This window comes from Pseudomonas sp. RC10 (genome assembly GCF_038397775.1).
GTDB lineage: Bacteria > Pseudomonadota > Gammaproteobacteria > Pseudomonadales > Pseudomonadaceae > Aquipseudomonas > Aquipseudomonas bambusae.
On sequence record NZ_CP151650.1, the window covers coordinates 1,140,650 to 1,196,094 of the forward strand.

General features: G+C 58.7%; 56 protein-coding genes (1 of these 56 cut by a window edge). 30 read left to right on the forward strand and 26 right to left on the reverse strand.

Features of this window, described 5'->3' with window-relative positions; all coding sequences use genetic code 11:
* The 3 genes from AAEO81_RS05180 to AAEO81_RS05190 all read left to right on the forward strand — a co-directional run.
* Positions 1-1,281 carry the 3' portion of a fatty acid--CoA ligase gene (locus AAEO81_RS05180; RefSeq protein ID WP_341962093.1) on the forward strand. 396 nt of this gene lie to the left of the window's left edge, so the window shows 1,281 of its 1,677 coding nt (coding positions 397-1,677); its start codon lies off the left edge, out of view; the stop codon is at positions 1,279-1,281.
* A 366-nt stretch (positions 1,282-1,647) separates the two neighbouring features.
* Complete coding sequence (locus AAEO81_RS05185; protein ID WP_341962094.1) at positions 1,648-3,570, forward strand: DUF1302 domain-containing protein; 1,923 nt, start codon at positions 1,648-1,650, stop codon at positions 3,568-3,570.
* 15 nt (positions 3,571-3,585) lie between these two features.
* Positions 3,586-4,950, forward strand: a complete 1,365-nt coding sequence (locus AAEO81_RS05190; RefSeq protein ID WP_166597289.1) for a DUF1329 domain-containing protein — start codon at positions 3,586-3,588, stop codon at positions 4,948-4,950.
* Between the two features lie 431 nt (positions 4,951-5,381).
* Here AAEO81_RS05190 and AAEO81_RS05195 read toward each other — a convergent pair whose 3' ends face one another.
* A complete protein-coding gene (locus AAEO81_RS05195) occupies positions 5,382-6,353 on the reverse strand; it encodes an IS110 family transposase (RefSeq protein WP_341958838.1) in 972 nt (323 codons plus the stop codon).
* Positions 6,354-6,888: 535 nt separating this feature from the next.
* Between AAEO81_RS05195 and AAEO81_RS05200 the strand changes: the two genes are divergently transcribed.
* The 3 genes from AAEO81_RS05200 to AAEO81_RS05210 all read left to right on the forward strand — a co-directional run bounded on the left by AAEO81_RS05200 (position 6,889) and on the right by AAEO81_RS05210 (position 11,349).
* Positions 6,889-9,648 carry a LuxR C-terminal-related transcriptional regulator gene (locus AAEO81_RS05200; RefSeq protein WP_341962096.1) on the forward strand — a complete coding sequence of 920 codons (2,760 nt, stop codon included), beginning with the start codon at positions 6,889-6,891 and terminating at the stop codon, positions 9,646-9,648.
* Positions 9,649-9,757: 109 nt separating this feature from the next.
* Positions 9,758-11,080, forward strand: coding sequence for a HipA domain-containing protein (locus AAEO81_RS05205; protein ID WP_341962097.1), 1,323 nt, complete (start codon positions 9,758-9,760; stop codon positions 11,078-11,080).
* A complete protein-coding gene (locus tag AAEO81_RS05210) occupies positions 11,065-11,349 on the forward strand; it encodes a helix-turn-helix transcriptional regulator (protein WP_341962098.1) in 285 nt (94 codons plus the stop codon). The genes AAEO81_RS05205 and AAEO81_RS05210 overlap by 16 nt, the downstream gene beginning before the upstream one ends.
* A gap of 30 nt (positions 11,350-11,379) precedes the next feature.
* Here the strand turns inward: AAEO81_RS05210 and AAEO81_RS05215 are convergent, their stop codons facing one another.
* Entirely contained in the window at positions 11,380-12,579 is a 1,200-nt protein-coding gene (locus AAEO81_RS05215) for an HD-GYP domain-containing protein (RefSeq protein WP_341962100.1), read from the reverse strand.
* Between the two features lie 338 nt (positions 12,580-12,917).
* Positions 12,918-13,709 (reverse strand): helix-turn-helix transcriptional regulator, encoded by a 792-nt coding sequence (locus AAEO81_RS05220; RefSeq protein WP_341962101.1) that lies wholly within the window; start codon positions 13,707-13,709, stop codon positions 12,918-12,920.
* A gap of 110 nt (positions 13,710-13,819) precedes the next feature.
* Here AAEO81_RS05220 and AAEO81_RS05225 point away from each other — a divergent pair, with 110 nt between their 5' ends.
* Positions 13,820-14,632 (forward strand): sulfite exporter TauE/SafE family protein, encoded by an 813-nt coding sequence (locus AAEO81_RS05225; RefSeq protein ID WP_341962103.1) that lies wholly within the window; start codon positions 13,820-13,822, stop codon positions 14,630-14,632.
* Positions 14,633-14,652: 20 nt separating this feature from the next.
* On the opposite strand, the gene AAEO81_RS05230 is transcribed toward AAEO81_RS05225, so the two are convergent.
* From AAEO81_RS05230 to AAEO81_RS05240, 3 genes are read right to left on the reverse strand one after another with little or no spacing between them, the layout of a single operon-like run.
* Positions 14,653-15,021, reverse strand: coding sequence for a hypothetical protein (locus AAEO81_RS05230; RefSeq protein ID WP_341962105.1), 369 nt, complete (start codon positions 15,019-15,021; stop codon positions 14,653-14,655).
* Positions 15,022-15,047: 26 nt separating this feature from the next.
* Positions 15,048-15,398, reverse strand: coding sequence for a hypothetical protein (locus AAEO81_RS05235; RefSeq protein ID WP_341962106.1), 351 nt, complete (start codon positions 15,396-15,398; stop codon positions 15,048-15,050).
* Positions 15,385-15,648 carry a hypothetical protein gene (locus tag AAEO81_RS05240; protein ID WP_341962107.1) on the reverse strand — a complete coding sequence of 88 codons (264 nt, stop codon included), beginning with the start codon at positions 15,646-15,648 and terminating at the stop codon, positions 15,385-15,387. Before AAEO81_RS05240 ends, AAEO81_RS05235 begins: the two co-directional genes overlap by 14 nt.
* A gap of 152 nt (positions 15,649-15,800) precedes the next feature.
* Between AAEO81_RS05240 and AAEO81_RS05245 the strand changes: the two genes are divergently transcribed.
* Positions 15,801-16,445 (forward strand): MBL fold metallo-hydrolase, encoded by a 645-nt coding sequence (locus AAEO81_RS05245; protein WP_341962108.1) that lies wholly within the window; start codon positions 15,801-15,803, stop codon positions 16,443-16,445.
* 107 nt (positions 16,446-16,552) lie between these two features.
* Positions 16,553-17,251, forward strand: coding sequence for an OmpA family protein (locus AAEO81_RS05250; RefSeq protein WP_166597211.1), 699 nt, complete (start codon positions 16,553-16,555; stop codon positions 17,249-17,251).
* Positions 17,252-17,587: 336 nt separating this feature from the next.
* Here AAEO81_RS05250 and AAEO81_RS05255 read toward each other — a convergent pair whose 3' ends face one another.
* From AAEO81_RS05255 to AAEO81_RS05265, 3 genes are all read right to left on the reverse strand, one after another.
* Positions 17,588-18,487: an acyltransferase gene (locus AAEO81_RS05255; RefSeq protein ID WP_341962110.1), complete on the reverse strand. Its 900-nt coding sequence runs from the start codon at positions 18,485-18,487 to the stop codon at positions 17,588-17,590.
* 83 nt (positions 18,488-18,570) lie between these two features.
* Entirely contained in the window at positions 18,571-20,664 is a 2,094-nt protein-coding gene (gene pta / locus AAEO81_RS05260; protein ID WP_341962112.1) for a phosphate acetyltransferase, read from the reverse strand.
* 89 nt (positions 20,665-20,753) lie between these two features.
* Entirely contained in the window at positions 20,754-20,978 is a 225-nt protein-coding gene (locus AAEO81_RS05265; RefSeq protein WP_341962113.1) for a DUF3565 domain-containing protein, read from the reverse strand.
* A 107-nt stretch (positions 20,979-21,085) separates the two neighbouring features.
* On the opposite strand from AAEO81_RS05265, the gene AAEO81_RS05270 reads away from it, so the two are divergent.
* From AAEO81_RS05270 to AAEO81_RS05280, 3 genes are all read left to right on the forward strand, one after another.
* The gene (locus AAEO81_RS05270; RefSeq protein WP_166597207.1) at positions 21,086-21,571 is read left to right on the forward strand and encodes a peptidylprolyl isomerase; all 486 of its coding nucleotides are present in this window, start codon (positions 21,086-21,088) and stop codon (positions 21,569-21,571) included.
* A 132-nt stretch (positions 21,572-21,703) separates the two neighbouring features.
* Positions 21,704-22,186 (forward strand): glutathione peroxidase, encoded by a 483-nt coding sequence (locus AAEO81_RS05275; protein ID WP_341964467.1) that lies wholly within the window; start codon positions 21,704-21,706, stop codon positions 22,184-22,186.
* Positions 22,187-22,475: 289 nt separating this feature from the next.
* Complete coding sequence (locus tag AAEO81_RS05280) at positions 22,476-23,585, forward strand: NADH:flavin oxidoreductase (RefSeq protein ID WP_341962115.1); 1,110 nt, start codon at positions 22,476-22,478, stop codon at positions 23,583-23,585.
* A 119-nt stretch (positions 23,586-23,704) separates the two neighbouring features.
* Here AAEO81_RS05280 and AAEO81_RS05285 read toward each other — a convergent pair whose 3' ends face one another.
* From AAEO81_RS05285 to cysZ, 3 genes are all read right to left on the reverse strand, one after another.
* A complete protein-coding gene (locus AAEO81_RS05285) occupies positions 23,705-24,871 on the reverse strand; it encodes a glycosyltransferase family 1 protein (RefSeq protein ID WP_341962116.1) in 1,167 nt (388 codons plus the stop codon).
* A 69-nt stretch (positions 24,872-24,940) separates the two neighbouring features.
* The gene (locus tag AAEO81_RS05290) at positions 24,941-25,234 is read right to left on the reverse strand and encodes a hypothetical protein (protein ID WP_341962117.1); all 294 of its coding nucleotides are present in this window, start codon (positions 25,232-25,234) and stop codon (positions 24,941-24,943) included.
* 187 nt (positions 25,235-25,421) lie between these two features.
* Positions 25,422-26,177 carry a sulfate transporter CysZ gene (gene cysZ / locus AAEO81_RS05295; RefSeq protein ID WP_166597202.1) on the reverse strand — a complete coding sequence of 252 codons (756 nt, stop codon included), beginning with the start codon at positions 26,175-26,177 and terminating at the stop codon, positions 25,422-25,424.
* 260 nt (positions 26,178-26,437) lie between these two features.
* Here cysZ and AAEO81_RS05300 point away from each other — a divergent pair, with 260 nt between their 5' ends.
* Both AAEO81_RS05300 and trxB read left to right on the forward strand, forming a co-directional pair.
* Positions 26,438-27,037, forward strand: a complete 600-nt coding sequence (locus AAEO81_RS05300; protein ID WP_341962119.1) for a peroxiredoxin — start codon at positions 26,438-26,440, stop codon at positions 27,035-27,037.
* 156 nt (positions 27,038-27,193) lie between these two features.
* Positions 27,194-28,156 carry a thioredoxin-disulfide reductase gene (trxB, locus tag AAEO81_RS05305; protein WP_166597200.1) on the forward strand — a complete coding sequence of 321 codons (963 nt, stop codon included), beginning with the start codon at positions 27,194-27,196 and terminating at the stop codon, positions 28,154-28,156.
* A 204-nt stretch (positions 28,157-28,360) separates the two neighbouring features.
* Here trxB and AAEO81_RS05310 read toward each other — a convergent pair whose 3' ends face one another.
* From AAEO81_RS05310 to AAEO81_RS05335, 6 genes are all read right to left on the reverse strand, one after another.
* A complete protein-coding gene (locus tag AAEO81_RS05310) occupies positions 28,361-28,702 on the reverse strand; it encodes a HopJ type III effector protein (RefSeq protein ID WP_166597199.1) in 342 nt (113 codons plus the stop codon).
* Positions 28,695-28,991, reverse strand: a complete 297-nt coding sequence (locus AAEO81_RS05315; RefSeq protein WP_166597198.1) for a DUF1244 domain-containing protein — start codon at positions 28,989-28,991, stop codon at positions 28,695-28,697. The genes AAEO81_RS05310 and AAEO81_RS05315 overlap by 8 nt, the downstream gene beginning before the upstream one ends.
* 222 nt (positions 28,992-29,213) lie before the next feature.
* A complete protein-coding gene (gene folX, locus AAEO81_RS05320) occupies positions 29,214-29,585 on the reverse strand; it encodes a dihydroneopterin triphosphate 2'-epimerase (protein WP_166597197.1) in 372 nt (123 codons plus the stop codon).
* A gap of 3 nt (positions 29,586-29,588) precedes the next feature.
* Complete coding sequence (gene folE / locus AAEO81_RS05325; protein ID WP_166597196.1) at positions 29,589-30,149, reverse strand: GTP cyclohydrolase I FolE; 561 nt, start codon at positions 30,147-30,149, stop codon at positions 29,589-29,591.
* 21 nt (positions 30,150-30,170) lie between these two features.
* Positions 30,171-30,881, reverse strand: coding sequence for a dihydromonapterin reductase (folM, locus tag AAEO81_RS05330; protein ID WP_166597195.1), 711 nt, complete (start codon positions 30,879-30,881; stop codon positions 30,171-30,173).
* Between the two features lie 180 nt (positions 30,882-31,061).
* Positions 31,062-31,631: an antibiotic biosynthesis monooxygenase gene (locus tag AAEO81_RS05335; protein WP_166597194.1), complete on the reverse strand. Its 570-nt coding sequence runs from the start codon at positions 31,629-31,631 to the stop codon at positions 31,062-31,064.
* Positions 31,632-31,848: 217 nt separating this feature from the next.
* Between AAEO81_RS05335 and AAEO81_RS05340 the strand changes: the two genes are divergently transcribed.
* Positions 31,849-32,787, forward strand: coding sequence for a MerR family transcriptional regulator (locus AAEO81_RS05340; protein ID WP_341962121.1), 939 nt, complete (start codon positions 31,849-31,851; stop codon positions 32,785-32,787).
* 83 nt (positions 32,788-32,870) lie between these two features.
* Here the strand turns inward: AAEO81_RS05340 and AAEO81_RS05345 are convergent, their stop codons facing one another.
* Together AAEO81_RS05345 and AAEO81_RS05350 are read right to left on the reverse strand one after the other, a co-directional pair.
* Positions 32,871-33,476, reverse strand: a complete 606-nt coding sequence (locus AAEO81_RS05345; RefSeq protein ID WP_166597192.1) for a hypothetical protein — start codon at positions 33,474-33,476, stop codon at positions 32,871-32,873.
* Positions 33,477-33,558: 82 nt separating this feature from the next.
* Positions 33,559-34,005: a PAS domain-containing protein gene (locus tag AAEO81_RS05350; RefSeq protein WP_341962122.1), complete on the reverse strand. Its 447-nt coding sequence runs from the start codon at positions 34,003-34,005 to the stop codon at positions 33,559-33,561.
* Between the two features lie 99 nt (positions 34,006-34,104).
* Between AAEO81_RS05350 and AAEO81_RS05355 the strand changes: the two genes are divergently transcribed.
* Positions 34,105-34,560 (forward strand): flavodoxin, encoded by a 456-nt coding sequence (locus AAEO81_RS05355; RefSeq protein WP_341962123.1) that lies wholly within the window; start codon positions 34,105-34,107, stop codon positions 34,558-34,560.
* A 30-nt stretch (positions 34,561-34,590) separates the two neighbouring features.
* Here AAEO81_RS05355 and AAEO81_RS05360 read toward each other — a convergent pair whose 3' ends face one another.
* Entirely contained in the window at positions 34,591-35,463 is an 873-nt protein-coding gene (locus AAEO81_RS05360) for a LysR family transcriptional regulator (protein WP_341962124.1), read from the reverse strand.
* Between the two features lie 141 nt (positions 35,464-35,604).
* Between AAEO81_RS05360 and AAEO81_RS05365 the strand changes: the two genes are divergently transcribed.
* From AAEO81_RS05365 to AAEO81_RS05395, 7 genes are all read left to right on the forward strand, one after another.
* The gene (locus tag AAEO81_RS05365) at positions 35,605-35,994 is read left to right on the forward strand and encodes a CidA/LrgA family protein (RefSeq protein WP_341962125.1); all 390 of its coding nucleotides are present in this window, start codon (positions 35,605-35,607) and stop codon (positions 35,992-35,994) included.
* Complete coding sequence (locus tag AAEO81_RS05370; protein ID WP_341962126.1) at positions 35,991-36,677, forward strand: LrgB family protein; 687 nt, start codon at positions 35,991-35,993, stop codon at positions 36,675-36,677. Before AAEO81_RS05365 ends, AAEO81_RS05370 begins: the two co-directional genes overlap by 4 nt.
* Before the next feature lie 177 nt (positions 36,678-36,854).
* A complete protein-coding gene (locus AAEO81_RS05375; protein WP_341964468.1) occupies positions 36,855-37,616 on the forward strand; it encodes a class II aldolase/adducin family protein in 762 nt (253 codons plus the stop codon).
* Positions 37,616-38,590 carry an alpha/beta hydrolase gene (locus AAEO81_RS05380; RefSeq protein WP_341962127.1) on the forward strand — a complete coding sequence of 325 codons (975 nt, stop codon included), beginning with the start codon at positions 37,616-37,618 and terminating at the stop codon, positions 38,588-38,590. The genes AAEO81_RS05375 and AAEO81_RS05380 overlap by 1 nt, the downstream gene beginning before the upstream one ends.
* A 120-nt stretch (positions 38,591-38,710) precedes the next feature.
* A complete protein-coding gene (locus AAEO81_RS05385; protein ID WP_341962128.1) occupies positions 38,711-39,622 on the forward strand; it encodes an SDR family oxidoreductase in 912 nt (303 codons plus the stop codon).
* 185 nt (positions 39,623-39,807) lie between these two features.
* Positions 39,808-40,332, forward strand: coding sequence for a hypothetical protein (locus tag AAEO81_RS05390; RefSeq protein WP_341962130.1), 525 nt, complete (start codon positions 39,808-39,810; stop codon positions 40,330-40,332).
* Between the two features lie 1,068 nt (positions 40,333-41,400).
* Positions 41,401-44,913, forward strand: coding sequence for a DUF6543 domain-containing protein (locus tag AAEO81_RS05395; RefSeq protein WP_341962132.1), 3,513 nt, complete (start codon positions 41,401-41,403; stop codon positions 44,911-44,913).
* Here AAEO81_RS05395 and AAEO81_RS05400 read toward each other — a convergent pair.
* Positions 44,867-45,670: a transglutaminase family protein gene (locus tag AAEO81_RS05400; protein WP_341962133.1), complete on the reverse strand. Its 804-nt coding sequence runs from the start codon at positions 45,668-45,670 to the stop codon at positions 44,867-44,869. The genes AAEO81_RS05395 and AAEO81_RS05400 overlap by 47 nt on opposite strands.
* A 198-nt stretch (positions 45,671-45,868) precedes the next feature.
* Between AAEO81_RS05400 and AAEO81_RS05405 the strand changes: the two genes are divergently transcribed.
* From AAEO81_RS05405 to AAEO81_RS05420, 4 genes are all read left to right on the forward strand, one after another.
* The gene (locus tag AAEO81_RS05405; RefSeq protein ID WP_341962134.1) at positions 45,869-46,891 is read left to right on the forward strand and encodes a Glu/Leu/Phe/Val dehydrogenase dimerization domain-containing protein; all 1,023 of its coding nucleotides are present in this window, start codon (positions 45,869-45,871) and stop codon (positions 46,889-46,891) included.
* Positions 46,892-46,994: 103 nt separating this feature from the next.
* Positions 46,995-48,095: a pyruvate dehydrogenase (acetyl-transferring) E1 component subunit alpha gene (gene pdhA / locus AAEO81_RS05410; RefSeq protein WP_341962135.1), complete on the forward strand. Its 1,101-nt coding sequence runs from the start codon at positions 46,995-46,997 to the stop codon at positions 48,093-48,095.
* Positions 48,085-49,101 (forward strand): alpha-ketoacid dehydrogenase subunit beta, encoded by a 1,017-nt coding sequence (locus tag AAEO81_RS05415; protein WP_341962136.1) that lies wholly within the window; start codon positions 48,085-48,087, stop codon positions 49,099-49,101. Before pdhA ends, AAEO81_RS05415 begins: the two co-directional genes overlap by 11 nt.
* An 18-nt stretch (positions 49,102-49,119) precedes the next feature.
* A complete protein-coding gene (locus tag AAEO81_RS05420) occupies positions 49,120-50,226 on the forward strand; it encodes a dihydrolipoamide acetyltransferase family protein (protein ID WP_341962137.1) in 1,107 nt (368 codons plus the stop codon).
* A 35-nt stretch (positions 50,227-50,261) separates the two neighbouring features.
* Here the strand turns inward: AAEO81_RS05420 and AAEO81_RS05425 are convergent, their stop codons facing one another.
* On the reverse strand, positions 50,262-50,534 hold the full coding sequence (locus AAEO81_RS05425) for a YebG family protein (RefSeq protein ID WP_166597177.1): 273 nt from the start codon (positions 50,532-50,534) through the stop codon (positions 50,262-50,264).
* A 316-nt stretch (positions 50,535-50,850) separates the two neighbouring features.
* Between AAEO81_RS05425 and AAEO81_RS05430 the strand changes: the two genes are divergently transcribed.
* The gene (locus AAEO81_RS05430; RefSeq protein ID WP_166597176.1) at positions 50,851-51,288 is read left to right on the forward strand and encodes a phosphate-starvation-inducible PsiE family protein; all 438 of its coding nucleotides are present in this window, start codon (positions 50,851-50,853) and stop codon (positions 51,286-51,288) included.
* A gap of 107 nt (positions 51,289-51,395) precedes the next feature.
* Positions 51,396-51,917, forward strand: a complete 522-nt coding sequence (locus tag AAEO81_RS05435) for a GNAT family N-acetyltransferase (protein ID WP_341962138.1) — start codon at positions 51,396-51,398, stop codon at positions 51,915-51,917.
* Between the two features lie 42 nt (positions 51,918-51,959).
* Here AAEO81_RS05435 and AAEO81_RS05440 read toward each other — a convergent pair whose 3' ends face one another.
* Positions 51,960-53,507, reverse strand: coding sequence for a glycosyltransferase 61 family protein (locus AAEO81_RS05440; protein ID WP_341962140.1), 1,548 nt, complete (start codon positions 53,505-53,507; stop codon positions 51,960-51,962).
* Between the two features lie 143 nt (positions 53,508-53,650).
* Here AAEO81_RS05440 and AAEO81_RS05445 point away from each other — a divergent pair, with 143 nt between their 5' ends.
* On the forward strand, positions 53,651-53,779 hold the full coding sequence (locus AAEO81_RS05445) for a hypothetical protein (protein ID WP_341964669.1): 129 nt from the start codon (positions 53,651-53,653) through the stop codon (positions 53,777-53,779).
* Positions 53,780-53,841: 62 nt separating this feature from the next.
* Here the strand turns inward: AAEO81_RS05445 and AAEO81_RS05450 are convergent, their stop codons facing one another.
* On the reverse strand, positions 53,842-54,171 hold the full coding sequence (locus tag AAEO81_RS05450; protein ID WP_341962141.1) for a DUF3509 domain-containing protein: 330 nt from the start codon (positions 54,169-54,171) through the stop codon (positions 53,842-53,844).
* A 551-nt stretch (positions 54,172-54,722) separates the two neighbouring features.
* Positions 54,723-55,142 carry an HPF/RaiA family ribosome-associated protein gene (locus AAEO81_RS05455; protein WP_341962142.1) on the reverse strand — a complete coding sequence of 140 codons (420 nt, stop codon included), beginning with the start codon at positions 55,140-55,142 and terminating at the stop codon, positions 54,723-54,725.
* Positions 55,143-55,445 lie beyond the last annotated feature (303 nt).

The following is a 55,445-nucleotide window of genomic DNA, read 5'->3' on the forward strand; positions in this document are numbered from 1 at the left end:
GCGAGCAAGCTGACCACGGTCGAGAAGACCCTGTTGCTCACCGACACAGCAGACAAGACCGCCGACCTTCCTGACCTGGTGGGTGAGTATGAAACACTGCTGGCGGCTGCCAGCCCGCACTACCGCTTCGAGGATTTCGACGAGAACTCAGTGGCGACGACGTTCTACACCACCGGCACCACGGGCAACCCCAAAGGGGTGTATTTCACTCACCGTCAGTTGGTGCTGCACACTATGGCCGTCGCGACGATCATGGGCAGCGTCGAAGGGCAGCTGTGCAGCGACAAGGTCTACATGCCGATCACGCCGATGTTCCACGTGCATGCGTGGGGTGTGCCGTACGCGGCGACCATGCTCGGCGTGAAGCAGGTTTACCCCGGTCGTTATGACCCGGAATTGCTGGTCGAGCTATGGCGCAAGGAGAAGGTCACGTTCTCCCACTGTGTGCCGACCATCATGCAAATGGTGCTCAACGCCAAGGCCGCCAAGGATGTGGATTTCACCGGCTGGAACATCATCATCGGCGGCAGCTCGCTCAACCGTTCGCTCTACGAAGCGGCCAAGGCCAAGGGCATTCAACTGACGGGTGCGTATGGCATGTCCGAAACCGGGCCCCTCGTTTCGGTGGCGCACTTGAACGACGAACTGATGGCGGGCAGCGAAGACGAGCGCATCACGTACCGGATCAAGGCCGGCACACCCGGTGTTTTGGTGGAGGCCGCGATTGTCGACAGCGAGGGTAATTTCCTGCCGTCCGATGGCGAGACCCAAGGCGAGTTGGTGTTGCGCGCGCCATGGCTGACCGAGAGCTACTACCGCGAACCGCAAAAAGGCGCCGAGCTGTGGGCCGGTGGCTGGCTGCACACAGGCGACGTGGCGACGCTCGACAGCATGGGCGGCATCGACATTCGCGATCGCATCAAGGACGTGATCAAGACGGGCGGGGAATGGGTGTCTTCGCTGGAGCTCGAAGACCTGTGCAGCCGCCACCCCGGCGTGCGCGAAGTGGCCGTGGTCGGGGTCGCCGATCCACAGTGGGGCGAACGTCCCTTTGCGTTACTGGTGGTGCGCGAAGGTCATGTGGTCGACGCCAAGGCCTTGAAAGAACACCTGAAACCTTTCGTGGAACAGGGGCACATTAACAAGTGGGCGATTCCGAGCCAGATCGCCCTTGTTACTGAAATTCCCAAGACCAGTGTCGGCAAGCTCGACAAGAAGAAAATCCGCCTCGACATCCTCGAATGGCAGAGCACCAACAGTACTTTCCTCTCGACTCTCTGAGTCATTTTGCTCGCATGCATCGCTCGGGTCCTGACCCGGGCGATGTGTCGCGAAGCCGCCGTCTAGACGTCCCGCTTGCCAAATTCCTAAATTCAGCCATCCTCCCTTTGCCGCACGCGTGAGTCCGTCGAAATCGGCGGATCAGAGGCGTCGACGCTGTAAATCACACTTTAGAGGGATCAAGCCGTTGTACCTGCTGGCTATAGTCGGCAGTAGGTAGGAACCGGAGAAAAACGCCGCCTCGTTTCGCAGCTTTACATGGGCTGCCCGACACGCGTTGACACCCAGGCATCGCGAATCTGTCTGCCTGAGTCGTTTCTGGAAGCACCCACTGCCATAAAAATAAAAGCACATGGAGTAGCGTCGATGACATCAGCAAACCCGTTCTGGCGCCGGGCAAGATTGCCCTTGGCCGTCAGCCTCGCTTCCACGCTCGCCGGTCCTGCGTTCGGCGTCAGTTTCAACATCGGTGAAATCGAAGGTAATTTCGACTCGTCGCTCTCCATTGGCGCCAGTTGGTCTACCCAGAACGCCAACAAGAACCTCATCGGTTCCAACAACGGCGGACACGGTCTTTCGCAAACCTCCGATGACGGCCACCTGAACTTCAAAAGTGGGGAAACCTTTTCGAAGATCTTCAAAGGCATTCACGATCTGGAGCTGAAATACGGCGACACCGGCGTATTCCTGCGGGGCAAGTACTGGTACGACTTCGAACTCAAGGATGAAGGCCGCGAGTTCAAGGACATCAGCGACTCAGGCCGCAAAGAAGGCGCGAAGTCCTCAGGGTTCCAGCTGCTCGACGCGTTCGTTTACCACAACTACTCCATTGCTGATCAGCCTGGTGCCGTGCGTTTCGGTAAGCAGGTGGTGAGTTGGGGTGAGAGCACCTTTATCGGTGGCGGCATCAACAGCATCAACCCTATCGATGTGTCGGCGTTTCGCCGTCCTGGCTCAGAAATCAAGGAAGGCCTGATTCCGGTCAACATGTTTTACCTGTCGCAAAGTCTGACCGAGAACCTGTCGGCTGAAGGCTTCTATCAGCTGGAGTGGGACCAGACGGTCGTCGACAACTGCGGCACCTTCTTCTCGCAGCCTGACGTGATCGCCGACGGTTGCCAAAACAACCTGGCGGTACTGCGCACTCGCAACAGTCTGAACGCTGCCTTGCCGGCCGCATTGCGGGGGCCGGTTCAAGCGACGCTGGCAGCACGTGGCGTCAACTTCGGCAGCCCTGACGAGGGCGCCATCGTGGCCCGTGGCCCGGATCGCGATGCCCGCGACAGCGGCCAGTACGGCCTGGCCATGCACTACAACTTCGAGCCGCTGGACACCGAGTTCGGCGCCTACTACATGAATTACCACAGCCGCTCGCCGATCTTCAGTGGCAAGGGTGGCCCGGCCAGTGCCTACAGTGCGGCCGGTCTGGTAGGTGGTCTGGCGAGCCGCGGCGTACCGTTGGGTGTGGCCACCAGCCTCGCGCCTACCCTGCTGCCGGTCGTGGTCGCGGCCAACTCCAGCTATTACGTCGAATACCCCGAAGACATTCACCTGTTCGGCCTGAGCTTCTCCACCACGCTGCCTACCGGTACGGCGTGGAGCGGCGAGCTGAGCTACCGCCCGAACGCGCCGGTTCAGCTGAACACCACCGACATTCTGTATTCCGGCCTGACGCCGCTGAACCCAAGCGTTGCGTTGCTGCAAGGCACGCCGGGCGCTGACCAGAAAGGCTACCGCCGCAAGGAAGTCAGCCAGGCGCAGACCACCTTCACGCACTTCTTCGACCAGGTGATGGGCGCCGAGCGTCTGACCATGGTGGGCGAGGTGGGCTGGACTCACGTCGGTGGCCTGGAAAGCACGTCCAAACTGCGTTACGGACGTGACCCGAGCTACGGCCCTGGCCCGTTGCCGAATGGTCAATGTACCGCGCTCAACGCCAGCACCCTGGCAGGCGCGCCGCTCAACAACCTCAGCCGCTACTGCGAAAACGACGGTTTCACCACCACCGATTCGTGGGGTTATCGCGCCCGTGCCATCTGGGACTACAACAACGTGTTCGCCGGTGTGAACCTCAAGCCAAGCGTGGCGTGGTCCCACGACGTCAAAGGTTATTCGCCAGGCCCTGGCGGCAACTTCGAAGAAGGTCGCAAGGCCGTGAGCCTGGGCGTGGAGGCGGAATATCAGAACACCTACACCGCCAACCTTTCCTACACCAACTTCTTCGACGGCAAGTACACCACAGTGGATGACCGCGACTTCGTGGCCCTCAGCTTCGGTGTGAACTTCTAAGGAATGACCATGAACATGAAAATCACGAAGGGGCTGCTGCACGTCGGCGTATTGGGTCTGTCATTGCTGGCGACCGGGGTGATGGCAGCGGTGTCCGCAGACGAGGCGGCCAAGCTGGGCACGACGCTGACGCCGATGGGCGCCGAGAAGGCCGGCAACGCCGCCGGTACCATTCCGGCGTGGACCCCGATGGCGACCAATGCGGGCGCGGTGGATGACAAAGGCTTCCTGGCCAACCCGTATGCCAATGAAAAACCGCTGTTCACCATCACCGCGCAGAACGTCGATCAGTACAAGGACAAGCTCGCACCGGGTCAGTACGCGATGTTCAAACGGTACCCGGACACCTTCAAAATGCCGGTTTATCCGTCGCATCGTGGCGCGACCGTGCCCGCCGATGTCTTTGCGTCCATAAAGAAAAACGCCACCAACACCAAGCTGGTCGGTGGCGGCAACGGTCTGGAAAACTTCGAAACCGCCGTGCCGTTCCCGATTCCCAAAGATGGCCTGGAAGTGATCTGGAACCACATCACCCGCTATCGCGGCGGCAGCGTGTCGCGTCTGGTGACCCAAGCCACGCCACAAACCAACGGCTCGTTCAACCCGGTGTATTTCCACGACGAGTTCGTCTTCCGCGACAAGATGAAGGACTACGATCCGAAGAACCCGGGCAACATCCTGTTCTACTTCAAGCAAGAAGTGACCGCCCCGGCACGTCTGGCTGGCACTGTGCTGCTGGTGCACGAAACCCTCGACCAAGTGAAAGAGCCGCGTGCAGCGTGGGTTTACAACGCCGGTCAGCGCCGCGTGCGTCGTGCGCCGCAAGTGTCCTATGACGGTCCAGGTACCGCCGCCGACGGTCTGCGCACCTCCGACAACCTCGACATGTACAACGGTGCACCGGATCGCTACGACTGGAAACTGATCGGTAAACAAGAGCTGTACATCGCCTCCGACAGCTACAAGCTTGACGATCCGAAGCTCAAGTACGCCGACATCATCAAGGCAGGCCACATCAATCAGGACCTGGCGCGCTACGAGCTGCGTCGCGTCTGGCACGTGACCGCCACCCTGAAAGAAGGCCAGCGCCACATCTACGCCAAGCGTGACTTCTTCATCGACGAAGACACCTGGCAAGCCGCTGTCATCGACCACTACGACGGTCGCGGCCAACTGTGGCGTGTCGCTGAAGCCCATGCCGAGAACTACTACGACAAGCAAGTGCCGTGGTACGCCCTCGAAGCCCTCTACGACCTCCAGTCCGGCCGCTACCTGGCGCTGGGCATGAAGAACGAAGAGAAAAAGGCCTACGACTTCGGCTTCACTGCCACCATCAGCGACTTCCAGCCTAACGCGCTGCGTCAGGAAGGCGTGCGCTGATCAGGCAAACGAATGGGCGCAGAGCCGTGCATTGTTGATCACAGCTACAGAGCACGGGCTGTCCTGCGCCGCTTTACCCTACGGCTGAACCCCGTGGTTGCACGTGAAAACACCCCGAATTTTCGGGGTGTTTTTTTGGGCGACGAATGAGTGTGGTTGAGGCTACTTTGGATTCGGACCGCAGATCATTCGGGAAATCCCTGTGGTTTAAACGACCTTCAGCTATTGAGGTTCTGCCAAACAGACCGTGTACGCCGCATTTGCTGTCGCTTCGCAACAGATCGCAGGCAAGCCAGCTCCCACGCCTTCGGCAGAAGCGAGTGGGTGGAAGGATCCAGGCCTTGGATTTGGACTAAAGGCCGTGGGAATGCGGGAATGACGCGATTCGGGCTTTTGATTCTGGCCGCAGGCCGTAGATACCGTCTTGCCCATCACCGGGCAAGCGCAATTTCTGCGTCGAACGGCTTGCCCGATTTCAGCACGCCATAGACCAGATGCAGCAGCTTTCGCATTGCTGCACAGATGATCTCTTTTGGGGCTTTCCCATTGGCGCGCATCCGGGTCTTTAGCTCTCGCAACACCGCGTTGTGCTTTAGGCCAGCCATGCCTGGCATGTAAAGCCCGGCGCGCAGCCTTTTCGAGCCGGTTTTGGATATATGGGTCGGGCCTACCGACTCTCCCGAGCTAGCACAACGTGGGTCCAGGCCCGCAAAGGCAACGATAGATTTGGGGCCCTTGTAATCCAATGGGTCGCCGAGTTCGGCCAGGATCAGCGCTGCGGTCGTATCCCCCAGCCCGTCGATGGTCACGATCAGATCGCGCTTCTGGCGCAGGTCAGGATCGTCGTCAATATTGTCTTTGATCGCTTTCCTGGTCTCGTCGATCTGTTGCTTGACGTGGCTGATCACCGACTCGATCGACGCTTTGACCTTGTCTTCGGCGACATCCAGACGATTGCTTTCCATCTGCTGAATTTCCTGCAAATCTTCCAGTCGACGCACCAACGCGCGCAAGCGCCGACGTGGCGCGGGCTCCGGCACCCACTCGCGCAGTCTGGTGTGCTTGTCTTGCGCATAGCGGGCGATCAGCTTTGCATCGGCCTTGTCGGTTTTGACCCGGCGCAGCTCATCCTTGCCGTACTGGTGGAGGATCGCAGGGTTGACGATGCACACCCGGTATCCGTGAGCGTGAAGGCAATCAGCAACGCCCTGGTGGTAGACGCTGGTGGCTTCCATCACGACCCAGGCATGGGGCTCGGAGTGGGTGGTAAGCCAGTCGAGCAGCACCTGATAACCCTTGGGATTATTGGCCAGCCTGGCTTTGGTCCTGAACTTCCCGTTATCCAGCGGGGTGGCGATATCAAATGAGTTTTTGGCGATATCGATGCCAACAAAAGCAGACATGGCGCTCTCCAGAGTCGATTGCACACGATCATCGCGTCACCCGGTCCTGCCTTGTACATGCGTGCTCACGCCGAAGGCGCGCACTGGATACCGTTCGGACTTTTCGAGTGAGGTTGGAGAACCGGAGCTCTATCTACTTTGTAAGCTCTGAGGCCTTAGGAGCTGAACAGCTTCCCGGCTCTCCCTCGATGATCAGTCGAGAACTATGGCGCGATGAAACGCCAGAGTCGAGATACAAGGAGCTGGCTTGCCTGCGATCTGCCGGGAACCGGCAGCAAAACCAACCGACCACGAAGCTTCAGGCGCTCCGCATAATCCGGATTCGCCTGGGGGCATGATCCAAATCTGAATTCTTGTGCAGATTCGCATTAACGTAAGGCCCCCCCTCCCCAAACATATAAAGCAACATTCGCCCTGTTGATGGGATACGTTTTCTTACAGTCTTTCGTCGAACATTCTTCAAAAGCGCTGACTTAGCCGCTAGTCTCCCGACATCTGAACGCCGAATAACAAGCACCTCTAACAAGAGCCGGCCATGACTGATCTGTCGCGTTTGCAAGGAATCGCAAATCACGCAGTCACTGCGTTGGAAGGACGTTTCTTCCGCCCACCCCTGCCTGAAGGCTATGTGCCCAGGCCCAGGTTGTGCGAGCGGCTGAGTGCGGGGTTGTCAGGACGGCTGTTACTGGTCAGCGCGCCTGCCGGATTTGGCAAAAGTTCGCTGGCAGTGGAGTTTTGCGAGAGTCTTCCTGGTCAATGGCAAAACCTCTGGCTGGGCTTGAGCCAGCGTGACAGCGATCCCGGTCGCTTCCTTGAACGTCTTCTTTCAGGCCTTCAACAATTCTTCCCTCAATTGGGCAATCAGGCGCTGGGTCTGCTGAAAATGCGCCAGCGGCATCAGCCCTTTGCCTTTGAAGAGTGGCTCGACGGTTTGCTGGACGAACTGGCGATGCACCTGATGTTGAGCAAACCGCTGCTGCTGGTGCTCGACGACTACCACCTTGTGCAAGGCCCGGTGCTCGACCGCTGCCTGCAATTTCTGCTCAATCACCTGCCTGCGGGCCTGATCGTCATGGTCACCAGCCGACAGCGCCCGGACTGGCACCTGGCGCGGTTGCGGTTGTCCCGGCAATTGCTCGAACTCTCCGAAAATGACCTGCGGCTGACCGACGACGAATCGATGGCCGTGCTGGATCAGCACAGCAGTTCGTTGACCGATGAAGCGCTACACAACCTGCTACAGCGCAGCGAAGGGTGGGTGGCCGGTTTGCGTTTCTGGTTGCTCGCCGCGACAGAGGCGGGCAGTAACACCCTGACTCAAGGGGTGAACGGCGGCGAAGGGCTGATCCGCGATTACCTGCTCGAAGAGGTGATCGACTGCCTGCCTGGTGACGTCCAGGCCTTCCTCTATGAAACCGCCTGTCTGGAGCGCTTTTGCAGCCCCTTGTGCGACGCGGCGCGGGACAGTCACGACAGCACGGAAATCATCGCTTTCTTGCAAGCGCATCAGGTTTTTCTGGTGCCGTTGGACGAGAACGGGCGCTGGTTCCGTTATCACCACCTGTTTTCCGATCTCCTGCGCGCCCGAGCGGGCAACACTGTCGCGCCGCAACAAAGACGTCTGCATTTGAACGCCTGCCGCTGGTTCAGCGAGCAAGGCCTGCTGGACGAAGCCATCGAACAAGCGTTACGCGCGGGTCATCACGATGTCGCCGCCAATCTGGTGCAGAACCTGTCCGAAGAGCAGTTGTTGGCCGAGCAAAACGTCGGCATGTTGCTGCGTTGGAAAATGGACCTGCCTGACAGCCTGCTGATCAGCACGCCGCGCTTGATCGTCTTGTACGCGTGGGCGTTGGGCCTGGCCTGTCAGCTCGATGCTGCCGAGGAGTTGGGCAATCACCTCAGTCGCTTTCTGCCTGCATCCTCGGCCACCGCGCAGAAATCCATGCTGGCGCAGTGGCTGGCGCTCAGCGGCATCATCGCCCGGGGCCGTGGCGACAGCGAAACTGCGCACCGCTATTGCAGCGAGGCGCTCGTGAGCCTTCCTCAAAAGCGCTATGGCCAGCGGCTGTTGTGCCTGTCCACCCTGGCCAATCTCGCCATTGCCGACGGAGACTTATGGCGCGCACGGGCATTGAACCGCGATGCGCTGGAACTGGCGCAACGCGTCGCCAATCCCCTCTTCGAGGCGCTGGCCCACTACGACCGGGCGCGCACGCTCTTGGCCAGGGGGGAAGCATTACGTTCTCTGGAAGAGGTGCGTCAGGGATTGCGTCGCTTGAACGGTTTGTCCTCGCAGCGGATTTACGCGGTTCGTGCGCGGCTGACGCTGTATGAAGGCTACTTGCTCGTTCAATGCCTGCAGTTCGACGCCGGGCGCAAACGACTGGATAGCGGACTGGTCGAAGCGCGCGCGTGCCGGGACATCAGCGTGCTGATCGGTCATTGCGTGATCGCCGGGATGGAGGGCCGGGAAGGGCGGTTCGCCGAAGCCTTCGCGGAACTGGCCGAAGCCGAGCGGCTGATGCACATCTGGGACGTACCGCCCGTATATTACCTGGCGATGATCACGCTGGCGAAATGCGAGCTGTGGCTGGCGCAGGGAAGAATCGACCTTGCCGACGCCTGGCTTTTGCGTCTGGGGCAAACCTATGGCGGTGACCATCCCGCCGCCGCGCCGGAATGCATGCCGCTCATGCCGCAACACATCGAATTGCTGCGTGCCATGCTGGATCAGATACAAGGCCGCACGGAGGCATCCGTCGAACGTCTGATGGGCCTGGAAACTTATGCGCAACAGATCGGCGCCGGTCTACTCGGCCTGAATGCAACGAGCCAGTGGCTCACCCTGGCGCTCGACACCGCAGACAAAACCCATGCCCAAACGCTGCTCGGCCGCAGTCTCCAAAACGCCACCGGTGGCGCGATCCTGCCCCTGCTCCCCGTCATTCGCCAACACCCGGACTGGCTGAGCGAGCAATTGCTGAAACGCCCCCGTTGCCGACTCGTCGATTACCTGCTCAATCAACTGTCGCCCCATGTCAGCAAAGACCTGCCCTGCGCGCGGGACATCAACGAAACCGCCCCATGCCCCGGCGCCGACGCGCTCAGCGCCCGCGAGCTCGGAGTGCTTCAGCTGATCGCTCAGGGCTGTTCCAATCAGGAAATCAGCGAACGGCTGTTCATCTCGCTGCACACGGTCAAAACCCACGCCAGCCACATCAACAGCAAGCTGGGCGTGGAGCGTAGAACCCAAGCCGTGGCGCGAGCGCAGGAGCTGGGACTGTTGGGTTGATCGGCATTAAAATGCTGATTATTTCGAGCGGAGCGCTATTTTAGGCATTAAGTTGCCTTTTTTGTGCTTTTTCTCTATGGTTTAGGCATTAAATTGCCGAGTCCAAACCATGCATCTGACCCTACAACTTTACGCCGCTGGCGAGTGGCAGGACGTTATGGGTCTGGAGTTCGAGAAGCCAGAGCAGGGTCAAGCCAGCCCTTGTAGCTTTGCTTATAACCAACCCTATTTGCTCGACCATCTCGACGCATTGGGGGCAACCACTGCACAGTCGGTCAGCGCCAAAATTCCGGTAACCTGGGATCTTCACCGAACCTCCACTGTCCCGGCGTTCCTGCTCGATATCTTGCCCGCTGGTGCGGCACGGCGTTTTTTGTTGGCGCGACTTACGATGCCCAAGGGCGCAAACGAAGCCGCGGATCTGGTGCTGTTGCAACGGTGCACGCCAGCGCCGATCGGGCACCTCAGGATCAAAGAGTCGGTCGAAGCGCTCGCGCAGGGACACAGCATTGGGTTTGACAGGAACGAGGTCATCGCCCGCGACAGCCGGTTTCTCGAATACGCCTATGAACAGGGTGCTGCAGTAGGTGGGGCAACGGGGGCGGGTGGTGAAGCGCCCAAGCTGTTGTTGGCCGAGGATGCTCAAGGAAGGATGCACCCGGATGCAACTCTGCTGGATCGGGATGTACGCCAGCATTGGTTCGTGAAGTTCTCCCGGAACAAGGGTAACGAGACGGATCGCACGATTCTCAAGAGTGAGTTCTGCTATTACCAGGCGCTGGAGCAGCTTGGCTTCAATGTTGTGTCCTGTGATGGCATGAGTCTGGAGGAGGCGCGAAAACCCAGCCTGTGGATGAAGCGTTTTGACCGCGGGGTGGACGGGCAAGCTGTTGTTCGGCTGGCGGTCGAGTCGGTTTATTCGTTGGCAGACATCACACGACCCGGCAGCTACATGTCTCATGTTCAGGCGCTGACCGCGCTCGCCGATGCCTGGACAGCCAACGGTCAGCAGGACGAGATTCCTCACTTGGTGGCTGAATACCTGCGTCGCGATCTGATCAATCAGGTGTTGGGAAACAGTGACAATCATGGGCGCAACACGGCCATTCTGCGAGATCCGCACAGGCTGACGCTCGCCCCTATCTACGATTTGGCGCCCATGGTCATGGATGAAGAAGGTGTGACGCGCACAACCAAATGGCCCGAACCCATCGAAAGGGCGGGCGAGGTCGACTGGCTCGGCGCCTGTCGATCATTGTCGCAGTGGGTAGATCCCGATCAGCTTTTCGAAGGACTCAAACTCGACGCGCGCAAACTTATCGCGCTCCCCGATGTTCTCAGCGACGTTGGCCTGCCTCAGCAAACGTTCAGGCATCCGAGGATTACCCTCTCTCGGCTTGAGCGCACGTTCATTTCATGGGGGCTTATGTGAAGGACGAAATACGTCAGCGCGGCATCCTTCTGGATGAACTTCGCGATCAATTGACGGCGGGCACTATCAGCATCGGAGGTGCTGTAAAGCGCTTGCGCACGGATGTGACGGGGCTGCGCCAGGAGCAATTCGCCGCGATGTGCAAAATATCCCTGCGTACGCTGCGCCAGATTGAACAGGATGATGGAAACCCTACGTTTCAGACACTCAACGCCGTGTTCAGGCCTTTCGGTATGCAGGTAGGCATCGTCCCGCTGCGGCGCGGTTGAGTGCGTACTGAACGAATCTTCAGAGACGCATCACGGCGCCGCATCACCCGCCCACATCGCGTCCACATCCCCCAGGCCCCAGTCTTCTGCCAATTCGAATTTGACGATGCCGTCCTGTGCACGGGGATCGCCCAGATTGACGATTTCCGGCTCGAAGGTGATGCGCGTGCGGGTGTACATGAACACCTTCACTTTCGGGTGCAGCAGCGATTTTTCGCCTTGCTCTATCACCACGCCCAGCCGTTCGCTTTTCAGGCGCACCAGTGCGCCGACGGGGTAGATGCCGACGGTCTTGACGAAGTGCTGGAAGATTTTCTCGTCAAAGTGGCCTTTCCACGACGCCATTTCGCGGATGGACTGCGCCGCATCCCACCCTCGCTTGTAAGGCCGGTTTGAAGTGACCGCATCGTAGACGTCACAGATCGCGCCCATTTTGGCGAAGATGCTGATCTCTTCACCTTTGAGGCCGTGGGGGTAGCCACTGCCATCGACCTTTTCATGGTGGTGCAGGCACACGTCGCGCACCGCGTTGGTGACCTGCTGGCAGTTTTGCAGGATTTCCAGCCCGGCCTGCGGGTGATGCTTCATCGCTTCGTATTCATCGAAGGTCAGGCGGTCGGGTTTGTTGAGAATGGCGGGGGAAATCATCATCTTGCCGACGTCATGCATCAAGCCCGCAACGCCCGCATCGCGGACCTGGTCTTCGCTCAGATTCATTTGACGGGCGAGCGCCACCATCAGCGCACAGACCGCCACCGAGTGCATGTAGGTGTATTCGTCAGACGTTTTCAAACGCGAAAGACTGATCAGCGCGTGAGGGTGGCGCATGATCGACGTCGAGATTTCTTCGACCAGCAAATCGACGTCTTCGGCGTTCATCGCGCGGCCCATCCGGGCGTCGGTGAACATGGTCATCACCGCATCTTTGGCTCGGCCGCAAATCATCTTGGCGCGCGCCAGCTCTTTCTCTATAGAACTCGCGGTGGTGTCAGGCGCGGGAACGTGGGTCGAGGCGACAGCCAGAATCGGCGTGTGCTCATCGGGGATCTTGCCGCGCCGGGTGTCAATCCACACCTCGCGCGTCGATTTCTGAATGCGCTGCAGCACGGCTTCGTCGCGCAGTTCGCGTTCTACGTGCAAGGTCCAGAATGGATCGTGAACACGAGGGCGGCAAAACTCATGGATGTACATACCCAGCGTCAGGTCGGAGACCGCGATTTTTCTTAGCATGGAGCTTGCTCGTTCTTCGCTTCGGGTCTGTGCTGCCTTGCGGGTTCATCGGGTCGACTTCTTATCATCCCGAACGCCACACATTCCAATGGTTGCGCAGTGCCAGTATATGAGCGGGTTTTTGAAAAATATATGAATTAAACAAACCCCTAAAAACAGGGTATTTTGGACTTTGTTCATACTAAACAGGCAGTTAGCGTGAAATGCTCATCTCCTCCGAAAGTTGGGCAACAAAAATAAATGGATGAGTTGTCCTGCCCCCTCGTTAAAACCCACTCGGGTGAGTGTAGAAGCTGAGCGAAAGACCGTCGGACCGTATGGAGAAAACCGGTGCTAGTTCAACCTTTTGCGCGCTTAGAGTCTTCTTGGTCGCGGGCATAGTGGCTGGGAGGACGACCGGTTAGACGACGGAACATGGTCGAAAAAGCGCCCGGGCTTTCATAGCCCAGCTCCAGCGCAATGCGGGTAATGGATTCACCGCTCGACAGCCGCGACAACGCCAGCACCACGCAAGCCTGTTGCCGCCAATGGCCGAAACTCATCTGCGTCTGCTCACGAAACAGGCGGCTGAACGAGCGCTCACTGACGAACAAATTCTGCGCCCAGTCCTGGGGCGATTGATGAATGTCCGGGTGTCGCAAGAAGGCCTGGCAGCGGGCGAGCAGGCGGTGATCATCGGGCAGGGGAATGTGCAACGGCAGCGTTCTGGCCTGCCCGATTTCCATCAAGGCCAGCGTTATCAGCGCCCCGTCGCGGCCGTCGACTGCGTACGTCAACGGCATCTCCACCGCCTCGATCAAAAGTTGGCGCAACAGGGGCGAGATTCCGATGACCTCGCAAGTCTGTCTGAAGACGGGCACCGCAGACGGTTCGATGTACAGGCTGCGGGTGCTGACCCCGAGCATCAGGACTTCGTGTTCCATCTTCGGCGGAATCCACACTGCCTGTTGAGGGGGCACCACCCAATCGCCCTGAGGGGTCGAGACTTTCATTACCCCCGTCGAGCCGTACAGCAATTGAGCACGGCGGTGATGGTGACGACGCAGCAGGTAGCCATCGGCGTAATCATTGCCAATCGCCACGACCGGGCGGGGGGTGTTATCGAGCGTTTCAATAGAGACGTTGCGCATGGCGTTTTTCCAGAGTCTGGCCGAAACACAAACATGAATGGCCCGAATCCTCAAGTTTGACGTGATCAGCCTGCTTATTGTGAACACCTCTTATTCGAGGGTTTCGGGCGATGACGTATCTCTTGCTGGCGCTGTTCGGCGGTCTTTCCGGGGTGACGACTGTGCTCTTCGGGTTCGGAGGCGGCTTCGTGGTCGTGCCGGTGTTGTTTGGTGTCCTGAACAGCGAGGCTGTCGGCGGCTTGAGCGCGCCCGTCGCGATGCACGTGGCCGTGGCAACCTCAACCTGCGTGATGATCGTCAACGCCTCATTGAGCACCCGCCGCTCCGCCCGCTCGGGCACGCTGCTCAAGGATTGGCTGTGGCCACTGGCCGGCTTCATTGGCATCGGCTCGCTGATCGGCGCCGTCGCGGCCGGCTTCGTCAACGGCTCGGTATTGCGCTTAGCGTTTATGGCTTATCTGGCAATCACCATCGCCGATTGCCTGCTAAGACGCGGATTCGTTTCACACGCTGCTGAAAGTGAACCACGCCCACTGAGCGCAATGACGCGCGGCCCCGGCGGCATTCTCATCGGCGCCATTGCGACATTCCTTGGCGTCGGCGGCAGCGTCATGACTGTCCCGCTTCTGAGGCGCTGCGGCCTGAGCATGACCCAGGCGACCGCCATGGCTAACCCGCTGAGTCTACCCGTCGCCCTCGTCGGCACGGCCACCTACATGGTCACCGGCGCATTGGACAACACACGTCTGGGCGCGGGCTACATCGGCTACGTCAACCTCATCGCCTTCGCCCTCCTGACCCTCGGCGCCTGGTTCGGCATGCGCCTGGCCGCCCGTTGGGTGGGGCGCATCCCGGATCGGCTGCACGCGTGGGCGTACGTGGGGTTGTTGGGGGTGGTGTTGGTGAGTATGGGGTGGGCGTGATGAGACTTACGGACTGACGCTTACTCGTCGCTGTCGGGGTCCGTCACTTTATCGACATAAGCGTTGACGAACCACTCCGGGATTTCTTCGCAGTGATATTGCAGATCGGTGCCGTCAGTGACCTCGGCCAGCAGGACGGATTTTTCAGCCGAGTTATCGAAGATGTAGGATCGGTTGGAAGCGGCTACGGCGGAAGGCAATAAATCAAGCGACCCACGATAGCGCTTTATGATTTTTTCCTCAGCGACGGGATGACCACCGTCATCGACTCGGTTTGCAACCCGGTTGATGTTGATCGTCACCGAATCGGTCGCAACGAAATACAGATAAGTGCGATAGCCCTGATCCTGCGCCCGCTTCATGAATTTGACCTTATCGTCTGACGACATCACCGTTTCGAAGGTGAAGCTCCTGTTCAGGTCGAGAAGTTTGTGGCGAATGAAATCCGAGATGCGGAGGAGTAGTAGGAGTTCATCTCGATACTACGAAAGTCGACACGTTGATCTTCCAGTCCAATCAAATGAGCCTGCTCGTGCAGTCGAGCTTTGTGGATCAGGGCATGGGGGATGATGAACGTGCGAAGTTCAGCCAGGCTGGTCTCTATGTTGAAGGGGTCTAAATCGAGAAAGCCGCTTTGCTTGACCTCTTTCTCGATCTCATCCGCGTTGACATAGGAGGAGATGAGGCCGGGAGAAATCTGGTCCTTGATCGTGCTTTTTCCTGAGCCATTGGGTCCGGCGAAGACCCGTAGCCTAGGCACTGGCATTGAGCCTGCGCACCTTGATGACTTTGCCTACGGTAACCTTGCGCCGAGGGCGGATGGCGGCGACGATTCGGACGCTGCCGTCGGCCTGCGCCTCAACCACATTCGATCCTTGCACTTGCAAGACAGTGTGGCCCGCGGCCAACGCCCGAAAATAGGCTGCTGATGTTGCGCCTGCAGCCATCTCCGGAATATGGCTTTCCAGATTTGAAATGGCTTCTTCGGAAAGCTCTGGAATTCTGGCGTCTGTCATGGCGATCTCCAACGTTTACTGTCAGGCAGTTAACAGCGTTTCGGGCATTTTAGCCATGATGGATATGTTTCTGAACCCCAAGATCATCTGGATCGCCTGATGCTACGATCACGCACTGCCACGCGTAGACCATCGAATCGTACGGATCAATCATGCAAACCCCAGCACCCACCCTCATCCGCGAAACCTTTCCCGTCGGCCCGTTGCAGTGCAACTGCACGATCATCGGCGACCCGGTCACGAAACAGGCCATCGTGGTCGATCCCGGTGGCAATCACGAGTTGATTCTGGCGAAGCTGGAGGCGCACGGTTTGAAGTGCGTGAGCATCATTCATACCCACGCGCATCTCGATCATTTCCTCGCATCGGGTCAGTTGAAGGAAAAGACCGGGGCGACGTTGCATCTGCACAAGGAGGACCAGTTCTTGTGGGACAACCTCGAAACCCAGTGTCAGGTATTTCGTGTTCCCTATGTGCCGGTGCCTTCGCCGGATCGGTGGCTGGAGCACGACGAAGAACTGGCCTGCGGGTGCGGAGTGGCGTTGCACACACCGGGGCATACACCGGGGTCGATGAGTTTCTGGTTCGAGGACGCGAAGCTGTTGATCGCGGGCGACACCCTGTTCAAGCGTGGTGTGGGGCGGACGGATTTGTGGGGTGGCGATCAGGCCACCATCGTGCGTTCGATCAAGGAGCGGCTGTACACGCTGGACGAGGCGGCGACGGTGGTGACGGGCCACGGGCCGGACACTCGATTGGGGGATGAAATGCGCGAAAACCCTTTCGTCAGGGCGTGAATCGTTCAGGCCGCGTTAAGGAATTTTTGACGGTCTCCATGCTCTAATCGCGCATATCGTCGGCCTCTGTGGTTGGCCGTAGACATGCAAAACAGGAGCTTTCCTTGATGTTGACCTTTCGCCGTTTGATCATCGCTGCTACCGCGTTGGCTGTCCTTTCGGGCTGTGCGACGCAGAATCCTTACGACAATCAGGGGCAGGCGCAAAACTCCGGTGGTGTGAGCAAAACCGCCAAATACGGTGGTCTGGGTGCGTTGGCCGGTGCCGTCGCCGGGGCTGCCATCGACCACAACCATCGTGGCAAGGGTGCGCTGATCGGCGCGGCTGTCGTGGGTGCCGGTGCGGCCGGTTACGGTTATTACGCTGACAAGCAGGAAGCCGCCTTGCGGGCGAGCATGGCCAACACCGGTGTCGAAGTGCAGCGTCAGGGCGACACCATCAAACTGGTGATGCCAGGCAACATCACGTTCGCCACCGACTCTTCCGCGATTGCCAGCAGCTTCTATTCGCCGCTGAACAACCTCGCCGGTTCGCTGAAACAGTACAACCAGAACGTCATTGAAATCGTGGGCTACACCGACAGCACCGGCAGCCGTCAGCACAACATGGACCTGTCTCAACAGCGTGCTCAAAGTGTGGCGACGTACCTGACGTCCCAGGGTGTGGATGCGTCCCACCTGTCGGTTCGCGGTGCCGGTCCTGATTCGCCGATCGCGAGCAACGCCGACGTCAACGGCCGCGCCCAGAACCGTCGTGTAGAGGTCAACCTCAAGCCGATTCCCGGTCAGCAGTATCAGCAGCAATAAGCTAAGCGCGTAACACCCAAAACCCCGGCCTGAGTGCCGGGGTTTTTGGTTACTGATTGATGAAAATTTCCTGTAGGAGCGAATTTATTCGCGATGCGGTGGTGCATCCGCAGGCTCTCTATCGGATGCACGATTTTTCGCGAATAAATTCGCTCCCACAGGGGCTGGCGGCGCCGCGAAGATGAGGGGCTGACGCGGGCTCATCTGTAGGAGCGAATTCATTCGCGAGGCAGTGGTACACCTGATGGCTCTCTACCGGGTGTACGATTTTTCGCGAATAAATTCGCTCCTACAGGGGGGCGGCGTCGCGAGGATGAGGGCCGGCGGGGGTGTCATTTACCGGGAATACCGCTCATGCATCTGCCCCAGCAGTGCATCCTTCTCTTCCCACAGCCGATTGATCCATTGCTGAAATTCGGCGCGATACGTTTCGTCCTGGTCGTAGCTTTTGCCAATGAACTGCTGCGGAATCTGCACTTCTTCAAAGTGCGCCACCACCTCGCGCACGTTGCCGCACAGCAAATCCCAATAGCCCGGCTGGCCCACCGGGTAATGAATGGTCACGTTAATCAACGATTCCAGTTGCTCGCCCATGGCATCCAGCACAAACGCGATGCCGCCGGCTTTTGGTTTCAGCAGGTAACGGAACGGCGATTGTTGTTGAGCGTGCTTGCCCTTGGTGAACCGTGTGCCTTCGGCAAAGTTGAAAATCCCTACCGGGTTGTTGCGAAACTTCGCGCAGGTGCGACGAGTGGTTTCCAGGTCCTTGCCTTTCTTTTCCGGGTGTTTGGCCAGAAACGCCTTGCTGTAGCGCTTCATGAACGGGAAGCCCAGCGCCCACCACGCCAGGCCAATCACCGGCACCCAGATCAGCTCCTGTTTGAGGAAGAACTTCATCGGGCGAATGCGCCGGTTGAGCACGTACTGCAAGACCATGATGTCCACCCAGCTCTGATGATTACTGGTCACCAGATACGAGTGTTGATAATCCAGACCTTCCAGCCCGCTCAGGTGCCAGCGGGTGTGGCCGAGCAGGTTGATCCAGGCGTTGTTGTTGCTGATCCAGGCTTCGTGAATGTGGCTCATCAGCCAGTCGGTGACTTTCTGCGCCGCCGGAAAGGGCAGGCACAGCTTGAAGATTGCGACGATGAACAGCGGCGTGCAGCAGACAATCGTGTTGAGCGCCAACAGCAGCGAGGCGAGGACACCGCGCAAAGGGGCGGGCAAGAAATCCATGGGGGATCGAACTCCGAAGGTAAGACAGCCGCCGGTGAGTTCCCGGCGGCGTTATTGTGAGTGACTGATATTGCAGACCGGCGTTATTGAGGCAGGTTCGCCGCTTGAATGGCCGTGAGGGCAATGGTGTAGACGATGTCATCCACTTGGGCGCCGCGCGGCAAATCGTTCACCGGCTTGCGCAGGCCTTGCAGCATCGGGCCGAGGCTCACGCAGTCTGCACTGCGTTGCACGGCCTTGTACGTGGTGTTGCCGGTGTTGAGGTCGGGGAACACGAACACGTTGGCACGACCCGCGACCGGGCTGTCCGGCGCCAGTTGCCGAGCCACGTTCTCGTTGGCTGCGGCATCGTATTGCAATGGACCGTCGATCAACAGGCTTCGACGGGTTTCCTGCGCTAGTTGCGTGGCCTCGCGTACTTTCTCCACCTCCTCTCCACTGGCCGAGTTGCCGCTTGAATAGCTGATCATCGCCACGCGAGGCGACAGGCCGAAGGCAACGGCAGAATCCGCGCTTTGCACCGCGATTTCCGCCAGTTCTTCTGCCGTCGGGTGCGGGTTCATGATGCAGTCGCCGTAGACCAGCACCTGCTCGGGAAACAGCATGAAGAACACCGACGACACCAGCGTGCAGCCTGGTGCGGTCTTGATCAGTTGCAGGGCGGGGCGGATGGTGTTGGCAGTGGAATGCACGACGCCCGAGACCAGGCCGTCCACTTCGTCCAGCGCCAGCATCATGGTGCCGATCACGACCGGATCTTCCAATTGCTGCTCGGCCATCGGCGCATTAAGGCTCTTGTTCTTGCGCAGGTCGACCATCGGCCCGACGTAGCGCTCACGAATGTCATCCGGGTCAAGGATCTCCAGCCCCATGGGCAATTCAATGCCCTGAGCGCGCGCAACGGCCAGCACCTCATCAGGCTTGGCGAGCAGTACACAACGGGCGATGCCACGGGCCTGACAAATCGCGGCGGCCTGGACAGTTAGCGGATCGGCGCCTTCCGGCAGCACGATGCGCTTGTTGGCCGCTTGGGCTCGCTGGATCAGTTGATAGCGGAACACGGCGGGCGACAGGCGCATCTCCCGAGGCGTACCGCAGCGCTGATGCAGCCAGTTGGCGTCCAGGTGGCTGGCGACGAAATCGGTGATGATCTCCGCACGTTCGCGGTCGTCAATGGGGATTTCCTTGTTCAGCCCGTTTAACTGATTGGCGGTGTCGTACGAGCCGGTACTCACCGACAACACCGGCAGGCCCGCTTGCAGGGCGCCGGCGCACAGTTCCATCAGGCGCGGATCGGGGCGGGTGTCGCTGGTCAGCAGCAAACCAGCCAACGGTACGCCGTTCATGGTCGCCATGCTCACGGCGAGAATGATGTCGTCGCGGTCGCCGGGTGTGACCACCAGCACGCCGGGTTTCAGCAGTTGCAGCGTGTTGAGCACGGTGCGGGCGCAGATGATGATCTTCGACATGCGCCGCTGTTCGTAGTCACCGGCGTTGATCACCTGAGCGCCCAGCAATTCAGCGACGTCACGGGTGCGCGGGGCGTTTAGGTCAGCCTGGAACGGGATGCAACCCAGCAGGCGGAAATCGCCGCTGCGCAACAGTGGCGAGTGTTCCTTGAGCCGCGCCGAAAACGCTTCCATGCTTTCGTCAGTGCGCACTTTGTTAAGGATCACGCCCAGCACTTTCGGGTCTTTCGGGCCGCCGAACATCTGCGCCTGCAACTCGACGCGGCCGGAGAGCTCCGTCAGCACTTCGTTTTCCGGCGCCGAGACCAGAATCACTTCCGCGTCCAGCGCCTTGGCCATGTGCAGGTTGACTCGCGCGGCATAGCTGGCGCTGCGGGTCGGCACCATGCCTTCGACGATCAACACGTCGCGGCCCACAGACGCTTCTTGATAAAGATTGATGATTTCTTCGAGCAACTCATCCAGTTGGCCTTCGCCGAGCATGCGTTCGACGTGGCCGAGGGCGAGTGGCTTGGGCGGTTTGAGGCCGTGAGTGCGGGCGATCAGTTCGGTCGACCGCTCCGGGCCGAGGTCGCCGGGGTGGGGCTGGGCGATGGGTTTGAAAAAGCCGACCTTGAGTCCGGCGCGCTCCAGGGTACGCACCAGCCCGAGGCTGATGGACGTCAAACCCACACCGAAGTCTGTGGGCGCGATAAAAAAAGTCTGCATGCGGGCTTCTCGAAGGTGAGCGTGCAAGGGTCTTGATTCGTCAGAATCAGAGGACCGGGTCAAACAGGACGCTGTTCAGTCGCAGCGTCTCAACGGGGCACAAGGTTATCGTCATCTACCCCCTGCGCGCACCAGCCACAACGAAACGATTGACCTATTTTTTCTTGTCGCGCCTGGGCATCGAGCACCCAGGCGCGGGATTGCCACGGCGGTTGGTGCCGCAAGTGCTGGGTGTGACCGCAGGCGAGTTCGGCGACCCAATGGCCATCCTCGTCCTGATGAAAGCCGATAATCGTGGTGTCGTTCTGAGGCATCGCAGGGTCGTGCAATCGGGGCCGTCCGTCTGAGTTGCGTTCGCTTTCGCGCGAGGGCTTGGTTAGACTTGCTCGCTCATATCTCTATTTGCAAAAGGTCTTGCCCCATGCCGATCGCCGCCAACAAGGCTGTCTCCATTGACTATACCCTGACCAATGACGCTGGTGAGGTCATCGACAGTTCTGCCGGCGGCGCGCCGCTGGTTTACCTGCAAGGCGCAGGGAACATCATTCCGGGTCTGGAAAAGGCACTGGAAGGCAAGGACGTCGGTGACGAGCTGAAAGTCGCCATCGAGCCTGAAGACGCTTACGGCGAGTACTCGGCTGAACTGGTCAGCACCCTGAACCGCAGCATGTTCGAAGGCGTCGATGAACTGGAAGTGGGCATGCAATTCCACGCTTCCGCGCCGGACGGCCAAATGCAGATCGTCACCATCCGTGATCTGGACGGCGACGACGTCACTGTCGACGGTAACCACCCGCTGGCCGGTCAGCGTCTGAATTTTCAGGTCAAGATCGTTGCCATCCGTGACGCCAGCCAGGAAGAAATCGCCCACGGCCACGTGCATGGCGAAGGTGGCCATCACCACTGATTTGTCCTGCTAAGCTCAAATAGCTGGCCAGGCGTCCTCGCGGGCTTTTGCGAAAACCGTCTTGGTTTCGCGGCCTGACAGGGCGCCTTTTTCGGCCGATAGTGTTTGTTTGGTGAGCAGGGGAGTTTCGTCATGAGTATATTTCACGACCTGAAATTAAAAGCTCTGGATGGCCAGGAACTGCCTCTCGCGCCCCTGAAGGGCAAAGTGGTTCTGGTGGTCAACGTGGCCTCCAAATGTGGCCTCACGCCACAGTACGCCGCACTCGAAAATCTCTATCAGAAATACAAGGACCGCGGTTTTAGCGTTCTGGGTTTGCCATGCAACCAGTTCGCGGGGCAAGAGCCAGGTTCTCAGGAAGAGATTCAAGAATTCTGTTCGCTGAACTACGGCGTCACCTTCCCTCTGGGTGACAAGCTGGAAGTCAACGGGCCTCATCGTCACCGCCTGTATCAGATGCTGGCAGGTGAAGGTGCAGAGTTTCCGGGGGATATCACCTGGAACTTCGAAAAGTTTCTCGTCGGGCAAGACGGCCGCGTGCTGGCGCGTTTTTCGCCACGTACCACGCCGGATGATCCGGCGGTGATACAGGCGATTGAAAAAGCGCTGCATTGATTGATTCGGTCATCCTCGACGCTTGAACGCTGCCGCAGATTCTCTGTAGGAGCGAATTCATTCGCGAGGGGCCGGTGCAGCCGCTGCATCGGCGTCGCCTGACCCACCTTCGCGAATAAATTCGCTCCCACAGAGCCTCGTGGCGTTCGGAAGGCACATGCATACGCCCCATCCCTAGGCGTCTTTTTCGCGACTTCTAAACCTTAATCACCCAAATCAATAGTGCTATGCATCCCGGCTCGCTCAGCTCATTCTGTATGACCTTCATAATATTTCCTGAGCCGAGGACGTGCGCATGCCAGTCAAAGCCTTGTTTAAACCTTTTCACCTGGGCAGCCTGGAATTGCCTACGCGGGTCGTCATGGCACCGATGACCCGTTCCTTTTCGCCGGGTGGCGTGCCAAATTCCAAGGTCATCGAGTACTACCGTCGCCGCGCCGCGGCGGGCGTGGGCTTGATCATCACCGAAGGCACGACCGTCGGTCACAAGGCGTCCAACGGCTACCCGAACGTCCCGCAATTCTTCGGCGAAGCGGCGTTGGCAGGCTGGAAAAAAGTGGTCGATGCGGTTCACGCAGAGGGCGGCAAGATCGTCCCGCAATTGTGGCACGTGGGCGCCGTGCGTCGCTTGGGCACCGAACCGGATGGCACCATTCCTGCGTATGGCCCGACTGAAAAACTCAAGGATGGTAACGTCGTCGTCCATGGCATGAGCAAACAGGACATCGCTGACGTTATCGCGGCCTTCGCTCAAGCGGCGAAAGACGCCAAGAACATTGGCATGGACGGCGTGGAAATCCACGGTGCTCACGGTTACATCGTCGACCAGTTCTTCTGGGAAGGCACCAACCAGCGCACCGACGAGTACGGCGGGGACCTGGCCCAGCGCTCGCGTTTCGCCATCGAACTGATTCAGGCCGTGCGCGCCGCCGTCGGCCCTGATTTTCCGATCATCTTTCGCTACTCCCAGTGGAAACAGCAGGACTACACCGCGCGTCTGGTGCAGACCCCGGAAGCGCTGGGAGCTTTCCTCAAGCCGCTGTCTGACGCGGGCGTGGACATTTTCCACTGCTCGACGCGCCGTTTCTGGGAGCCGGAATTCGAAGGTTCTGACCTGAACCTGGCAGGCTGGACTCGCAAATTGACGGGCAAACCGACCATCACCGTCGGCAGCGTCGGGCTGGACGGCGAGTTCCTGCAATTCATGGTCAACACCGACAAAGTCGCGCAACCCGCCAGCCTGGAGAATCTGCTCAAGCGTTTGGGGGATGAGGAATTCGATCTCGTGGCCGTGGGCCGTGCGCTTCTGGTCGATCCGGATTGGGCGGTGAAAGTGCGTGAGGGTCGCGAGGAAGACATCCTGCCGTTCAGCCGGGACGCATTGGGCAAGCTGGAGTAAACCACCGCCTGCGCAGGTGTGATTTTCGGTGGGAGCGAATTCATTCGCGAAACGTCGGTACAGACGACACGAATGTGTTGAATGTCCGATCATTCGCGAATGAATGCGCTCCCCCAGCGCTAGACCCCTAAAGCGACTCCATCCCGCCGCTCACTGGCCACCCGCAAATATTGCTCGAACGCCTCGATCACCCCCGCCCACCCCTGACGGCTGGCATGTTGCCGAGCATTCAGGCGAACCCTTCGCAGGGTCTCGTCGTCCTCAAGCATCCAGCGTGCAGCGTCAATAAAGCCCTCTTCATCGCCTGGCATCGCCACTGCGCCATTGTGGCCGTGACGAATGTGCTGGGCCGCCGCCGCTTCGTCGTACGCCACCACGCCGAGCCCTGAGGCCAGCGCTTCAAGAACGACATTGCCGAATGTCTCGGTCATGCTCGGAAACAGAAACAGATCCCCTGACGCATAGTGAGCCGCCAGCGCCTCACCTCGTTGGGTGCCGCAGAAGATCGCGTCCGGCACCTGCTGTTGCAGCGTTGCGCGAACCGGGCCGTCACCGACGATCACCAGCTTGAGCTTTTTGTCGGGATAAGCGCTGACCAGACCGTCGAACGCGGTGTTGAGCAGCCCCAGATTTTTCTCCGGGGCGAGCCGTCCTACGTGTAAAACAGCGGTGTCACCAGGCTCCAGGCCCCAAGTCTCACGCAGCACGTTCGAACGTCGGGATGGATGAAACAATTGGCAATCCACGCCCCTCGACAGCAGCTCCAACCGCTCGAAGCCGCGCCGTTCCAGTTCTGTCTTCTGGCTAGCGCTGGGCACCAGGGTGGCGTTCGAACGATTATGAAACCAGCGCAGATACGAGGTCAGCAGGCGGGTAATAAAGCCCATCCCGTACTGTCGGGTGTATTGCTGAAAATTGGTGTGAAAGCCGCTGACAATCGCAATCCGCAATCGGCGCGCTGCCCTCAAGGCAGACAGCCCCAACGGCCCTTCAGTCGCGATGTAGAGCACATCCGGCCGACTTCGCTGCCAGCGCCGCAGCAGCTTGTGCATCGACGACTGACCCCACTGCAACCCCGGATACCCCGGAATCGGCCAGCCGCGACACAGCATCAAATCATCACCCGCCGCCCGCAACTCGTCCTCGTTCTGCCGGGGACGAATCACTTCCACACGATGCCCACGCAGCCGCAAACCGTCGCACAACCGGCTCAGCGTGGTGGCCACGCCATTGATTTCAGGCGCGTACGTTTCAGTGATCAACGTGATATGCAAAGACTTACTCATAACCGCCAGTTTCAGAGTCTGGCGTTGCGCTTGTGTGGCGGTTGGGTGATGGATTTGTGACCGTTCATCTCAGCCTCCGACCGTGAACGGCACGATCCGTGATGACCCGATCTTTTCCAGTGCGGCGGCCTCGGGTGTGTAGTGGGTTTGAACGGGGTTGAGGCTGACCAGATTCAGATGGGAGCTTGGTTTCACGGGGCGGGCGAGTGTGGCCGGTTCAGCAGGTGAGGTGTTGGAGGTGGCTGTTTTCACTGCATCGGCCAATGCTTGCATGAACGCGGGTGCGTTGGGATCACGTTTCGCTTTTTGCGGCAGCAGCGACGGTTGGGTGTGATTCGCGGGACTGAGACGGCTGGTTTCCATGCGTTTGAACTCCCATTGATGAACGCGCCCGGAGTGGGCGTCACCATGGTTGAACAAGGCGGCTGTGGGACGTATGGAAGACCTTTGTAGGATCGGTCCTGATTTTGTGGGCGTGGCTCACGGTGGGGATTTACCTCATGTTCCAACCGTGATCAAAAAGGCCTCGTATGAGGCCTTCTTAATGCGATCAGCGAATCCTTTCCGCCAGCGTCTCCGCCCCCCGCTCTCGGACCCAGAACAACGTCGCTCCCGCCACGGCCGCCGGCATCATCAAAATGTTGACCACCGGAATCAGCAGCACCAGGTACACGATCCCGCCAAAGCTCATGCTCTGCCAGCGCTTGGCGCGCAGCCAGGCGAGCATGTCTTGCCAGCTCATTTTGTGGTTGTCGGCGGGGTAATCGATGTACTGGATGGCCATCATCCACACGCCGAACATCAGCCAGAGTGGCGCGGCGACGATGTTGACGACGGGAATCCAGGACAGGATGAACAGCCCGATGGCGCGGGGCAGGAAGTAGCCCAGCTTGCGCATCTCGCGGCTGAGCGTGCGGGGGACCATTTCGATCAGCTCGCCCCAACTGAACGCAGGGAAATCATCGGTGCCGCGCAGGACCACTTCGACTTTTTCTGACAAAAAACCGTTGAATGGTGCGGCGATGACGTTGGCGATCATGGTGAAGGTGAAAAACACCATCAGCGCGACCAGCACCACGAACAGCGGCCACAGGATGTAATTGAGGAAGCTCAGCCAGCTGGGCAGCGTCGGCATGAACGAATCGACCCACAGGCTGAATTCGTGACCTGCGAAATAGATCAGTGCGCTGAACAGCACCAGGTTAATGGTCAGGGGCAGCAGGACAAACAGCCGCAAACCGGGGCTGAGGACCAGTTTCAGACCTTCGCGCAGGTATTGCGGACCAGACAGGGCGGGTGCAGGCATACAAGCCTCCAAACATTGAAAACGCGCCGACCTTACCGGCTTTCCCCAAGCGGCGGAAGCAGGAACGGTATGGCGACATTCGCCGAAACAATCTGGTGAAGGCAGAGTCTATCGACGATACACGGGCCATCGATCATCGGGATAGGTACGGCCTATGAGCTGGATTGTGAAACGATATTTCCTTAATCTTCCCCGCCCCGATAAGCTTGCGGGCATCTTTTAGACCTCTTCCATTCACTTTGAACCTCTCAGGAGTCTTAATGAGCGTTCTGGTTAACAAACAGGCCCCGGATTTCACTGCTGCCGCCGTTCTGGGCGACGGTTCGATCGTCGAAGACTTCAAACTGTCTTCGCTGCGCGGCAAATACGTCGTGCTGTTCTTCTGGCCACTGGACTTCACGTTCGTGTGCCCGTCGGAAATCATTGCGCACGACAACCGCGTCGCCAAATTCCGTGATCTCGGCGTTGAAGTCGTCGGTGTCTCCATCGACTCCCACTTCACCCACGCTGCATGGCGCAACACCCCGGTTGAAAAGGGCGGCATCGGCCAAGTCCAATTCACTATGGTTGCTGACATCAAGCACGACATCACTCGCGCTTACGGCATCGAACACGACGACGGCGTTGCGCTGCGCGGTTCGTTCCTGATCGACCAGAATGGTGTGGTTCAGCACCAAGTGGTCAACAACCTGCCGCTGGGCCGTGACGTTGACGAAATGGTCCGTCTGGTCGAAGCACTACAATTCACTGAGCAGCACGGCGAAGTTTGCCCAGCTGGCTGGCGTCCAGGCCAGAAAGGCATGAAGGCTGACGCTTCGGGCGTTGCCGATTACCTGGCTCAGAACGCCAAGAGCTTGTAATACCGTCGCTGCGGCTTCGGTCGCAGCGTCACGATTTCAGGATGGGTGGGCGAATCTTCTCCAAGTGGCTCACCGATCCGTTTTATTCAACCGGTGCGCCGGTTCAGGCCACAGTGACTCCGACCACACGTAATGGCCGGTCAATAGGAGTGTGTCATGTCTGATGTACGTCATTCCCGAGTGATTATTCTCGGCTCCGGCCCTGCCGGTTACAGCGCTGCGGTCTATGCGGCCCGTGCCAACCTCAAGCCTCTGCTGATCACCGGCATGCAAGCGGGTGGTCAGCTGACCACCACCACTGAAGTCGACAACTGGCCGGGTGACCCCCATGGCCTGACCGGCCCGGTGCTGATGGACCGCATGCGTGAACACGCCGAGCGTTTCGAAACCGAGATCATTTTCGACCACATCAATGCCGTCGATCTGGCCGGTAAACCGTTCAGCCTGAAAGGCGACAGCGGCACCTACACCTGCGACGCGCTGATCATCGCCACTGGCGCCAGCGCCCGTTACCTGGGCCTGCCGTCCGAAGAAGCGTTCATGGGTAAAGGTGTTTCGGCCTGTGCGACCTGCGACGGTTTCTTCTACCGCAACAAGCCTGTCGCTGTGATCGGCGGCGGCAACACGGCCGTTGAAGAAGCGCTGTACCTGGCGAACATCGCCAGCAAGGTCACGCTGGTTCACCGTCGCGATACCTTCCGCGCCGAGAAGATCCTGATCGACAAGCTGCACGCACGTGTGGCCGAGGGCAAGATCGAGCTCAAGCTGAACGCCACGCTGGATGAAGTGCTGGGCGACAACATGGGCGTAACCGGTGCACGTCTGAAGAACAACGACGGCAGCAGCGCGGAGTTGAAGGTTGACGGCGTTTTCATCGCCATCGGCCACACCCCGAACACCTCGCTGTTCGAAGGCCAGTTGGCGCTGAAAGACGGCTACATGGTCGTTCATGGTGGTCGCGAAGGTAATGCGACTGCGACCAGCGTCGAAGGCGTGTTCGCGGCAGGTGACGTAGCTGACCACGTTTACCGTCAGGCGATTACCTCGGCGGGAGCAGGCTGCATGGCGGCACTGGACGTTGAGCGGTATCTGGACGGCCTGGCGAACGCTTCGTTCTGATCGGCTGCTGCACATAAAAAAACCGGCTCATTGAGCCGGTTTTTTTGTGCCTGCATCACGGCAAATTGCGTTAAACCCTGTGGGAGCGAATTCATTCGCGATTGGCCGGTACAGCCGATAAGGATGTGTCGCCTGACACACCGATCGCGAATGAATTCGCTCCCACAGAACCAGCGTGCGCCCCCATAACCGGCGTAGAGGCGATCAGGCTTTACGCGTCAACGGCTGAGCGCTGAACTTCACGCCTGCCAGACCGTGGGTGATCAGCGCCCGGATATTGCCGTGGTCGCTGCCTTCAGGCGTCGCCACCACCGAGCGATAGTGCTCGCCGAACGCCAACAAGGCTTCTTCGTCGCTCAGGCCTTCCAGCAGCGCCAGACCCAGCGTCTTGCACGAGCCTTCGTTCTGACCCGCCGCGTTCTCGACCGGGCCGTTGCTGAACGCCTGTGGCTGGTAGTCGTAATGCGCGGCGACGAACGCCAGCGTATCGGCGAACGCGTGTTCGCCGGATTTCAGGCTGGCGCGCAGGGTGTTCAGGTCAGTCATGCTTCTTTTCCTTGGCGAACGCCGCTTGCTGATCGGCGCTGGCTTCTTTCTGGTAAAGGGATTTCCACTCGCTGTAGGGCATTCCGTACACCACTTCGCGGGCGTCATCGAGGCTGATGTCGATCTGCTTCTCGTCGGCGGCGGCCTTGTACCACTTGGACAGGCAGTTGCGGCAGAAGCCGGAGAGGTTCATCAGATCGATGTTCTGCACGTCCTTTCGGCTATCCAGATGCGCGACCAGACGACGGAAGGCGGCGGCTTCGAGTTCCAGGCGTTGTTGCTCGGTCATGATGGACTCTGTGGGAGTTGAGGATGGGGCGGATGATAAGAGTGTGGGGCAGGGCGGGCAATGGTTCTTGTCAACCGGACGCATGACCTGTGGGAGCCGGCTTGCTGGCGAACGCGATATATCAGTCACTATGGATTGAACTGAACCGCCGCTTTCGCCAGCAAGCCGGCCCACAGAAGGTTATCGTTTGGCAATCAGACCGGCGGTGTCTGCCAGCGATTTTCAGCGCTCGGCGGCCAGCGTAATCGACACCGACTCGGCGAAGCGCAGCGCGTGGGGCTTGTCGACTTCAACTTCGGCGTATTGCACGGCTTCGTGGCTCATGACCAGATCCAGCACTTCCTGGGTCAACCGCTCCAGCAGTGCGAAACGATTGCTCTCGACGTGATGGATGATTGCCTTGGTGATGGTCCGGTAATTCAGCGCGTGATCGATGTCGTTGTCGCGCACCGCTTCCTGGGCGGCGTACAGGATTGTCAGGTTGATGAGGACATCCTGCTTGTTGAGGATTTCATCTTCGTTGATGCCGATAAAGGTTCGCAGGCACAGGTCCTTGACCCGGATGCGTGCGGTGCCTGGTTCGAGTCTTGCCATGGACTACTTGCTCCGTCCGATCAGTTGCAGGAATTCCATCCGTGTCGTATTGGATTCGCGAAAGGCGCCGAGCATCACCGAGGTATTCATGGTCGAATTCTGCTTTTCGACACCGCGCATCATCATGCACATGTGCTTCGCCTCGATGACCACCGCGACGCCTGCCGCATGGGTCACGCCCTGAATGGCGTCGGCGATCTGGCGGGTCAGGTTTTCCTGAATTTGCAGACGCCGGGCGAACATGTCGACGATGCGGGCGATCTTCGACAGCCCCAGGACTTTGCCGGTGGGGATGTAGGCCACATGGGCCTTGCCAATGAACGGCAGCAGGTGATGTTCGCACAGCGAATACAGCTCGATGTCTTTCACGATGACCATCTCGTCGTTATCCGACGCGAAGAGCGCACCGTTGACGATCTCGTCCAGCGTCTGATCGTATCCATGACACAGGTACTGCATGGCCTTCGCTGCGCGCTTGGGGGTGTCCAGCAAACCCTCGCGCTCCGGGTCTTCGCCCAGGCCAACAAGGATTTCGCGGTAGTGCTCTGGCAGTGACAGGGTCATCAAAGGGGTCCTCGGGGCGGCTTACTTGACGTGCCGTCCGCCGTTTACGGTCAATGTGGTGCCGGTGACGTACGGGTTATCCAGCAGATAGCGCAGGCTCTGGTAGATCACTTCAGGGCCCGGCTCGATGCCCAGCGCCGATTTGGCCAGCGTGCGTGCGCGGTACGCCGCGTCGTCGTCGGGTTGAAACATCAGCATGGCCGGAGCGATGCCGTTGACCTTTATAGAGGGGGCATAGCGGGCAGCGAACGACAACGTCAGGTTGTCCATGCCTGCCTTGCTCGCGCAGTAGGCAATGTGCTTGCTGCTGCCCTTGCGCGTGACGTCGTCTCCGATGTGAACGATGTCAGCGATCTCCGAGCGCTGTAGCAACTCGGCGCAATGCAAGTTGATCAGGTAGGGGGCGAGCATGTGCACGTTGAACATGCGCATGAACACATCGCCTTCATCGCCCTCGGTTTCTGCCAGCCACTCGGAGGCGTTGTGGATGATCGCGCGCAAGCGTGGGGTGTGTTCTTTCAATTGCGCGATGAAGGCCATCACGCTGTCCTGCGACGAAAAATCCGCCTGAATCGCGAGGGCGCCCAGTGCCTCCAGTCGCTCGACGCCAGGGCGTTCGGTGCGATAACTGATAATCACCGGCTGACCTTCGCCCAGCAGCCGTTCGGCGCAGTGCAGGCCGATGCGCTGGCTGGCGCCAGTGATCAGGACAGGGGCGGGGGAGGAGGCCATGGCAGCTCGTGGGTTATCAGGGAAGAGGACACCGGAAAGTCATTGGCGTATCGGCTCTGGGTTGCGGGCGCCGGTTGCTTTCATTGCGCCATCAGAGATCGAACGTCTGGGGCAAAGTTAACCCAATGGTCAGTGGTGTACAACTGTGGGTTCGGCGCTGGAGGTCGGGACGATATGGGATCAGCGAGTAGACGCCGATTCGGCGGACACTGATGGCGTCTGACTGTTGCTCTGCAACCACCCTGACAACAGATGCGTCGACAACGGAATGAACCAGAACACCATCAATGGCGTGAGAATGAGCGTGCTGATCATGATCCGCGGCAGCAACGCCAGCTCACTCAGCAAGGGCCCCAACACGTAGTTGAAGATCAATGAGACGGGAAAGAACGCCAACCAAATGGCGATGGCCTGTTTCCAGCGCGGCGGACGCTGACCGACGGTGCCGAACCAGCCGTCCAGACCGCGCACACGGTGCACGGAATTCTTGGCGAAAAGCCCGCTGCCACGCACCAACCAAGAGCGTCGAGACGCAGAATGCTCCCATGCGTGCATGGTGGCTTCATCGGCAAAGCGGAAAATGATCTGGAATTCGTCGTCTCCCGGAGGCGGCGCGAGGACGCCCGAGCCCAGGTAGCCGGGAAAGTCAGTGGCGAGGTGCTCGCCTTCGTGCAGCCAGGTAATGAGTTCCTCATAGCGGCCATGGGCAACGCGGCGGGCGACCATCAGCGTGACGGGTGAGGTAGACATTGTGTATCTCCGATAGACGAGTGAGCTTCCCGGGTAGGGAAATCACATGGCGCAGCGCCGGGGTGGTGGCGTCGCGTCAATTTCATTACGAAATGCAAGCAAGGATTATTCCTGATTCCGTGGACAAAGCCACAAGTCTTTGCAGATCGGTTTTCCTTGATTGAATCCCGGCAGATGTACAATCCTGTTTCTTAATCACTTCAAGACGGACACTTTCATGACTCAGTTGCGCAGTGCGTCATCTGAAAACGATGAGGAGCTGTTGCCCATTCGCGAGGTGTCGCGCCTGACCGGTGTCAACTCGGTCACGCTTCGCGCATGGGAACGCCGTCATGGCTTGATCACACCCATCCGTACCGACGGCGGACATCGGCTTTATACCCACGCGGATGTGGCGACGGTTCGGAGCATTCTCATGTGGACCGAACGCGGAGTGGCTATCAGTAAGGTTGGAAAAATCCTTGCCGATACCCGCGATCTGAATGCCAAGGCGCGAGGGCCGCTGAGTGTCGTCGACAGCGCGGGGAAAGAGGCGTGGCAAGGGCGGCTGCGTCAGGCTACCGAAAATTTCGACGAACGCTGGCTGGATCAGATCTACGATCAGGTCCTTTTCGCCTACCCCGTTTCGGTGGTCTTCGAAGACATCCTGATGCCGGTCTGGTACGACCTCGTCGCTCGTCATGACGCGTTTGGCCCCCTCAGCGAATGGCTGTTCTTCGACCACTTCCTGCGAGGGCACGCACTTCAGCGGCTCACTTCAGCGCGAGCAGACGCCGATTATCGGGTTCTGGTGGTCGCCATGCCCGGTGGATGCAGGGAGCTGGAACTGTGGGTTGCCGCTTTGCTGATGACCTCTGAGCGCACATCGATCAGTGTGCTGGCGCCGGGGCAGCCGCTGGAAGAGCTCGGGCTTGTTTGCGGCAAGATCAAACCTGACGCGCTGGTGTTGTTCTCTGATCAACTGCCCTCGACCGACTTCAACAGAAAGCTGGAAAGGCTCGCGCTGGGGCTTGCCTGCCCGCTGCTGCTGGCGGGTAAAACCGCTGACATGGCACAGGCCAGTTTGCAGGGTTCGATCATCGGGTGTCTGAGTAGTGACGCAGGCGTGATGCAACAACGCTTGCAGCAGTTTCTGGCGGGACGTCTCGATACTTGAGAGCCGCCGCGAGTTTTGAGCCTTACGCGGCAAGTGGGGCGGCACGGTCAATCTTGCAGCTTGCCGCTCAAAACTCGCCGCTGTTACAAATGCATGGAAGGATGAATCTTGCGATGTTCCTGAAGGATGTACTGCCGCAGGCGCTCGGTGTCTTCCTTGCTGTTCTGGCTCAAGCGGTACGCGGCGAGGCCCTGTTCGGTCAGGCGCTCAAAGGTGCCGCGCAGGGCGATGGGGGCAAGGCCGGCGGGGGTGAACCAGGCGGAAAAATACTTGGGCGGCTTGGTCTGTTTGCGGATTTCCAGCAGGATGCCTTTAAAGGAAATCTCGTGCACCCACAGGGCTGTCAGCGCGCCTTTCTCGGTTTCCAGCGCCATAGGCTCAGGCAAACTCAAACGCCACGGACGGATGCGCGGGCCTTCTTCAAAAATGCTGGGGGCGCCCAACTCCAAGTGCAGTGCGTGGAATTCGTCTTCAACCAGATGCAGCGGAAAGGTCATCTGCTGGTTGTCGAACTGGGCTTGAATCGTCACTTGCTCATGAGCGGCGAGGCGCGTCAGCAGGTCCTGAATCTGGACACCGCCGTTGACCACCAGGCTACGGGACTTGTCGCGCAGGTTCAGCTTGGGGTTGTGCTGCATATTCTGGATGAAGTCCAACTCATCCTGCGTGAGAATGTTGTCGCGCTGCATGGTCAAGCTCGATTAACCGGTTATTGAAAAAGCAGACATTAAATTCGCTTTTTGGTTGCTGCCGTTCGTCAGTTACAAGGTGTTACCGCTTTAACGCCGCTATTTCCAAGCGAGCTTGCGCCAGTTCGGCCTCTAATTCGACAACTTTTTGTTGCGTCTGAACGTGGTCGGTCACGTCCTTCTGTATGCCTATGTAATACATCAGTTTTTCAGCGTCGTTGTAGATTGGCGTGATCGACAGCTCGTTCCAGAACGCACTGCCGTCCTTGCGGTAATTGCGCAAGATCTGGCGGCATGGATGCCCATTTTTCAGGGCTTCGCGGATGGCCCGGCGCGCGAATTGATCGCGCTCGTCGCCCTGCAACAGGCGGCAATCCTGATAGAGCACCTCATCGGCGCTGAATCCGGTCAGCCGTTCGAACGCCTTGTTGGCATATATAAGGATGTTGTCGTCACCCTCATGCTCTGCGATCACAATCCCGTCGATCGAGGCGTCGATCGCCAGTTGCATCAGCTTTGCGTTGATCACCCACAGCCTCCGTGCGATTGCGCAAAGGGCGCATTCTAAGACATTGCGCTCGACTGGGGCATAATGCCGCACGATTTCAATCAGTCACAGGATCACACAATGAAAGTCGCCATTGTTTCGGGCTCGGTGTACGGCTCTGCCGAAGAAGTCGCCCGACACGCCCAGCAGATTATCCAAACGGCCGGTCACGAAGTCTTCTTCAACCCGCGCGCGACGTTGGCCGATCTTCAGGCATTTGCCCCCGAAGCGTTTCTGGCCGTGACATCCACCACCGGCCTGGGTGAACTCCCTGACAACATTCAGCCGCTGTACTCGCAGATCCGTGACGTGCTGCCCGCTGCATGGCGCGGCCTGCCTGGAGGCGTCATTGGTCTGGGCGACGCAAGCTATGGCGACACGTTCTGCGGCGGTGGCGAACAGTTGCGCGAACTGTTCATGGAAGTGGGTATTCGCGAAGTGCTGGACATGCTGCGCCTGGACGCCAGCGAAACCGTAACCCCGGAAAGCGACGCCGAGCCGTGGCTCGCGGAGTTCCTCGAAAAGCTCGGCGCCTGACCGGTCGGACGGGCGCCGAAGCGTTGCGGCTTACTTGCGCATCAGCGCCAGCCACGCCTGAGCGGCTTTGGACAGGTATGCGCCTTCACGCCAAATGAAGGCGATGTCCCAGCGCAAGCTTTCAGGTGCTTTCAAGGTGAGATGAGCCACACCCGGCCGCACCAGCGCTCGCGCGACGACCTGCGGCAGCAGCACGACGCCTTGCCCTGCCGCGACCAGCGCGACGAGGAAGTCTGCCTGTCCGCTGCGCCCGCCTTCTTTGGGGGTGAAACCTTCTTGCTTACACGCCTGCAGCAGCCGATCGTTAAGCACGAAGCTGCGTTGATACAACAGAAAGGGTGTATCGGCGAGCTGGCTCAATTCCACTTCCTTTAGATGCGCCAATGGGTGGTCGATCGGGAGCAGGGCATCCATGGGCTCGTCGCAGAACGGCTGTGAGGCGAACATCGGGTCATCGGGGGTCAGGCTCGCTCCGATCTCCAGATCGCCCGTCATCACAGCCCGCTCGATGGCGCGACTGCCGTCTTCGAGCAAATGAATGGTGACGTTGGGGTAAAGCCGCCGGTATTCAGCGAAAGCTTTGGCGAACAGCGTGTCACTGCCCAGCATCGGCAGGCCGAGGCGCAACTCACCGCGTGCCAGATTGCTGAGGTCATCCAGCTCTCGCAGCAGGCCGTTACGCAGGATGAGCATCTCTTCAGCCCGGTGCAGCACGACTTTACCGGCGGCGGTCAGGTTGACCTGTGAGCCTTGGCGATCCAGCAGGCTAACCCCCAGGCTTTCTTCCAGTTGTGCAACCTGTTTACTGACCGCTGACTGGCTGATGAACAGCGTCCTGGCGGCCTGGGTGAAACCGCCTTCACGCACCACTTCAATGAAGCTGCGAAGCTGTTTGAATTCCACGTTGAGCACTTTCTTTCAAGATGAGATATGCCGACAGTGTGAATGATGAGATTCCATATTGGAATCGCTAAAAGTCTTACAATTCGTTTTTGGGATGTTAAGTCAGTCGTTAGACTGGAGCCCTCAGAGGGCAGAATGACCATGAAACGATTGTCTCGACTCGCACGGCTGGTGGGCGAACTTGTTGCCTTGATCGCGATTTACCAAGTGGGTTGCGAGATCGTGTTGTGGCTTAACCTCCCCATCCCAGGTGGGGTTGTCGGCCTCGGACTGTTGCTGGTGGTGTTCGCCAGCGGCGTAGTCAAACCCGCGACCTTGCAAACCGGTGCGGGCCTGTTGCTGGCCGAAATGCTGCTGTTCTTCATTCCTCCGTTGATGAGCCTGCTGGACTATGGCGCGCTGGTCCGTCACGAAGGCTGGCGCATCATGCTGGTGATTGGGTGCAGTACGTTGATGGTCATGCTGGTCACCGCTTGCACGGTTGAAGTGGTCTGTCGACTGAAGGACCGAACTGCGGAGGGCGGGGCATGACTTTTGAGCCAATGCCGATCTTCTGGCTGCTGATCACGGTGACCGCGTATGTCAGCAGTCGCTGGCTGTACCGTCGGACCGGTCGGTATTTGCTGTCGCCGCTGATCCTTGTCCCTACGGTTCTACTGGCCATTGCTGCGCCCATGCACACAGGCTACGCCGAATATTCCGCCAACACCCACTGGCTGATGCTGGTGCTCGGCCCGGTCACCGTGGCTTTCGCCGTGCCGATCTGGCAGCAGCGTGCGTTGCTCGCCCGGCACTGGCCCGCCTTGCTCATTGGCATGTTGGCGGGAAGTGCTGCCTCGATTGCCAGTTCGTTCGGGCTTTCCAAGGTCATGGCTCTGGACACCTCGGTGGTGATGTCGTTGGTTCCTCGTTCGATCACCACGCCTTTTGCGATGCCCCTCGCACACGACTTGGGTGGCGTCCCCGAACTGACCGCTGTATTTGTGATGTGCACCGGTGTCTTCGGCGCGGCATTGGGTGGCGTGCTGCTCAAATGGCTGCCGCTGCGCACTTCATTGGCCCGTGGCGCGCTGTTTGGCGTGGGCGCGCATGGTGCTGGCGTGAGTCGCGCTCGGGAGGTGGGGGGTGAGGAGGGCTCCGTGGCCGGACTGGTCATGGTGCTCACCGGCATTCTCAATCTCTTTGCGGCGCCCTTGCTGGTTTGGATGCTCTGAAAGCTTTGCGCTAGAGCCATCGCAGTGCCTCTGACTCGCCGGGCCACTAACGTGGCTGCGAAGGCAAGTACCGCTTGTTCTCCGTCTGACTAGACTGCTGATCCATTAGAGCAGAATAACCGCCGAGGAACGCCGATCGTGAAAGTCGCCCAAGTAGCCGCCGATGGCGTCAGCCACATCCACCCCAGCGTCAAAGAGCGGGTCAGCCCCGAAGAGTGGCAGGCTCGGGTAGACCTTGCCGCGTGCTACCGGCTGGTGGCCCTTCACGGTTGGGATGATCTGATTTTTACTCACATCTCGGCGAAGGTGCCCGGCACCGAAGATTTTCTGATCAACCCCTACGGGATGATGTTCCACGAGATGACGGCGTCCAGCCTGGTCAAAGTCGATCAGTCGGGCAAGAAGCTCATGGACAGCCCCTACGACATCAACCCGGCGGGCTACACCATCCACAGCGCCGTGCACGAAGTGCGTCATGACGTGATGTGCGTCATGCACACCCACACGGCGGCAGGTGTGGCGGTGTCCGCGCAGAAACAAGGCGTGTTGCCGATCAGCCAGCAATCGCTGTTTGTGCTGTCGAGCCTGGCCTATCACGGGTATGAAGGCGTTGCGCTGAACCATGAAGAGAAGGCCCGTCTGCAGGCGGACCTGGGGCCCTCCAATTTCCTGATGCTCAATAACCATGGGCTTTTGACCTGCGCCTCCAGCATCGCGGACACCTTTCTGATGATGTTCACCTTTCAGCGCGCCTGTGAGATTCAGGTGCTTGCCCAAGGTGGCGGGGCCGAACTGATCCCTATCGACGGACAGATTCTCGCAGGCGCGAAGGCGATGGTCGCCGGCGTAACGCGCAGCGCCGAGGGCATGGGTGGCAAATTGGCCTGGCCTGCCTTGTTGCGCAAACTCGATCAATGCTCTCCGGGATACGCGCAGTAATGTGTCTCGCGGAAATCCCCCTCAGCGTTTGGCGCAGACGAGGCCACGACTTCGTGTTTCGCGGCCATCGCATTCGCTATTGGGCGGCCGGGCAGGGCGAGCCCTTACTGCTGATCCACGGTTTTCCTACGGCAAGTTGGGATTGGCACTACTTGTGGCAGCCGCTGGCCCGCCGCTACCGGGTCATCGCCTGCGACATGCTGGGATTTGGCGACTCCGCCAAACCTCGGGATCATGTGTACAGCCTTATTGAGCAAGCGGATCTGCAGCAGGCGTTGCTCGGCCATCTGGAGGTGAGCCAGCCGGTGCACATCCTCGCCCATGACTACGGTGACAGCGTCGCCCAGGAACTCTTGGCGCGGCACGCCGAGGGGCGGTTTGACATGGGCAGTTGCGCGTTTCTCAACGGCGGCCTGTTTCCGGAGGCGTATCGACCGTGCCGGGTGCAGAAAATGCTGCTTGGCCGCTTGGGCTGGGTGGTGGGGCGGCTGTTCGACCGCAACAGCCTGGACCACGACTTCAGTCGGACATTCGGGCCCGACACCCGCCCCAGTGAAAGCGAACTGGATGATTTCTGGAGCCTGATTTCAGCTGGCCGAGGCCATCACATGCTGTATCGCCTGATCAATTACCTCCCCGAACGCGTAGAGCTGCGCGACCGTTGGGTGCAGGCGATGCAGCGCAATCAAGTGCCGATGCGCTTTATCAACGGCGCCGCCGACCCGATTTCCGGGCGCCATATGGTGGAGCGCTATCGTGAGCTGATTCCCAACCCGGACACCATCTTGCTGCCGGATGTGGGCCGCTACCCCCAGACGGAGGCGCCCGCACGTGTCTTGAGCTGCTACGAGGCGTTTCGCGCTTCAGCCGCTGACTTCAGACCTCCAATTGTCGTGCCGCTGGCGATCCAGAACAGTAAGCCCGCCAATCATCCCTTTGTGTTATCGAGCACCATTCAGAACGGCTCGTATTGATTGTGACCCGCCAGCGACTGGTTGACACTCCATGACTGTTTCGCACGCCCTCGAACGCTCCAGCTGATTGGCGCGGACCTCACGGAATCGAGTGTGTGCCTCATCGTTGGGGAGTGCGGCATGAGTGAGTCCATACGTTTCGAAGACAAAGTGGTCATCGTCACGGGTGCCGGCGGCGGGCTTGGGCGGGCCCACGCCTTGCTGTTCGCCCGCCACGGGGCGCGAGTGGTGGTGAATGACCTGGGCGGTTCGGCCCATGGTGAAGGCGCCAATGCGTCGGCAGCCGACCGCGTCGTGGCGGAAATTCGCGAAGCGGGCGGCCAGGCAGTGGCCAATCATGATTCTGTGACCGATGGCGACAAGATCGTCCAAAACGCGCTGGATGCGTTCGGTCGCGTAGACGTCGTGGTGAACAACGCGGGGATTCTGCGCGACAAGAGTTTCGCCAAAATGGAAGACGCCGATTGGGAGCTGGTTTACCGGGTTCACGTCGAAGGCGCCTACAAAGTGACCCATGCCGCCTGGCCCCATCTTCGCGAGCAGAACTACGGGCGGGTCATCTTCACCTCGTCCACGTCCGGGATCTACGGCAATTTCGGCCAATCCAACTACGGCATGGCCAAGCTCGGCCTCTACGGCCTGACCCGCACACTGGCGCTGGAAGGGCGCAAGAACAACATTCTGGTCAACGCCATCGCACCGACCGGTGGCACGAGAATGACCGAAGGACTGATCCCGGCCAGCGTCTTCGAGCTTCTCAAGCCTGAACTCGTCAGCCCATTGGTGGTGTACCTGGGCAGTGAACACTGCCAAGAGAGCGCCGGATTATATGAAGTCGGAGGCGGCTGGATAGGCAAGGTCCGCTGGGAACGCAGCATTGGCGCCGGGTTCGACCCAAGGGCAGGGTTCTCGCCAGAGGATGTCGCCGCGCAATGGAACACCATCAACGACTTCACCGACGCGGCACATCCTGGCGACAACGTTGAAGCGCTGAAGGAAATGATGGCGAATCTGCAGAGGTTTGCGGGTTGAAGTAGAGGCTGGGCGTGACCGTTTCAGGGGAGTGGAACGGGTGAATTTTGTAGGGCGATTATTGGCTTATTTGTAGGAAGGGTCTCTTTATAAGGCAATGATTCCGTCTTCAGGTTTTTTGCCTCAAGCCCGGGTCCGCGCCCCCGATAGGACGAACGTAATCGTTCCTATCGTGGAGGTCGAAAATGCTTCAGAATTTTTCCGAAATAAATCGCCGGCTCAGTACTTATGCCGTCCTTCCAGATAACCGGTTCCGGACTCAATCAGGTGCTTCGGAGCAGGAAGAAAGCATCAAGCAAAAAGTCAGACAGTACTGGGCTGACGAAAGCATCTCCAATAAAGAGAAATTGAAGGGCTTCAACCTGGACCTGTCAGGTTTTGATCCCAGGAATACCACCAACCGACAATTGCGTGAGATTGGCAATGTGCTGGTTGACATGGGCATCATTGATTACGGCACGTCGGGGTGGCTTTCGGGCATTGATCTGGATTTTGATGCGCAGGGAAATGAAATCAGCCTTGATAAGAAAGTGGATATGTATGACTACTTTGAGCGTCAACTCGGGTTTCTCAATAACCACATATCGGAGGGGCACGGGTTTGCCAGCGATACGCTGACCAAGCTGAAAACGGTCATGTCGGTCACACTTGCGCTTGAGGAACATGCCAATACGCCTCGCGAGAGGTCCTTGGTCAACATCCGAACATGACCGAGATCATGAAGTCGGAGCGGTGAGTTCGTCACCGCTCCGGCGCCCCTTACAGCGGCACAGAGAAACTGCCGCGATAAGCGATAGGTGTTTTGCCATTACGATTGTCGAGAATCACCCGAAAGCTGCCACCGCCCCATTTGGCAGACGGGTCGTGTGCATCTCTTGCAACAGTGACCCAGCCACCGCCTTGTAGCTGTTCCACTGTCACAGGCTGCAGCGACCCCTGTTGAGTTCTCAACGTGATGTTGTGAAGTGTTGTTCCGCAATTGACGGTATAGCTGTGAACACTTTGTACTCGCCGGGCTTCGCTACGCCTGGTGACATCTGGTTGCTGTACCTGAAGCAGGGAAATGCTTGAGAAGACGGTGCTGCTGTGGCGGTGCTTGCAAGATGGGTCAGACTCAATGCCAGTATAAAAACAGCAATTTTTTATTATTCATGATCAAACCTCATTTATTTAAAAGTGCTCAAGATCGGCCGTAAACGTGGAATCCACATCGCACCGATAACTACCCTTTAAACATATGATCTTGTAGGACTGCTGCTCATAATTCCGTAAGGCATTTCTGATCGCACCCGAATCCCATGGTGCGTCCGCCGCTGCTTCATACGAAGCGCCGTCGCTACCGTAAACAGTCAGCCAAAAAAAAGCCGCTGCAAACGCAGCGGCTAAATATGACGTCAGATCCAGGAGCTTGAAAATCTACGTCAGGAAATCCATTGAGAGGCCTGAGGTAAAAACACCGTCAGACGAAATAAGAGGGATTTCCAGTTCGCGACGAGGGTGGCCGCGAAGTGAGTGAATGATAAGTTTTTCCCGATGGCTTAAACATCGTCGTTTACGACATGCAGTTTTACGTACGCGGCAACAATGTGATTTTTCCGGGCATCCCGTTGGACGGTTCCCACATAAGCCGTCGTAACCTAGGGGCGCATCATATAAATATGTACCGCTACCTCGGACGTTTGAACCCGTTTCATAGGCGCTCACTTTCGTCGTTTACCTGTGTTCCCAATCGGCTGGATGCCGTGAGGGGGTAAGCGAACCACCCTGGAGCTGTACTCATGAATGCCGTGCTTGACCCCAAAATCACCCCTGCCGCCTCTCAAACCTTCGATGAAATCACTCAACACCTGACGGCGCTGTCCGAAGCCAGTTCCGGCTGTCAGCAGGTACTCGCACAAAGCCAGACCCTGCGCGAATGGACTTCTGAGCGACTGCGCGAAGGGTTGAACCGGGCGCGTCCGCAGACTGGGCTGGATGTGTCGAACCCGGACGCGATCTTCTACACCCGACGCACTGAAAGTGGGTCAATTGTCTCTGTCGGCATGACCGATCTGCTGATTGACACCCTTCGCAACGGCTCGGCGCTTCCTTCCATTACCGATATCGGCTTCTATACCCGACACGGCACACTGGAGCGCAATCATGCACTTACAGGTACGCAAAACCGCAGCATGATCAGCGTTCTCACTGCGCTGATGCCGACGCTCTTCTCCGGATATGAAGGGTATCTTCGGGGTCTCTGGACAAAAATGATCCCTCACCCTATGGACCCGTTGCGCATCGAACCGGCCGATCACATTTTGATCGACCTGCAACGCAAGACACTGACCCATGAGATCGCGTTACGTATGTTGTGCCGGGCCATGTCGGTGCCGGAGCTCAACCGCTTATCCAGCGTCATTACCGGTGATTCGGTCGCCGGGGTGTACGAAGTGGCGTTCGAAAAGCGTGGGCGAGGCATCCCATTACTGTCCACCTACGTCGTCAGCCAATCAGGACAGCCCTCGGATGACCCATCGGGCGTCGTTTTCCTGGTCATGCCTCATCGGGGCATTGAGCGTTTCGAATCGATTGGCGTCTTGCGCGAGGCACTGAGCCGGCGCTTTTTGAACGATTCACAGGATGCCCATCTGGTCGCCGCCTTATGCCTGTCTGATCGCGGGCAATTGTTGACGACCGACATCCTTGCGCCGGAGGGTTGGCGGTTCGCAGCTGTCACCCGCCCGATGTTGGACCACCACCTGCAGTCGGTTAAAAGCAAAGCGGCTCAGGACTTCGCGTTCCTTCTGGAGCAAAAGGCGGCGGCCTCTGCCGCTTGGCATGAGCAAGTCGAGCTCGTTCAACTAAGCGCCTACCTGAATGACGCGATGGGGCATCGTTTCAATCTGCTCTCCGTCATGACGGATGCCTTCGTGGCGCCTCACTGGCGCAAGTACGCCAAGCCGTCCGACAAGACCCATTTGTTGGCCCTTGAGAGCAAACACCGAGCCTCGAAGGGGCGGTTGGCCAGTCGGCTCGCGGGCGTCGAATCGCTCACCGTATTCGCCCACCGTGAGCTGACGGCTTACATTCAGGAGCATCTCGGTTGCCTGATCGACCCCAGCAAGGTCGTGATCACACTCGACGATACGATCGCGCTCGGCCATGGCGACACGTTGGCAACCCAATACGCAAAGACCCTGTTCGAATTTGCCGTTGACGGGCTACCTGACACGGGTAAACCGCTTAGCTTCGCCCCCGCGCCGAATCACCTTCACACGGAGTTTTCTGAAGCGTTCGTCAGGACGATGCTCTCCGAGCTGAATCTGCATCATCGCTATGGCATCGCGCTTCGGCAGGCGTACGAGGACCCCGAAACCGTTCGCCAGATGGTCATCCATCGCGACAGTGCGCTCGCGTTGAGCAGTTTCACAGCGGGTCTGCGAGGGCATTTGATTCAGGATCGCAGCCATGAGCTTTTGCGCATGATTCGCGGCGACCAGCGCCAGGAGGGATCTAAATACAGCATCGGCAGCCTGTACCTGCTTGAATCCCACACGCGTTTCAACGACCTCATCGTGTTTGAAGAGAAAACCCGATCCGGCACCCATTACGTCCTTTATGCGCCTGGCGCACCAAACGGTCAGGACTTCTTCGAATACAGAACCTGGCAACAGCTGTGTTTCGGGGTAGGTGCCTGGCTGGCGACTGACGCCGGCCGATCCTACGTCCATGACCAATTGACCGGGCCGACCGAGCATGGGCATGCCGCCATCCTCAACAACGTTCACCTGAAGCCTTCGCTGTGGGGATTGAACAGTTGCCTGTTCGTTCGCTGTACGGGCGAGACCTTCCAAGCCAATATGGCGGATCTTGTCAGTCAGAAAGTGTCGCGTGCGGTGCAGGCGGCGGAGATGGCGGCCCCCCATACCGACAGCCAGACCTCGTTCGCCAGTCCGTCGATCCAGGCGTTGATGGATGCCCGGATCGAGGCGCTGAACGGCGAGTTCAAGTCGATCAGTACAGGCCTGGTGGATTATCGAAGCTATGTTCATCAATACACGACGCAGGTGCTGAACGAGTTTCTACGGCAAAACGGGTTTGATCGGTCCATCGACCCGGACACGCTTTACTTTGGCCTGGGGCAGCCTCGTCAGGAGACGCCGGACTTCGGTGAGCATAGCGAATTACATCAATTGACCGAGCTCATGATGGCAGGGAGTGAGGACATTCTTTCTCACCGCCCCCAGATTCATCTGTATGTCTCGACCGGGCTGGACTACAGAGAACTCCCGATCAAGCTGACGCATTTCATTGACAAGCAAGTGCGAGGCGCGGACCTGGGCGCCAAGTACATGGACTTTATCGAGTCGTCGTTTCTAGGGCGTAAAAGCCCGCAATACGCACGCCGCAAGCGCCTGATGGCGAAACGCATTCAATACCAGATGTCCCGCGGTGCCTTGAAAGAATTCATGCGCGGCCAGCTCAGCGGCACTCAGTATGCCTGGCTGCGGCGAACCGTCATCAGCCTCGATCAGGATGCGTCGGTCCATAACCTGACCAGTGCCGTTTCCGCGTTTCGGATCGCCAATCAGATCATTGAGGGCGTTTACATCTTTCGGGACTTCGCCAAAACCGACCCTGACTTCAATCTGCTGTACACCCCCAACGCTCCGGACGGGGTCGAGTTCCGGCGACTGTCGGACTACGCGCAGTTGCTGGATTCGTCGCCGATGCAAAACTATTACTACAGTCGCGTGGCTTACATGGGGCAGCCACAGGTAGGGTCGTTCTTCGAGCGGCTCGAACGCGGCGGGAAGTTCGATGAGAAGTTCATCCGCATCGTGAACCGTATTGAAAGTCGCATTCCTGACGCCGAGCTGATTTACGGGAACATGATCGAGCGAATGATTGCGGACGTGGATGCGCAGACCGAGAGCCTGGCCGAGGCCCGATTCGCGACCGCCTGGACGGTCATTCAGTGGCTGGGCAATGTGCTGTTGGTGCCGTTTCCGGCAGTGAGCATCGCCTGGGGGATATTCACCAGTGCGGTGAAGGTTTATCAGGGAATAGACGCCTATCTGTCAGGGGACAGAGCCGCCGCATTGCCATTATTGCTGGAAGGTGTGATGGGGCTGCTGAAGGGCGGGAATGCCGCCCGTAAGCTGTTCAATGCGGCGCAACTGGCCGCCAAAGGGGTTGGCGTGCCGGTGGGCGTCTGGGTCTGGCATAACCTGGAGTTCGAAGGAAAGCTGCAGGACGCGGTCAATGAATACCTCCGCGGGACGGCAGAGTCACTAGTCTTTGAGTGAGCCTGATCCGTTGAACAGGGTCTTCGCTCAACAATAGCGCGTGCTCCAGGTCGTAACGCTCGGCCTGCGGGCACTCCAGCGCCTGGTACAGGCTGGCGCGTGCGAGGTAATCGCTGGTGTTGGCCTGTCCCAGTTCAAACACCCGGTTGGCATCTTTCAGGGACGCGATTGCATCGTCGTTGATGTGATGCAGGTGGCGCAGGTTGCGTGACAGGCGCTGCAGCATGGCCTGGGGTGTCGCGGTACGCATGTGATCGGCCTTGAGCGGCATGTCCGGCCCGAACTGGCGCAGCAGCAGTTCGCGGCAATCCTTGGGATAGAGCCTGCGGCCGCCGCAAGGGTCGAGGGTGTGGTCGGCGCCCGGCACACGCAGCAAGAAGTGACCGGGAAAGTTGACGCCCTCAAGGGGGATTTCCAGACGGCGCGCCAGTTCCAGCGCAATCATCGCCAGCCCCAACGGCTGGCCTCGGCGACGCTCGACAATCTTGTCCAGCAAGGCAACCTGCGGCTTGGGTTGGGCGACATCATCCTGTTGAAATCCGATTGCCGTCATATGACGCAGAAGCGGTTGCGCCAGTTCAGTGGCAGGCAGCATCGGCAGAGCGGCGCTGACCTGGCGCTGAAGTTGATCGATCCATTCGAAAACCTGCCGAGGATCGACCAGCGCATCGTGTTCGACACCGATCCACAGCGCTGCTTCGAACGTTGCAGGCGGCACGCTGTGGAAGCAATCGAGGCATTTTTGGCGTGGATTCATCGACTTCTCCGACCGGACCAGGCGTCTGAAATGCTGTTCCGGGAAGCTTTGTTTTAGCCCCCCGCGTGGGGGTTCGTCCAGTGCCGAAGACCGATTGGCGGCTTCATGTCGGCAAGTTGTCAGGATGTTTCCGTCGCTGCCGCCGTTTTTTCAGCGAACGCCTATACTCGCAGTACAAAAAAAACGGGAGCACTGCCGATGTTCGCTCTCATGCAAAATTCACGCATTCAATCGCTGCACATGGTCGTCGATCCACAGACCTGCCTTAAAGCCGTGGTGGCGATTCACAGCAGCCGCAAGGGCCCGGCCCTCGGTGGCTGTCGCTACCTGTCCTATCCAAATGAGGACAGCGCCATCGAAGACGCCATTCAATTGGCGAGGAATATGAGCTACAAGGCAGTGCTCGCGGGCCTGTCGCTGGGCGGCGGAACGGCGGTCATTTTGCGGCCCGCTCATGTGCCGGACCGCGCCGCGCTGTTCGAGGCCTTTGGCCGCTTCGTCCAGACACTGGACGGCCGCTACATCACGGCCATCGACAGCGGCACGTCCAAAGAAGACATGGACTGCATCGCGCAATACACCCGGCACGTCACCACGACTACGAAATCCGGCGACCCTACGGCTTACACGGCGTTGGGCTTGTATGCAGGCATTCGCACCACGGCCATGGCCCGGTTGGGGAGTGACAATCTGGAAGGGCTGCGCGTCGCGATTCAGGGGCTGGGGCACGTGGGATGGGCGTTGGCCGAGCAGCTCCACGCGGCGGGTGCCGAGCTGCTGGTCGCTGATCTGGACAGTGGAAAGGTGCAGTTGGCGATGGAGCAAATGGGCGCCAAGCCGATTGCCATCGAAGCGCTGCTTAGCACGCCTTGCGACATTCTTGCGCCCTGCGGCCTGGGCGGTGTGCTGAACAGCCACAGCGTCACCAAACTGCGTTGCGCCGCGGTGGCCGGGGGCGCCAACAACCAACTCAGCTGCGCGGCCATCGCCGATCAGCTCGAATCCCGAGGCATCCTCTACGCGCCCGATTACGTGATCAATTCCGGCGGCCTTATCTACGTCGCGCTGCAACATCAGGGAGAAAGCCACAACACCATCACCGCACATCTGTCCCAGATAGGAACACGGCTGACTGAAGTATTTGCCCATGCCCAGGCCGAGAAGCGCTCACCCGCGCGGGTGGCCGACGCATTGGCAGAACGCCTGTTGAACCTTGAGTAGACGCCTTACCGGCATCGCTCAATCAAGGCTCGCCACCACAAGTGGCGAGTTGAGACCACCACGCGCGCGCTGTGCTACATGCCGCGCGTGCCAGGAGTGTGCAATGTCCCATAACAAGATCGATCTTGCGTACACCCGTTATCTGTCCCCCGACGGTCGCCTGACCGGAGAGCTTCCCCCTTGGGCCGATGACTTCAACCTACTCACCCGCCTCTACAAACATATGGTCCTGACCCGGCTTTTTGATCAGAAAGCCGTCGCCTTACAGCGCACCGGGCGCATCGGCACTTACGCCCCCACGCTTGGTCAAGAGGCTATCGGTGTCGCCATTGGCAGCCTGATGAAGCCGGAAGACGTGCTGATTCCCTATTACCGGGACACGGCCGTGCAACTGATGCGCGGCGTGCGCATGGAAGAAATTTTGCTGTATTGGGGCGGTGACGAGCGTGGCAGCGATTACGCAGAGCCCGCTGTCGCCCAGGACTTCCCGCTTTGCGTGCCCATTGCGACTCAAGCGTTGCACGCGTGCGGGGTAGCCAGTGCGTTCAAAATTCGTGGCGAACACAGGGTGGCCGTGACCACCTGCGGCGACGGCGCTACCAGCAAAGGCGATTTCCTTGAAGCGTTGAACGTCGCGGGCGCGTGGCAGTTGCCGGTGGTGTTCGTGATAAACAACAACCAATGGGCCATTTCGGTGCCCCGGCGCATTCAGTGTGGCGCGCCAACCTTGGCGCAGAAGGCCATTGGCGCGGGATTTCAGGGTGAGCAGGTCGACGGCAATGACATTCTCGCGGTGTATGACCGCATGCAGATTGCGCTGGAACGGGCGCGCAAGGGTAAAGGCCCGGTTCTGCTGGAGTGCCTGAGTTATCGGCTGGGCGACCACACCACCGCCGACGACGCTACGCGCTATCGGCCGGCCGATGAAGTAAAACAGGCATGGCAGGAAGAGCCGATCAAACGCCTGCAATCGTTCATGGCGAGTCAGGGCGTGTGGGATGAAGGCCGCGAACAGGCGCTCATCACCGAATGCCAAGGGTTGGTGCAGCGCTCCGTGGATAACTTCGAACGCGCCGGCAATCAGGCTCCAGAATCCGTGATTGATCACGTTTACGCGAAATGGCCGGTGCCGCTGGCGGATCAGCGCGAGTGGTTCCTCGAACGCGTGGCCCGTCGTAATGGGGGTGCCGATCATGGCGAATGATCAGTCTTCAGACAAACTCCTTACGGACAAGAAAGTCAGCCTGCTGGAAGCCGTTAATCTGGCGATGCACCGAGCCATGGGCGAGGACGACAACGTCGTGGTGCTGGGCGAAGACGTCGGCGTCAACGGCGGGGTGTTTCGCGCCACTCAAGGGCTGCGCGACACGTTCGGCTTCAAGCGCGTGATCGACTCGCCACTGGCGGAAACCATGCTCGGCGGCCTGGTCGTTGGCATGGCGGCACAAGGGCTGAAACCGGTCGTCGAGATTCAGTTTCTCGGCTTCATCTATGCCGCCATGGAACATCTGGTGTCACACGCCTCCCGCATGCGCAATCGCACACGGGGTCGCCTGAGCTGCCCAATGGTGTTGCGTTCGCCCATGGGCGCGGGGATTCGCGCACCGGAACACCACAGCGAAAGCACCGAAGCGATCTTCGCTCATGTGCCGGGGCTGCGCGTGGTCATTCCCTCATCACCTGCGCGAGCCTATGGGTTGTTGCTCGCGGCCATCGACGACCCGGACCCGGTGATCTTTCTCGAACCGACGCGCCTCTATCGCATGAACCCGCAACCCCTCATCGACGACGGGAAACGTCTGCCGCTGGACACCTGTTTCACCTTGCGAGAAGGCAGCGACATCACCCTCATCAGTTGGGGCGCCAGTGTTCACGAAACGTTGCAGGCCGCGAGCGCGCTGGCCGAAAAGGGCGTATCAGCCGAGGTGATTGACGTCGCCTGCGTCAAACCGCTGGACCTCGACACCCTGGAAGCCTCGGTGCGCAAGACCGGCCGCTGCGTGATCGTTCACGAAGCACCGCGTTCCGGTGGGCTGGGCGGGGACATCGCGGCGAGCCTCTATGAACGGGTGTTTCTGGATCTGCAGGCGCCGATTCAGCGGGTCACTGCGCCGGACATCCCGCCGCCGCTGTACCGGCTGGAGCAGCTCTACATCCCCAGCGTCGAAGACATTCTTCACGCCTGTGACAGCGCCCTGACTTTCGCCTGATGGCCGAGGAGGCTTGCGATGAAATATTTCAAACTGCCCGACCTGGGCGAAGGCTTGCAGGAAGCGGAAATCGTCGAATGGCACGTCAAGGCGGGCGATACGGTGAAGGCTGACCAACGGATGGTGTCGGTGGAAACCGCCAAGGCCATCGTTGATATTCCAGCCCCGTACGACGGAGTCGTGGCGAAAGTGTACGGCGGCGATGGCGACATCTTGCACGTGGGTGAACCGCTGATGGCGTTCGAAGGCGAGGGCGATGCGGGTACGGTCGTCGGACGTCTCGAAGGGGGCAGCAACAGTCAGGATGATCAGTTCTTTGTCGGCGCGGCGCCCTCGACCCGCGAGCATCTGTCGACACGCGCCACACCCGCCGTTCGACAATTGGCGCGTCAACGGGGTGTCGATCTCAACGCGCTGAGCGGTTCGGGCAGTGAAGGCCTGATCACCCGCGCGGATGTGGAAGGTGCTTCTCAGGCCGAGCGCGACAAGTTTGGCGGCGAGAAGCTGCGAGGCGTACGCAGGAGCATGGCGCTGAACATGGCCAAGTCCCACGCGGAAGTGGTGCCCGTCACGATCTTCGGCGATGCCGATCTTTACCGATGGGGCGCGGCGCGCGACCCGCTGATTCGCATCGGCAAGGCGATGGCAGCGGCGTGCAAGGTCGAGCCGGTCTTGAACAGTTGGTTCGATGGCAAATCGCTGTCGATCAAGCACCACGACACCCTCGATCTGGGGATCGCGGTGGATACGCCGGATGGCTTGTTCGTGCCGGTGCTCCGCGATGTCGGCAATCGCGAGTCGGCCGATTTGAAGGAAGGGATGAATCGTCTGCGCGCTGACGTGAAAGCACGCTCGATCCCACCTCGGGAAATGATGGGTGCCACGATCACCTTGTCCAACTTCGGCACCTTGTTCGGGCGCTACGCCAACCCGGTAGTCGTACCGCCACAAGTGGCGATCATCGGCGCGGGGGGCATTCGGGAAGAACCGGTGGCCATGAACAGTGAAATCGTCATTCATCCGATCCTGCCCCTGTCACTGACCTTTGATCATAGAGCCGTAACAGGAGGCGAGGCGGCGAGGTTTTTCAAGGCGCTGGTCGAGGCGCTCGAACAGCCGGAGTGATGAACACGCTGGCTGTCGTTTCGAGTGTGGGCGAATCAGCTTTCGCTGTCGGCTTCGCCAGGACTGGAGAGCTCGTTCAGCGCGGTGGCGTTGTTCTTGAACGCCGCCGCGAACACGGCGCGGTTTTTCGCCATGTAAATGCTCGCGTCTTCGGCATGCTTCTCTGACAAGCCCGGTACGTTTTTCATCAGCACGTCGGTGAGGAGCTCGGCCAGCTCAAGCATTTGATCATGCGCATCGGCGAGTTTGCGGTCCACGAACGTAGTCTCCAAATCACGGGTACTGCGGTAAAGGGTTTCAACAGCCATTTTGGCCTCGTCGTCATGTCCAGTGTGGTGAGGTTGGCCCCGCGCTCGGCGGCATCAATGGCCAACGGTAAGCTCATCGCAATTACTGTTTATTTATACAGTGCGCAGCATAAGGCAATCGTTACGATCTGGATAGTGGAAATTCACGCGCATTTCGAGCGCCAACCCGCTGCCTTGCGACAACCGGTCGCGTTCACAACCATAGCCGATGGCCTCTTTAATGCACGGCAATCCCAAGGTTCGTCGGGAATTGAGTGTGGTCGTAGCAGTGCTTGAACATTTTTGCCGGTTTGGCGAGCGATAGGGAGCAAAACGCATGAAATGGGCAGATCGGATGCGCATCAGGCTCCATGCCGGGGCGAACAGCCTGGGCAATCTTGGAGTGGAATTATTTCATTACCTTGCGCTGTTCGGGATTGGTGCAATTACTGTCTACGCGGGCATCACCGCGTTTATTGAAATGCTTCATCAAGACACGATTAGCGTCGACGACATTCTGCTGCTGTTCATCTACCTCGAATTGTTGGCGATGAGCGGCATCTACTTTCGCACCAACCACATGCCGCTCAGGTTTTTGCTTTACATCGGTGTAACGGCGTTGATTCGTTTGCTGATCAGTGATGTGTCGCATCACAAATCGCCCGATGAAGGCATTCTTTATTTGACGGGCGGGGTGGTGCTTCTTTCGGTGTCCATTCTGGTGGTTCGGTACGCTTCTGCCCGGTTTCCCTCGGTGAAAGAAAAAGCCGAGTGACGAGATTCAACGCGTCCGACGGGCTTCCTGGCGGGTTGTGCAGGCGCTGGAGGTCAAGGTAGGCTTTCGGGCATCAGGTGCACCACGAAATACAGCAGAGGCGATAAATGGAGTTGTCTTCGAAATCAATTCGGCTTCGACTGATAGAGGAATCGGACGCGGCGTTTATTCTCACGTTACGTCTGGACCCGCGATACAACACGTTTTTATCTGCCGTCGTTGCCGACGTCGCCGCTCAAAAGAAATGGATATCCCACTACAAAGAGGATGAAGCCAAAGGCGCTCAGTATTACTTCATCATCGAAAGGCTCGACGGGACGCCCTGTGGCACCGTCAGGGTCTACGATATGAGAGAGGATTCTTTCTGTTGGGGAAGCTGGATACTCAACGAAAACAAAACCCGTTATTCCGCCCTGGAAAGCGCGTTTCTGGTGTACACGTTCGGTTTTGAGCACCTCGGCTTTAACAAATGTCACTTCGATGTGAGAAAAGGAAATACCAGGGTTATTTCCTTCCATGAAAAAATGGGCGCCTACCGCACTGGCGAAGATGATGTGGATATTTTCTTCGAGATCACGCCCGATGCCGTGGCGGCGGCCCGAGAGCATCTCGCGGGCAAGATTGCGTAGTCGAGGTCGGCCGGCTTGGGCGAGCCGACCACGTTCGGATGATCAGACGGGGTTGCTTGTCTTTGAAGCGACCCACTCAAGGATGGGTTGTAAATCGAGGGTGTAGTCGTGAAAGTAGAGCGCCCGTGAATTTGAAGTGCCTGCGGGATACAGGATGTAATCCATCTCGACGCCGTTGATGTCTGCGATATTGGAAAAACAGGCCGTCTCGCCAAACTCCATCGGCATCCAGCACAACGCGCGGGTGCCTGGCGATGCAAATATCAAGTTAGTCCACGCAGCGCCTGTAGGGCCCATGATCAATTCGGCGTTGGCGATCACAGAAATCTGATCGGCGATATCAAGGTCGTCCATGTAGACGGGCTCGAAGCCATAGGGCTCAAGTAACGTAATCAATTCCCGTTGATTGTATTTGCGCAGGTAATCCTTACGGGCCAGCAAAATGCGAGTCGGCATTTTCCTGGGCGGGTGGCTGCTCGTGAGATGGGTGATGGTCTGGCGTAGAAAATGGATGGACTCTGGCCTGGCGAAGCTGTTCTCCGCACACCCTACAACGGGACCTCTGTAGTTGGGGACGAGATTGACAGCGGCGCTGATCATCAACAGATCGTCTACGTTGTAAGCGGTCATCGATTTCAGGAAAACGATGTCATGCCCCTTGGTAAGGCCATCCAGCATGAACCGTATCGCGGGTATTTTCTGGCTGCGTTCCGAGATCAGCAATGGGTAGTTTGAAAACGGCTGCGGTAATTCACGGATGAACTGTAATTGGGTCAGGGTTTCAGCCACCCAATGGTAGTAGTTAAGCTCGTTGACCCCGTTGATGATAATGCCTTTGGGAATGTGTTCGGCTGACTCACTCGGGCGAACCAGCGCCAGGTGTTCACCGTGATAGATCACAGGCCCCGCACAATAATCTGCGGTGGGCGTAGCGGTTGTGGTCACACGCTCCATGACCAAGAGGCCGTCAGGCAGTTGCACTGATCGTGAGGTGGAATACACGGTGGCTTTGTTGAACCGGTAGAGGGAAACCTCGGGAATCAACAGGCGTTTAGGCGGTGTATGAACCCCGAGTACTCTGGGCGGTTGTACAGAGCCCTGCATCGGCTCCCTGAAACGGTGCACTCGATAGGCCTCGCAGGTGTCTAGCCAAGCGAGATTCATGCGCTTGATCCCCGATGCTTTTCCGAAAATGAATGGGAAAATAGCGTCTGAGAGCACATCTCTTTTCTTGCACAGTCGATCGTAGAGGGCGAATAAAAATGTTTGCTTGATGCGCTTGAACCACGGGATGGCGGCACCCGCATGGAAAATGTTGATGATGTTGTCATCAATGTTCAGCGATGACACCAGCTGTTCATGTATTTCCAGGTAGTAATCGCTTGCGATCAGTATTTTGTCATAACGTAAATGAGGCAGTTCGGCGGGTGCGAATATCTTTGTTCCAAACAGGCGTTTTCCCTGCTTCTGCTTGTCGTTGTCCAGAAAACCCACGATGTTGTAACGGCCACTGTTTTGTCGATAACAGTTGATGCCCCCTGCGCCGGTGCCAAAGACTAAGACACGCGTTTTTCTAGACCATCGTTTCATTCGTTGTACATGCTTTTAATGGTGTGTGTTGAAGCTGTTGAGTTGTCAGGGTTTCGTCGTATATCGGCGCTTCGGCTGTGCGCTGGAAACACCAGAATGGTAGTGGTTGACGTATTAAGGTGCAATCCGGGATTGACAGGCTAATGCATACCAAGGCTGCGACGTTGGGAGCGTTGCGATCCGGCGTGATCAATACACTGGCGACAACGGTCACCAATGCGCACACGATCCTGGCGTTGGACGATGCGACGCGCAAAGCGACAGTCGAATGAAGTGAGAGGCCGCGAACGGGGAGGCGACAGGGAATCGCCTCCGTCAGGTTCGCGTCATGGTGTCAGATGCCCACGTTCAATTGAGGCCGGTTGAGAAAGTTGTTGCGCGCGGGCGGTGGCGTCAATTGCTTGAGGTCGCCATCGGTCATGGCGGCGAGAATCTTGATGGCGCTGTGACCTTGTTCGATGGCGATGCCGAATTGCACGCTCTCGATCAGGCGACGCAGGCGCTGGGGCGAATTGCGCTGTTCAGCGCTGATCAAGCGTTTGGCGACCACGCCCGACTCGTTGGAGAGTGTCAGCATGATGGTGCCGTCGAGGCCCTGGATGCTCAGGTTGACCCGGTAGTCTGGGTGAAATGCATCGGTGATCTGTTGAAAAGGATTGTCCATGGGCTGCTACCTGATTATCGATCTGCATAAGTTGACTTGGTGTTAGTCCCTTTAGTTCTCGACGCTGGATCAACGGTGAGTCGAAACGGCATCTGGGTTGGCGAGTCAGCTGCCCGTCGAGCCAGAAAGGGCGGGGCTTGCAGAGATAAAGGCTCGACGTTCGGATACTTGCAGGGTTCGGGCCATTCAGGACGAACGGCACTTTCAGGCGGTCCATAAGTCCTTTCAGCGATCAAACCGTGAAGGGGTTTACCGTTTCGAATGAATACTTAAGTAATAGCCATCTGCTGCTTTGGTTGTCTACAAGCACCATTAGCGCGCTCGGCGCCTGCTTTGTGTGCGCGTTGTTAGTCGCTGGATGAGGACCTGTGGGAGCGAATGAATTCGCGATGCGGTGGTACAGCCGATAGGAATCTGTTGGATGTAGGGGACAATCGCGAATGAATTCGCTCCCACAGGTTGAGTTCGTCGAACGTATTGAGCGGGGCACAAAAAAGGGCGGGCCTGTTTTCGCAGGCCCGCCCTCTGTGTCCTCTTTTCAAGTCGCCGGTTTAACCGTGCAAGGCCTCATCTTTCTCCAGAAATTCTTCCTGCAGCAGGGCATCCGGGTTTTCCGAATCGCTGCCTTGGGCACTGTCGATGGACGTCACACCTCCGCGCTTGCTGCGCAACTTGCCGAACAGGTGTTCCAGCGCGTGATCGAGCTTCACGGCGGCACCGTCCACGGCCAGATCCAGAGAATCAGCCTTGTGGGTCACGGAAATGGGTTGATGTCCTTTTGGCCGGGCTTCCATCTGGCAGCGGATGTCATGCGGGCCGGGTTTGTCGCCGTTCTCGTCGCGGATATGGACTTCGATACGGGTCAGGTCTTCTTCGTAGCGGTCGAGCGTGCTTTCAACGGTGGTTCGTACCCACTCCTCCAGTCGGATGCTGCTTTCGATGTGGTTATCGCTGTTGACCTGGATTTGCATAGTTCTTCCCTTACTTTGGCTTGCTCGGGAGAGTCTCGACGAAGGTGAATTTTCGTCTGCCCTCACTCACAGTGTTGGCGCCGAACGGAAAACAATTCAACCCCCAAAACGAAAGAAATATTTCATCGCAGAAATGGTTTTGCAGTTGGGCGGAAAGTGCGTCAGGAGCGCGGAACGTCCCGTGTTTTCGCGGGTCGTGCCGATAAAAGGTCTCACGAGCAGCGGTTGGATTCGCCGGATGATAAGTCAATTCAAGCAACGAACAGGTCGGCATCGGGCGCGAAATAACGTGGAACGTTGATT

Coding starts and splice junctions, on each gene's coding strand:
- AAEO81_RS05185 (WP_341962094.1), top strand. CDS start 1,648: ATGACATCAGCAAACCCGTTCTGGCGCCGGGCAAGATTGCCCTTGGCC.
- AAEO81_RS05190 (WP_166597289.1), top strand. CDS start 3,586: ATGAAAATCACGAAGGGGCTGCTGCACGTCGGCGTATTGGGTCTGTCA.
- AAEO81_RS05195 (WP_341958838.1), bottom strand. CDS start 6,353: ATGTCTGCTTTTGTTGGCATCGATATCGCCAAAAACTCATTTGATATC.
- AAEO81_RS05200 (WP_341962096.1), top strand. CDS start 6,889: ATGACTGATCTGTCGCGTTTGCAAGGAATCGCAAATCACGCAGTCACT.
- AAEO81_RS05205 (WP_341962097.1), top strand. CDS start 9,758: ATGCATCTGACCCTACAACTTTACGCCGCTGGCGAGTGGCAGGACGTT.
- AAEO81_RS05210 (WP_341962098.1), top strand. CDS start 11,065: ATGGGGGCTTATGTGAAGGACGAAATACGTCAGCGCGGCATCCTTCTG.
- AAEO81_RS05215 (WP_341962100.1), bottom strand. CDS start 12,579: ATGCTAAGAAAAATCGCGGTCTCCGACCTGACGCTGGGTATGTACATC.
- AAEO81_RS05220 (WP_341962101.1), bottom strand. CDS start 13,709: ATGCGCAACGTCTCTATTGAAACGCTCGATAACACCCCCCGCCCGGTC.
- AAEO81_RS05225 (WP_341962103.1), top strand. CDS start 13,820: ATGACGTATCTCTTGCTGGCGCTGTTCGGCGGTCTTTCCGGGGTGACG.
- AAEO81_RS05230 (WP_341962105.1), bottom strand. CDS start 15,021: ATGTCGTCAGACGATAAGGTCAAATTCATGAAGCGGGCGCAGGATCAG.
- AAEO81_RS05235 (WP_341962106.1), bottom strand. CDS start 15,398: ATGCCAGTGCCTAGGCTACGGGTCTTCGCCGGACCCAATGGCTCAGGA.
- AAEO81_RS05240 (WP_341962107.1), bottom strand. CDS start 15,648: ATGACAGACGCCAGAATTCCAGAGCTTTCCGAAGAAGCCATTTCAAAT.
- AAEO81_RS05245 (WP_341962108.1), top strand. CDS start 15,801: ATGCAAACCCCAGCACCCACCCTCATCCGCGAAACCTTTCCCGTCGGC.
- AAEO81_RS05250 (WP_166597211.1), top strand. CDS start 16,553: ATGTTGACCTTTCGCCGTTTGATCATCGCTGCTACCGCGTTGGCTGTC.
- AAEO81_RS05255 (WP_341962110.1), bottom strand. CDS start 18,487: ATGGATTTCTTGCCCGCCCCTTTGCGCGGTGTCCTCGCCTCGCTGCTG.
- pta (WP_341962112.1), bottom strand. CDS start 20,664: ATGCAGACTTTTTTTATCGCGCCCACAGACTTCGGTGTGGGTTTGACG.
- AAEO81_RS05265 (WP_341962113.1), bottom strand. CDS start 20,978: ATGCCTCAGAACGACACCACGATTATCGGCTTTCATCAGGACGAGGAT.
- AAEO81_RS05270 (WP_166597207.1), top strand. CDS start 21,086: ATGCCGATCGCCGCCAACAAGGCTGTCTCCATTGACTATACCCTGACC.
- AAEO81_RS05275 (WP_341964467.1), top strand. CDS start 21,704: ATGAGTATATTTCACGACCTGAAATTAAAAGCTCTGGATGGCCAGGAA.
- AAEO81_RS05285 (WP_341962116.1), bottom strand. CDS start 24,871: ATGAGTAAGTCTTTGCATATCACGTTGATCACTGAAACGTACGCGCCT.
- AAEO81_RS05290 (WP_341962117.1), bottom strand. CDS start 25,234: ATGGAAACCAGCCGTCTCAGTCCCGCGAATCACACCCAACCGTCGCTG.
- cysZ (WP_166597202.1), bottom strand. CDS start 26,177: ATGCCTGCACCCGCCCTGTCTGGTCCGCAATACCTGCGCGAAGGTCTG.
- AAEO81_RS05300 (WP_341962119.1), top strand. CDS start 26,438: ATGAGCGTTCTGGTTAACAAACAGGCCCCGGATTTCACTGCTGCCGCC.
- trxB (WP_166597200.1), top strand. CDS start 27,194: ATGTCTGATGTACGTCATTCCCGAGTGATTATTCTCGGCTCCGGCCCT.
- AAEO81_RS05310 (WP_166597199.1), bottom strand. CDS start 28,702: ATGACTGACCTGAACACCCTGCGCGCCAGCCTGAAATCCGGCGAACAC.
- AAEO81_RS05315 (WP_166597198.1), bottom strand. CDS start 28,991: ATGACCGAGCAACAACGCCTGGAACTCGAAGCCGCCGCCTTCCGTCGT.
- folX (WP_166597197.1), bottom strand. CDS start 29,585: ATGGCAAGACTCGAACCAGGCACCGCACGCATCCGGGTCAAGGACCTG.
- folE (WP_166597196.1), bottom strand. CDS start 30,149: ATGACCCTGTCACTGCCAGAGCACTACCGCGAAATCCTTGTTGGCCTG.
- folM (WP_166597195.1), bottom strand. CDS start 30,881: ATGGCCTCCTCCCCCGCCCCTGTCCTGATCACTGGCGCCAGCCAGCGC.
- AAEO81_RS05335 (WP_166597194.1), bottom strand. CDS start 31,631: ATGTCTACCTCACCCGTCACGCTGATGGTCGCCCGCCGCGTTGCCCAT.
- AAEO81_RS05340 (WP_341962121.1), top strand. CDS start 31,849: ATGACTCAGTTGCGCAGTGCGTCATCTGAAAACGATGAGGAGCTGTTG.
- AAEO81_RS05345 (WP_166597192.1), bottom strand. CDS start 33,476: ATGCAGCGCGACAACATTCTCACGCAGGATGAGTTGGACTTCATCCAG.
- AAEO81_RS05355 (WP_341962123.1), top strand. CDS start 34,105: ATGAAAGTCGCCATTGTTTCGGGCTCGGTGTACGGCTCTGCCGAAGAA.
- AAEO81_RS05365 (WP_341962125.1), top strand. CDS start 35,605: ATGAAACGATTGTCTCGACTCGCACGGCTGGTGGGCGAACTTGTTGCC.
- AAEO81_RS05370 (WP_341962126.1), top strand. CDS start 35,991: ATGACTTTTGAGCCAATGCCGATCTTCTGGCTGCTGATCACGGTGACC.
- AAEO81_RS05380 (WP_341962127.1), top strand. CDS start 37,616: ATGTGTCTCGCGGAAATCCCCCTCAGCGTTTGGCGCAGACGAGGCCAC.
- AAEO81_RS05385 (WP_341962128.1), top strand. CDS start 38,711: ATGAGTGAGTCCATACGTTTCGAAGACAAAGTGGTCATCGTCACGGGT.
- AAEO81_RS05390 (WP_341962130.1), top strand. CDS start 39,808: ATGCTTCAGAATTTTTCCGAAATAAATCGCCGGCTCAGTACTTATGCC.
- AAEO81_RS05395 (WP_341962132.1), top strand. CDS start 41,401: ATGAATGCCGTGCTTGACCCCAAAATCACCCCTGCCGCCTCTCAAACC.
- AAEO81_RS05400 (WP_341962133.1), bottom strand. CDS start 45,670: ATGAATCCACGCCAAAAATGCCTCGATTGCTTCCACAGCGTGCCGCCT.
- AAEO81_RS05405 (WP_341962134.1), top strand. CDS start 45,869: ATGTTCGCTCTCATGCAAAATTCACGCATTCAATCGCTGCACATGGTC.
- pdhA (WP_341962135.1), top strand. CDS start 46,995: ATGTCCCATAACAAGATCGATCTTGCGTACACCCGTTATCTGTCCCCC.
- AAEO81_RS05415 (WP_341962136.1), top strand. CDS start 48,085: ATGGCGAATGATCAGTCTTCAGACAAACTCCTTACGGACAAGAAAGTC.
- AAEO81_RS05420 (WP_341962137.1), top strand. CDS start 49,120: ATGAAATATTTCAAACTGCCCGACCTGGGCGAAGGCTTGCAGGAAGCG.
- AAEO81_RS05425 (WP_166597177.1), bottom strand. CDS start 50,534: ATGGCTGTTGAAACCCTTTACCGCAGTACCCGTGATTTGGAGACTACG.
- AAEO81_RS05430 (WP_166597176.1), top strand. CDS start 50,851: ATGAAATGGGCAGATCGGATGCGCATCAGGCTCCATGCCGGGGCGAAC.
- AAEO81_RS05435 (WP_341962138.1), top strand. CDS start 51,396: ATGGAGTTGTCTTCGAAATCAATTCGGCTTCGACTGATAGAGGAATCG.
- AAEO81_RS05440 (WP_341962140.1), bottom strand. CDS start 53,507: ATGAAACGATGGTCTAGAAAAACGCGTGTCTTAGTCTTTGGCACCGGC.
- AAEO81_RS05445 (WP_341964669.1), top strand. CDS start 53,651: ATGCATACCAAGGCTGCGACGTTGGGAGCGTTGCGATCCGGCGTGATC.
- AAEO81_RS05450 (WP_341962141.1), bottom strand. CDS start 54,171: ATGGACAATCCTTTTCAACAGATCACCGATGCATTTCACCCAGACTAC.
- AAEO81_RS05455 (WP_341962142.1), bottom strand. CDS start 55,142: ATGCAAATCCAGGTCAACAGCGATAACCACATCGAAAGCAGCATCCGA.